Genomic DNA, 45,659 nt, shown 5'->3' on the forward strand with positions numbered 1-45,659 from the left:
CGGCTCCGACCTCGCCGGAACAGACCAGAGCGACCAGCCGCTCGAAGCCCGGACGCTCGCTGCGGCCCGATCCGGAGCGTCCCAGATCATCGTCGATCACGGTGACCGAGGCAAAGCCCTTGGCCTGCGCTTCCCCAGCCAGATCGTATTGCCGGCGCTGGCTTTCGAGATTGCCCATGACCTGGGCCATCGTCGACTGGCGAACATAGACGACGGCCGCGCGCCGCAGATGCTCAGTGGTGATCCGGGCGCTCATGGAAGCCTCCTTGGCGTGTTGGACGTTCGGCCTGAGCAGCGTCTAGGAGAAGCTCGGCGAGGGCTTCGACAATCCCCTTCAGGGTCGGGGCCACGGGCGGCTGTGCTTTGCGGGGCTCCAGCGCCAGAGCGAGCTGGGCCCGGGAGCGATGGCGGGGTCTTGGCATGACCGATCTCCTTCTGCGAAGGACCAGATCGTGCACCATGGCGGCGATTCGTCGTCCACGACGCAAGCACAGCGACCAGCTCGGCAAGGCCCTCGATGCTGACCTGGGGAGATCCCAAGCTCATGCCGGCGCAATAGGCCTGATCGAGCATCCAGTCTGGCAATTCCCGCGAGAGGTCCGGCCGCTCCTGGGTATAGACGAAGCTCAAGGCCTTACCGCGCCGATACCGCGAGACCTGAACGGTCTGTCCGAACAGCGGATGCCAGGGATACGCAATGGTCGCAGATCGAAAACCGTATGCTCTATGTCGCTTGTTGGCCCGAGCACATGATCGAGCTGTTCCACGGCTACACCTATTCCGGCCACCCGCTCGCCTGCGCGGCGGCGCTCGCCACCCAGGACATCTACCGCGACGAGAAGCTGTTCGAGCGGGCCAAAACCCTGGAGCCGGTCTGGGCCGACGCGATCCATTCGCTGAAGGACCTGCCGAATGTGCTCGACATCCGCACCATCGGGATCGTGGCCGCCATCGACCTCGCCTCGCGTCCCGACGGCGTGGGCAAGCGCGCCTACGAGGCCATGGACCGGGCCTTCGGCGAGTTCGGCCTGATGATGCGCGTCACCGGCGACACCATCGCGCTCTCCCCACCGCTCATCATCAGCGAGGAGCAGATCGGCGAAATCGTCGAGAAGCTGACCAAGGTGATCAAGGCAGTGGCGTAACGCTCCACATTCTCCCTCGCCATGGCCGGGCTCGTCCCGGCCATCCCGCTTTCAGACTCATCGCCCTCATCCTGAGGAGCAGCCGTGAGGCTGCTCCTCAGGATGAGGCCGCGCGAGACGATCGGGATCACTGGGACAAACCCGGTGATGACGGCGGAGGGTGCAGTCGGAGGGTGCGAGGGCCGAATGAAACCGCAAGCGGAACCAGGCGCCGGCGACCCATCGGGATCACCGGCACAGGGCCGGCGATGAGCCGGAGCGCGCGAGGGCCGAACGGCGAAAGTTGCCGATATGGCGACAAGCCTTGCCCCTCCCCGCCGCAGGGAGTAGGACCGCAGCACATTTTTCCAATCCAACGGCTGCTGTAAAAACCCATGTCCAAGGCCGACAAGATCAAGGCCCGCGCCCCGCGCGGCTTTGCCGACCGTACTCCCGCCGACCTCGCCGCCACCGAGCGCATGCTCGCGGCGATCCGCGACTCCTATGAGCTTTACGGCTTCGAGGGCGTCGAGACGCCCTTCGTCGAGTACACCGACTCGCTGGGCAAGTTCCTGCCCGACCAGGACCGTCCCAACGAGGGCGTGTTCTCGTTCCAGGACGACGACGAGCAGTGGCTGTCCCTGCGCTACGACCTGACCGCGCCGCTCGCCCGTTACGTGGCCGAGAACTTCGATGCCCTGCCGAAGCCCTATCGCAGCTACCGGGTCGGCTGGGTGTTCCGCAACGAGAAGCCGGGCCCCGGCCGCTTCCGCCAGTTCATGCAGTTCGACGCCGATACGGTCGGTGCAGCCTCCGTCGCGGCGGATGCGGAAATCTGCATGATGGCCTCCGATACGATGGAGAGGCTCGGCCTCAAGCGCGGCGACTTCATCATCAAGATCAACAATCGCAAGGTTCTCGACGGCGTGCTCGAAGCCATCGGCCTCGGCGGCGAGGACAAGGCCGATCAGCGCCTGACGGTTCTTCGTGCCATCGACAAGCTTGATCGCCTCGGTCCCGAGGGCGTGAGCCAACTCCTTGGCGCGGGCCGCAAGGATGAGAGCGGCGATTTCACCAAGGGCGCGGGCCTCGAGTCCGAGGCCATCGCGCGCGTGCTCGCCTTCACGGATGCCGAGGGCGCGAACAATGCGGCGACGGTCGAGAACCTGCGCAGGGTCGTGGGCTCGTCCGCCCGCGGCGTCGAGGGCGTGAACGAGCTTGCGGAGATCGCATCGCTCGTCGCCTCCTCGGGCTACGAGGATCGCGTGACCATCGATCCGTCCGTGGTGCGCGGTCTCGAATATTACACGGGCCCCGTCTATGAGGCCGAGTTGACCTTCCAGGTCCAGGACGAGGACGGGCGTCCCGTCCGATTCGGCTCTGTGGGAGGCGGCGGGCGCTATGACGGCCTCGTGGGCCGCTTCCGCTCCGAGCCGGTTCCGGCCACCGGTTTCTCCATCGGCGTCTCGCGTCTTCTCTCGGCCCTGCAGATGGTCAAGAGCCCCATCGTCGCCGGGGCCGAGAAGCCCGGCCCCGTGGTTGTGCTCGTCATGGACAAGGACCAGATCGCCGCCTACCAGCGCATGGTTTTCACCCTGCGCCAGGCCGGCATTCGCGCCGAGCTCTATCTCGGCTCCTCGGGCATGAAGGCGCAGATGAAATATGCCGACCGGCGGCAGAGCCCCTGCGTCGTCATCCAGGGATCCAACGAGCGCGAGCGCGGCGAGGTCGAGATCAAGGACCTGATCGAAGGCGCCAAGGCGGCCCAGGCCATCGCATCCAACGAGGAGTGGAAGGCTGCGCGTCCGGCGCAGTTCTCCGTTTCCGAACCGGATCTCGTCAAGGCGGTGCGCGAGGTCCTGGGCCGCCACTTCGGATAAGCTTGGCCTTTCGGGAACCCCTGTGGTTTCATAGGGGTTATCTCCCAAGCTTGACCATCAGGAGATGAATATGCCGAAGGATAAGGACAAGAAGAGCACTGCGAAATCGAAGAAGGGTTCGGGCAAGAGCTCCGGGACGAAGCTGGCGAAATCGGCGAAGAAGTCCGGCCTTATGGATTTGATCAACACGGACCTCGGTCGTGAGATCCTCGCGGATGCCCTGATCGCCGCCGCCGGCGCCGCCGCTGCCGCCCTCACCAAGACCCGCACGGCCAAGAAGGCAGGCTCCGCCCTGGCCAATACGGGCGCACAGGGCGCCGACCTGACCCAGACGGCTGCAGGCGCCGTCGCCGGCGTCGTGACGGAAGCCGCCCGCCACTTCCTGCCCCCCAGCCTCCTGGGCGAAGACGGAGGGGCCGAGAGCGGCGCCAAGTCCGAGCCCAAGAAGGTCAAGTACGTCCAACGCTCCAGCGACCACAGCAAGCGGAAGACGACCAGGGCCAAGAGCGCGAAGAGCGAAACGGCCGAGAAGCCCTGAGTTTCTCATTGCCACGCCGTCATTCGGGCGCGCGCCTCTGGCGCGAACCCGGGACCCATAACCGCTGCCGGCCTACGAATTGACGCAGCGGTTACTCTACCGCTCTTCCTCCAGCCAGATGTTCATGGGCTCCCGGTTCTTCTTCGCAGCCCCGAAACGACGCACTTTCCCGCCCCATTCACCCTTCCCGTCAAAAACAATCGCCTTCCTGGCCGGGCATTGCTAGAGAGCATGCCGACACAAGGATTGGGCAAGGCCAGTGACGGAGACGGATGCCATTGTTGCGCTGATCGCGCTTTTCGAGCGCGAGGGCTATGCGCGGATCGAGCCGCCGGTGCTTCAGCCTGCGGACGTGTTCATCGACCTCTCCGGCGAGGATATCCGGCGCCGTATGTTCGTGACCCAGGACGCCTCGGGCACGGAACTGTGCCTCAGGCCCGAATACACGATCCCCGCCTGCCTCCAGCACCTCTCCCGGCATGGCGCCCAGCCCTCCGGCTATTCCTATGGCGGCCCCGTCTTCCGGATGCGTGCAGGCGAGAGCGGCGAGTTCCTGCAGGCGGGCCTTGAATCCATCGGCCGGACCGATGTCTCGGCTGTCGATGCGGAGATCCTCGCCCTCGCCCTGGACGGCCTCAAGCAGATCGACGGCCCCGCCCCCATCGTGAAGCTGGGCGACATGGGCCTTCTCCACGCCCTGATCGATGCCCTGGGCATCGCGCCCGCCGCCAAGCGGCGCGTGATCCGGGCCATCGTGTCGGGCCAGGGATTGGCCAGCCTCGCCGAGCCCGAGGGGCCGGGTGCCCAAGAGCATGCAGGCCTGCTCGCCGCCATCGAGGGCCAGGCGCCCCAGGCCGCCAAAGCCTTCGTGGAAGACATCCTGTCGATTGCCGGCATCGCCCGCGTCGGTGGGCGCAGTGCAGGCGAGATCGCCGAGCGCTTCCTGGCCCGCGCGGCGAACCGCACCGGCCTGTCCGACGAAGCGCGGCAGGTCCTGGAGCGCTATCTCACGATCGTCGGCGATCCGGACCAGGCGGCCCATGCGGTCCGGACCCTCGCCAAGGATGCGGGGCTCGACCTCAACGGGGCGCTCGCCACCTTCGAGGAGCGGACCGGCTTCATGGCGGCCCGAGGCCTCGATGTGAGCGCCTTCTCGTTCGCCGCCACCTTCGCCCGCAATCTCGACTACTACACGGGCTTCATCTTCGAGGTGCAGGATCCGCGCCGCCGCGACGGCAAGCCCATCGTGGGCGGCGGACGCTATGACCGCCTGCTCGAGCATCTCGGCGCCGAGGCTCCGATCCCGGCGGTCGGCTGCTCCTTCTGGCTCGACCGCATCGTGGGGAGGCCCTGATGACCGATTCCCCTCTCATTCTGGCCGTCCCTTCCAAGGGACGCCTGCAGGAGAACGCGGCTGCGTTCTTCGCCCGTGCCGGCCTCGTCTTCACCCAGTCCCGCGGCGTGCGCGACTATCGCGGCACGCTTGCCGGGGTCCCCGATGTGGAGGTCGCCTTCCTGTCGGCTTCCGAGATCGTGAGCCAGCTCGCCAGCGGCACGGCCCATCTCGGCATCACCGGCGAGGATCTGATCCGCGAGCAGATCGCAGATGCGGACGAGGCGGTGGAGATGCTGACCCCGCTCGGCTTCGGCCATGCCAATGTGGTTGTCGCCGTGCCGCAGGCCTGGATCGACGTGCGCACCATGGCCGATCTCGATGAGGTGGCGGCCGATCTTCGCGCCCGTCACGGCACCAAGATGCGGGTCGCGACCAAATACGTGAACCTCACCCGCCGGTTCTTTGCCGAGCAGGGCGTGGCGGATTACCGGATCGTCGAGAGTCTGGGCGCCACCGAGGGCGCGCCGGGCGCGGGCTCGGCGGAGCTCATCGTCGACATCACCACGACCGGCGCGACGCTTGCGGCCAATGCGCTGAAAATCCTCGAGGACGGCATCATGCTGCGCTCCGAGGCCAACCTCGTGGCCTCGGAGCGCGCTCCCTGGACGGATCGGGCGCGGGCTGCCGCGACCGCCGTGCTGACGCGCATCGCCGCCGAGGAAGAGGCGCGCACGAGCCGCGAGGTGCGGGCGGCGCTCGATCCGGCCCGAGCCTCCGCGCTCGTGTCGCTGGCGAAGGACCACGGCGCCGCGCTACCCTATGGCAATGCTCTGGGCCGAGAGGTCGTGCTGCATTGCCGAGCCGCGACGGTGTTCGAGATCGTGGCGGCCCTGCAGGGCATCGGTGCGCAGGACATCACGGTCCGCGCCTTCGACTATCTGTTTCGCCCCACCAATGCTCTCACCGAGCGGCTCCTGCGGCGGATTGGATAGCATGATCCTGCAGTCTCTTTCACGGAGACTTCAGGTTTCGTGCGTTCCATTACGTGAGAGACAAGACAACATCACCTTGGGCGTTGCCTCAATGCTCAAGGCCCCTTATGGTCCCTGCGTTTTTTTCGATGAAGAGGTTCCGATGAACGCCCTTCGACTTGCGACATTCTTGGCGGCCCTCGCTACCGTCTCCATGGCTCACGCCCAGACAGCCGCGACGCTCGGCCGGCCGGTTGGCCCGACCCGCCAGGTGGACAACAAGGTTCCGCAGCCGGGTGAGGGAGGCAAGATCTTCCCGCTGAACTCCTCTTGGGTGGCCGTCAGCCTGAACGGCAAGCCCTTCTCCGGCGACCGCCCGAGCTTCAAGCTCGATGATCAGCTCCGAGCCACGGGCTTCAGCGGCTGCAACACCTATGCGACCGCCGCCTATCCCCTGCGCGAGCAGAGTCTGGCAGTCGGCCCCTTCGCCCTGACGAAGAAGAGCTGCGACAAGACCACCATGGCCATCGAACAGGCCTTCCTCGTGGCGCTCCGCTCCTCCGGCAAGTGGGACATCCAGGGCCGCAACCTGATCATCCGCACCCAGAACGGCGGCGAACTGCGCTTCGAACGCTCGCTCTGAGGCATTCGCTCTATTCGAACGAAGGCCGGCTTCACGCCGGCCTTTTTCGTTGTCCTGGTCATTGCCGGCCGGAGATGGCGCAGCCATCCCAGGGGAAGGAATCCCTCAGCTCGGTGCGCGTGGATGAATCCCCTCCCCTCGCCTTCGGCTTGGCCTGAGGATGATTCCCATACCGTCATGCCCGGCCTTGTGCCGGGCATGACGAAAGTATTGGAGAGGCTTACTCGGCGGGCTCGGCCTGCCGCAGGTCGACAGGGGTCGAGAGGCCGCCTTCGGTCTTCTTCATGTCGATGCGCCGGTCGTGATAGGCGGCGAGTGTCGAGCGGTGACCGATGGAGACGACCGTCGTGTTCGGCAGCTTCTCCCTGATGATGCGGTAGATCTCCGCCTCCGTGGGCTCGTCCAGGGCGGCCGTCGCCTCATCCAGGAACAGCCAGTCGGGCTTGGCGAGAAGTGCGCGGGCAACCGCGAGGCGCTGCTGCTCGCCGAGCGACAGGGTCTGTCCCCAGTTGCGCTCCTCGTCGAGCCGGTCCGCGATCTGCGGGAGCTTGGCGATGCGCAGGGCTTCCGCCATCTCGGAATCCGTGTAGGCGTCGACCTTGCTCGGATAGGTCACGGCATCGCGCAGCGTCCCGATCGGAATGTAGGGGCGTTGCGGAAGGAGCATCATGCTTTGCCCCTCCGGCACCTGGATCTGCCCTTCGCCGAAGGGCCAGATGCCCGCGATGGCACGGAAGAGGGTCGATTTGCCCGAGCCCGATGGACCCGTCATCAGGGTGCGCTCGCCCGGGCGGAAATCAAGCTCGTCCGTGTGCAGCAGGGCGCTCCCATCGGGCAGTCGCACGTCGAGATCCTCCAGGTGCAGCTCACGGCCTACCTTCGGAGTGATCGCCAGCTTGCTATCGCCACCGACGCGCTGAGCGGACGCAATCGCGCCCTCGAACGTGGTGAGACGGTCGAGCACGGCCTTGTAGTCGGCAAGCGTCGTATAGATCGTGATGAAGTAAGTCAGCGCCGACTCCACCCGTGAGAACGCGCCCACCACCTGCTGCATCTGGCCCAGTGAGATCTTGCCGACGAAGTAGTAGGGCGCGGTCAGGATGTAAGGCACCACCACGTTGGCCTGGAAATAGGCCGAGGTGAAGGTGTTGAGCTTGATGAGGCGGAACACGATCCGCATGTAGTTATCGACGATCTGTCCGAACCGTCGTCCAAGGCCTTCCCGCTCGGCCGACTCGCCGGAGAGAAGCGCGACCTGCTCCGCGTATTCGCGCAGGCGTGCCAGGGAGAAGCGGTAGTTCGCCTCCACACGCTCCTGCTCGAAGTTCAGAGCGATCAGCGGTCGACCGATGAGGTGCGTCACCCACGTGCCGAGAATGGCGTACCCTGCGCAGACCCACACCAGCAGACCCGGTATTTCCACACTCGTCCCCGGAAAGGTGAAGCCGGCCGAGATGGTCCAGAGGATGGCCACGAAGGAGACGAGGGTCGCGGCCTGGTTCATCAGGCCGACGGACAGGGAATAGGTGCTCTCGACGAACTTGCGCAGGTCTTCCGAGATACGCTGGTCCGGATTGTCCGCGCCACGGCCCATGATCTGCATCCGGTAATGCGTCCCGTCGCCGAGCCACTCGCGCAGGTAATAGGTGTTGAGAAAGGCACGCCAGCGGATGGTGAGCACGTTCTGCAGCAGCACCTCGGTCAGCGCGATGGCCACGAACACGGCTGCCAAAGGCGTGAAGATGACGAAGAGCTGATACCAGAAGGCCGCGGCATCCTTGGCCTCGAGCGCATTGAACATGTCGCGCGAAAAGAAGCTGAGACGGACGTTGAGCGCGACCTGAGCGAGATTGATCGCGATGAGAATTCCGATCATCCAGGTGCCGATGACACCTTCGCGAGCCCGCACGAGACCGATGAAAGGGATGCGGATGACGCTATCGGCCTGGGAGGCGAGATAAAGATCGGTGATGCGGCAGATGGTGCGGACGACGGGAACGTAGGACAGGCCATAAATGATGGCACCGAAGCCCGTCGCGCCAAGCGCGGCAGACGGCGGCGGAACATATCCCGTGTAGTCGCCCGTGATCACTCCTGCGGCTGCACCGAGGACAAGCGCCACAAGCACAAGGTGGGTCGCCGACAGCATCACAACGAAGATGCGCAGGAACTTGGGAATATCCCGTCCGACGAACACGATCCCGGCGAGGGCCAGGGTCGAGAGGGGCAGGTAGAACGGAACCGCAGCCGCCCCGGACAGGGAAGCCACCAGGACGCCCAGACCTATGAGTGCCAGCGCAATGCTCGCCTTGATCATACATATCTCCTGCCGAGATCCCGTTCTCGGCTCCATAGAAACCTGGAGAAGCCGGATCAATCGTGCTTGTGGCGAAAGAAAGGAGGAACTTCCTTCCGGCACAAGCGATAGCAGCCTTGTGAGAAGAGCAATAGGCGGTTATTGGCCTATCACGTTCGACAAAACAGATTGTCCTGTTTAAAGAACGAAAAGGTTGACTTAGAGAACGGGATGTTTCATGTGTCATTTCGACATCCCTACGTCACTGGAAAAGGCGACCCCATGAACGCCCCTCTTGGATATCTCGGCGAGCAGACTGCCCAGCGCCTGATCCCGGCGGAGCCCATCGTGCGCCTGGAAAAGGCATCGAAGACCTTCCCCGGCCGTGACGGCCAGCCCGTGACGGCGCTGCAGGAGATCAACCTTGCCGTGCCCCAGGGCTCCATCCTCGGCGTGATCGGCCGTTCCGGCGCGGGCAAATCGACCCTGATCCGGCTGGTGAACGGACTCGAAAAGCCCACCTCCGGCAAGGTGATCGTCGACGGCGCCGATATCGCGGCCCTTCCCGAGGCCGCCCTTCGCCATGCCCGCCGCTCCATCGGCATGATCTTCCAGCACTTCAATCTGCTCTCCTCGCGCACGGCGGCTCAGAACATTGCCCTGCCGCTCGAGGTCGCGGGCTATGACAAGGCCGAGATCAAGACCCGCGTCGAGGAGCTGCTGGCCCTCGTCGGCCTGTCGGACAAGCGCAACCGCTATCCGTCCGAGCTCTCCGGCGGCCAAAAGCAGCGCGTCGGCATCGCCCGTGCGCTCGCCACCAAGCCCAAGGTTCTCCTGTCGGACGAGGCAACTTCAGCCCTCGACCCGGAAACCACCCGTTCGATCCTCGACCTGCTCGGGCGCATCAACGACGAGCTCGGCCTGACCATCCTGCTCATCACCCACGAGATGGCGGTGATCCGCAACATCGCCCGCGAGGTCGCGGTGATCGAAGGCGGACGCATCGTCGAGCAGGGCGACGTGTTCGAGGTCTTCACCCGTCCGCAGCACGAAGTCACCCGCTCCTTCCTGGCCGACGAGTCCGGCCGCGCGCTGCCGCCCTACGTGCAGAGCAGGCTTCGGCCCGAGGCGACGCCCGGCAGCCAGGCGGTCATCCGGATCGGCTTCCGCGGTCCGCATGCGACCGATCCGGTTCTCGCGCGGCTCGCGCGCGATCTCAACATCGAGACCAACATCCTGTCGGGCTCGGTGGACGAAATCGCAGGCCGCCCCTTCGGCACCCTCGTTGTCGGCGTGCCGGAGCAGTTCCTCGCCACTACACTCGATTTCCTGAACAAGCACGGTCTCGACACGGAGGTCCTCGGCCATGTCGCCTGAGATGATCCGCCTCATCGCCAACTCCACTGGCGAAACCCTCTACATGGTCGCGGTCGCGGCGCTGATCGCAACGGCCTTCGGCCTGCCGCTCGGCGTGTTTCTCGCCACGTCCGGCAAGGGCGAGCTCTTCGCCGCGCCCTGGGTCAATCGCGTGCTCGGCGTCGTCGTCAACGCCACGCGCTCGACGCCGTTCATCATTCTCGTCGTGGCGATCATTCCCTTCACGCGTCTGATCGCCGGCACGTCCATCGGCACCAACGCCGCCATCGTGCCGCTGACGATCGCTGCCACGCCTTTCATCGCGCGTCTCATCGAAGGCGCGATCCGCGAGGTCGACCAGGGACTGATCGAGGCCGCGCGCGCCTTCGGCGCAAGCCCGCTGCAGATCGTCGGCAAGGTGCTGATCCCGGAAGCCCTGCCCGGCATCGTTCTCGGCCTCACGCTCGCAATCGTTTCACTCCTCGGCTTCTCGGCCATGGTGGGCGCAGTCGGCGGCGGCGGTCTCGGCGATCTTGGCATTCGCTACGGCTACCAGCGCTTCATGCCCGAAATGATGCTCGCCGTCGTGGTCGTCCTCATCGTTCTCGTTCAGGCGGTGCAGAGCATCGGCGACCGCCTTGCGCGCAGCCTCAACAAGCGCATCCGTCACGCCTGACCCTTCAAGAAAATATCGTACAAGGAGTACCAACATGTCCCTGAAGAAGCTGGGCCTCGCCGCCCTCCTCTCGCTTTCGGCCCTGCCGGCTCTCGCGCAGACGCAGACCGTCCGCATCGGCGCCACGCCCGGCCCACACGCGCAGATCCTCGAAGCCGTGAAGCCGATTGCCGCCAAGAAGGGGCTCGACATCAAGATCGTCGAGTTCTCCGATTACGTGGTGCCCAACACGGCTCTGGCCGGCGGCGACATCGAGGCGAACTCGTTCCAGAACCAGCCCTATCTCGACAATCAGGTCGCCGACCGCAGTTTCAAGATCGAGAGCGTCGCGCTCACCGTGAATTTCCCGATCGGCATCTACTCGAAGAAGCACAAGAGCCTCGAGGCCCTGCCCAGCGGGGCGACGATCTCGATCCCGAACGACCCGACCAACGGCGGCCGCGCGCTCATTCTTCTGCAGGACAAGGGCCTCATCAAGCTGAAGGAAGGCACGGGCTACAAGCCGACGCCGCTCGATGTCACGGACAACCCGAAGAAGATCAAGTTCGTCGAGATCGAAGCCGCCCAGGGACCGCGCGTTCTCGACGACGTCGATGCCGCAGTCATCAACACCAACTACGCGACATCGGGCGGCCTAGATCCGGTGAAGGACCCGATCGCCCGTGAGAATCCCAAAGGTCCTTATGTGAACATCATCGCGGTGCGCAGCGAGGACAAGGACAAGCCCTGGGTGAAGGCCCTCGTCGAGTCCTACCACACGCCCGAGGTGAAGCAGTTCATCGAGGAGAAGTTCAAAGGCTCCGTGCTCACCAGTTGGTAAGCGACGCATTCCTTCCGCATCCGAAGGCCGGGCTTCAAGCCCGGCCTTTTTCGTATAGAGCCCTCGGCATCCAACCCTGAATCGAGACTGAAAGTTCAACCAATGCCGCCTTGACAAAGAGCCGGCTAAGCTTCCTCATCGGACGGTCCTTAAAAGGCAGAACCGAAAGTCGGGCCTATGTAGCCCGATCTCTCAGGAGGAAATCTCATGCGATTGTCACTGCTGGGCCTGGCCCTCACGACGACACTCTGCGCGGCCCCCCTCGTCGCTCATGCTCAGGCGCCGATCACTATCTATTGCTCCATTCTCGAAGAGCAGTGCCGCGTGGGCGTTGCAGCCTTCGAGAAGGCGACGGGTGCGAAGGCCACGATGGTGCGCAAGAGCACCGGCGAAACCCTGGCGCAGATCCGGGCTGAGGCATCGAATCCGCGCGCCGATGTCTGGTGGGGTGGACCTGGCGATTCCCACATCCAGGCGGCCGAAGAAGGGCTGACGGTCGAATACAAATCGCCCAAGCTGCCGGAGCTGCACGATTGGGCCCAGCGCTTCGCCCAGCAGGCCGGGTATCGTGCGACGGGAACCTATCTCGGCGCACTCGGGATCGGCTACAACACGAAAGTGCTTGAAAGCCGCGGCCTGCCGGAACCGAAGTGCTGGGCGGATCTTCTCGATCCCAAGTACCGTGATGAAGTGCAAGTCTCCGACCCGAACTCGTCGGGCACGGCTTATGTCTTCCTGGCTTCGCTCGTCCAGCTGATGGGCGAGGACAAGGCCTTCGATTACATGAAAGGCTTGCACAGGAACGTCAATCAGTACACCAAGTCGGGGGCCGCACCCGTCAAGGCCGTTGCCTTGGGTGAAACCGGAATCGCCATCGCGTTCATGCACGACATGGTGACGATGATCGCCGATGGGGCTCCCGTCAAAACCCTCGCGCCCTGCGAGGGCACAGGCTACGAGACCGGTTCGATTTCCGTCGTGAAGGGCGGCAAGAACACGGACATGGCACAAAAATTCGTAGACTGGGCCCTCTCGGCCGAGGCTCAGAAACTCGTGGGCGCGGACCTGAAGATCTACTCGATCGCGTCCAACAAGAATGCGCCGGTTTCTCCGGATGCGCCAAAACTCTCGGAGATGAAGCTGATCAACTACGACACGGCCAAATACGGCTCCGTGGCGGAGCGGACGCGGCTGCTCAAGAAGTGGGATGCCGAGGTCAAGTCGGCTCCGAAATAAGTTGGGCGGGCAAGCTCTCACGCAGTGGCCGGGCGTCGTGCCCGGCCATTTTCGCATGTAGCCTATTTCTGGCGCGGCTCCTTGTTTTCACCGGCGGTCACGAGTTCCCCGGAGCGCTTGGCTCGGACGGCTTCCAGCAAAGTCCAGGCGGCGTCGCGGATCGGGCGTGCCCTTCCGCGCTTCTGGAACGGACAAGAGGAGCTCCTGTCACAAGGAATTGGTGTGCCAAGCTTGCAACGCGGGGTGGCCATGCCGGTTCCGGCATGGCGCTGGCCCGGGACGATCACTATTTGCTTAGTCCCTATGAGCCCTACCTTTCTGCCGCACAATCAATGGAGCAGTCCATGTCGACCATACCCACTGTCCGCCTGAACGATGGAAACGCCATGCCGCAATTCGGCTACGGCGTCTGGCGGGTCTCCAACGAGGAAGCCGCGAGCGCTATCGGCGAGGCCATCAAGGCAGGCTACCGCTCCATCGATACGGCGGCCATCTACGGCAACGAGGAAGGAGTCGGACAGGCCATCAAGGCAGCGCCGGTCTCGCGTGACGAACTCTTCATCACCACGAAGGTTTGGAACGACCGTCACGGCTATGACGAGACGCTGCGTGCCTTCGACGAGAGCCTGGCGCGCCTCCAGCTCGATCACGTCGACCTCTATCTCATCCACTGGCCCGTCGCGGGCAGCGAAGCCTATCTCGATACTTGGCGTGCATTGACCAAGTTGAAGCAGGATGGACGCGCGAAATCCATCGGCGTGTCGAACTTTATGGTGCAGCATCTGCAGCGGCTGATCGATGAGGCCGGCGTGACGCCGTCCGTCAACCAGATCGAACTGCATCCCCGCTTCCAGCAGACGGAACTTCGCGCGTTCCATGCCAAGAACGGAATTATCACGGAGTCCTGGAGCCCGCTTGGACAAGGCACCCTCATCGCCGATGAAACCCTAGCTGCAATCGGGCGCAAACATGGCAAAACACCGGCTCAGGTCATCCTGCGCTGGCATCTCGACAACGGCCTCGTCGTCATTCCGAAATCCGTGACGCCCTCCCGCATGCGCGAGAACATCAGCGTGTTCGACTTCAAGCTCGATGCGGAGGATATGCGCGCGATCGAAGGCCTCAATGATGCTTCCGGCCGTGTCGGGCCCGATCCGGCGGTCTTCGGCTGAAGATTGCAACGAATGCTACAGGTGGCCCTTCGCAGGGTCGCCTGCAGCCTCGAACTGTTTGAAGATCGCTTCGGCGATCGGCAGGAGCTGAGTCCGATCCGCTTTGGCCGAGACCACGTAAGACAATCCCTTGTCGATCCAGGAGAATGCGGAGACACCGCCCTGCTCTTCGAAGCGGAAGGATGTCTGCGCCTCGCTTCCACCGGAGCGGGCATAGAGAGTGAGGCGATCGCCGCCTACATTCTCATACATGAATTGCGCGGCGGCCTCGCCGCTGTCGGGAAGCAATCTGCCCCCGATGAGACGATAGCCTTGGGCATTCAGGTTCGGCGCCGTCAACGGCTTGCCCACACGGCGCGACAGCCATTGCACGAGATGCGCCTCCTGATCGGCGGGAACTTCCACAGGATGCAACCGCTCGCTGACATAGATGCGATGCGCCGCGATGGCGTTGTCGGCAACGCTCATAGCCTCTGTCTGCATCTGCGCGCGGGACGCCCACCAGACCCCGCCCCAAGCTCCAAGGATTCCGCCGATCGCAAGCCACGCCAATGCGGCGGCGTAAGCGGCCGGACGAACCAGCGGAGAACGGCGTTGGGCTGCAACGAGATTGGCAATGCGCAAGCGTGAAGGAATGGGCTCCTGAGCCTTGAAGGCGAGCCGTGTGCGCAAGGCCTCGCGGTGCTCGATCTCGCGCTCGACCTGTTCGGCCGTCGCCGAATGATCGGCGAGATACGCCCTCACCGCCTCGAGCCGCGAAGGTGAGAGCCTGCCGTCGACGAAAGCCTGCAGATCGTCTTCTCCGATGGGTCGCTCGCCCGTCACTTCACTCTCCTCAAGACGGCGCCGCGCCCGGTCTCCATGAAGTCCCGCAGCCGCGCGCGCGCCCGGCTTAAGCGGGACATCACCGTGCCGAGCGGGATGTCCAGCACCTGCGCGGCCTGCTCGTAGGATAGGTCCTCGACGCCGACCAGCAGCAGGATGGAGCGCTGCTCCTCCGGCAAGGCATCGAGCCCCTTCAGAACGTCGTGCAGACCGGCATGGCTCTCCGGGCTCATCCCGGGCGCCGGAACATCGTTCAGGGCCTCTTCTCCCACGCGGGTGCCGCGCGCCTTGCGCCGGCGCAATCCGTTGATGAACAGGTTGCGCTGGATGGCGAAGAGCCACGCTCTCAGATCGCCGTCGCGCCGCTGGTTCCAGCGGCTGATCGCACGCTCCAGAGTGTCCTGGACGAGATCGTCCGCCGCCTCGCAATCGCGCAGAAGGGCCCAGGCGTAGCGGCGCAAGCCCGGAATCTGCGGCTCGAGAAGGGAAGCGATCTCGTCCAAGGTCAATTCTCACGCATCAGGCATCATTCAACGATGAACCTGCTCGTCCTGCAAGCCCAGAGCATCGGACCCGAAAGTGGACACCACTTTTTGGCGCGATGCGCTAAGGCGCAGCGATATGCCAGACGTTGTTGACGCCATCGCCCGTGACCTCGCCGGGCTTTGTATCCTTGACCCAGAGATAGAGCGGCTTGCCCTTGTAGGCCCATTGCTTGGAACCGTCGTCGCGGGTCACCACGCTCCACTCGCCCGATGCGGCGGCCCCGCCAGCCGCCATGAGCGGCGGCCAGTTCTGGGCGCATTGGCCGTTGCAGGCCGACTTACCCATCGTGTCGCGGTCAAAGGTGTAGAGAGTCATGCCCTTGGCGTCGACGAGAGCCTTGCCCTTGCTCGTATCCGCCACCTTCGCAGGGGTTGCGGTTTGCGCGAGCGCGACGGACGCGGCGACGAGGGCTCCGGTCAGGATGGCGTGACGCAGAAACAGCTTCATGGGTGTCCTCCCGAGGTCGATGGTGACCACGCCTTTAAGACACGCCACGCTTGGCATTATTCCCGGCATCGGGAAATTTTCTTCACCGTCCCATCGCGTTGAAGCCGTTTTCGTCGATAGGCTCGCGCAGCTCGATCCGATGGCGGCCGTTGTCGCGGATCTGGGCCGTGCGAAAGCGGCCGTCAAGCTCGTCTTCGGGATTTTGGAGAACCTCCACGCCCGCCTTCCGCAGGCGCTCGATCTCCTTGTCCACATCGGGGACGAGCACGCTCACGACGGGAGCCTTGGTCACCTGAACGGTCGCAGTCGTATCGGGCTCCGACGGCAGGATGTGATCGGCCTCGTTGATTTCGAGCAGGAACCCGCTCCTCTCCATCACGGCCCGTCGTCCAGGAACGAGGCTCTGACTGCCGAGCAGCCGGAAGCCCAGCTTGTCCTGATACCACTGAACGCTCTCGTCGAAGTCCGGCGTCCGAATCGAAGCTGAGCTCGGTCGCGGAGTGGATGCCGATTGCGCCTGGACGGAAGGTCCCGTCGAAAACAGGAAAGCGCCGATGAACAAGAGAGCCAGAGCCTGCAGGATGTGGCGCAATCGGCGAGACATTGAGGCGGAGCATGCTTTCACGGATCGTCCCTCATCGGCAAACGGAACTTAGCCGTCTACTTCCATGAACGCCCGTCGGTCCAGATCGTTCTTGGGGCTTCAGGTATTCTCGGAACGCATCAGCTTGAGGAGCAGAGCGGCCAAGTGCGTGGCCTCCTCATCGGTGAGCTTCTCACCAATGGACCGGTTGATCGCCGGGCCATAGACACCCCACATGCGCCGCTGCAGCGATCGCCCCTCTTCCGTGATCTCGACCAGTTGCCGCCGCTTGTCGCCCGGATACGGGACGCGGCGCACGAGCCCCTCGGTCTCCATGCGGTCCAGGAGGCGGGAGAGGTTGTATTGCTCGAAGAGTCCCGCGTCCTCGATCTCCCGCGGCGAGGAGCGGCCATCGGGCCGACGCTTCAGGTGAAGGAGCACATCGTACCAGGACAGGCTGGGAAAATCGGCGCCTCGCAGCTCCGCCTCGATCTGGCCGACCACCTCCCTCCCCGCCCGGACCAGATGAACCCAGGCGTCGGTGACCGAATCCGACGGCTCCTGCATGTCTTGCACCACGGCAAAGCTCCTCTTGTTTCTATGCAATTGCATCATGTTTGACATTCCCATGCAAGTGCATATAAATATCTATGCATCTGCATGGAGTTTTCCGATGGCACATCACACCTCCTCAAGCACCGCCTATGGGGTTCTTCTCCTCCGGGTTTCCCTGGGCGTCATGTTCATTGCCCACAGCCTTATCCTGAAGCTCATGACCTTCACGCTTGCAGGCACGGCGCAGTATTTCGAATCCCTCGGACTTCCCGCTGTCCTGGCCTACGCCACGTTCCTTGCCGAGCTCGCCGGCGGGATCCTGCTGGTTCTAGGCGTCCAGACCCGTTGGGTGGCGCTGGCTCTCCTGCCCATCCTCGCCGGAGCCGCCTGGGTTCATTCCGGCAATGGCTGGGTCTTCTCCGCCGCCGGCGGAGGATGGGAATATCCGCTTTACCTCATCGTGCTCTCGGTGGCACAGGCCCTTCTTGGCGACGGCGCTTATGCACTTAAGCCCTCCTCCCGCCTCCCCCTTCCTGCCGCCCAGGCTGCCCTGAAGCCCGCTGCCTGAATCTTCCATAGAAAAGGACCACTCCCATGAAGCTCTATTATGCTCCCGGCGCCTGCTCGCTCGCTCCCCACATCGTGGCTCGCGAGGCCGGCCTTCCGGTCACCCTCGAGAAGGTGGACCTCTCGAAGCATCTCACGGAGACCGGCGCGAACTTCCGCACGATCAATCCCAAGGGCTACGTGCCCGCCATCGCCCTGAACGACGGCTCCGTGCTTACGGAAGCGGCGGCGATCATCCAGTATCTCGCCGACCAGCAGCCCGGCGCCGGCCTCGCGCCCGCGAACGGCACCACGGAGCGCTATCGCCTGATCGAGTGGCTCACCTTCATCAGCTCCGAGATCCACAAGGGTTTCGGCCCGCTCTGGAACCCCGCCACGCCCGATAGCGTGAAGTCTGCCACCAAGGATCGTCTCGCCAGCCGCTTCGCTTATCTCGACGAGATTCTGGCCAAGCAGCCCTACCTGATGGGAGAGACCTTCACGATTGCCGACGCCTATCTCTTCACGGTGGTGAACTGGACGAACTTCCACGCCATGGACATCTCGTCTTTCAAGAACCTCAGCGCCTTCATGACCCGCGTGGCTGCGCGCCCCAAGGTGCAGGAAGCGCTTGAGGCAGAAGGCCTGAAGCAGGCGGCGTAAGCTTCATCGGCCGCACACAAAAAGGCCCCGGAGTTTCCTCCGGGGCCTCTCGTTAAGTCAGAGCCGTTCGGGCAGGACTTAGAAGTCCATGCCGCCCATGCCACCCATGCCGCCGCCGCCCGGCATGGCCGGAGCGGATTCGCGCTTGGGAGCCTCGGCCACCATGGCCTCGGTGGTGACGAGCAGGCCGGCCACCGAAGCGGCGTCCTGCAGAGCCGTGCGGACGACCTTCGCCGGATCGACGATACCGGCCTGGAGCATGTCCACGAACTCTTCCGTCTGAGCGTTGAAGCCGAAGGTGTCCGACGCGGTGTTGTCGTTGATCTTGCCGACAACGATCGAGCCCTCGACGCCGGCGTTCTCGGCGATCTGGCGGAGCGGAGCCTCAAGCGCGCGCAGCACGATCTTGATGCCGGCCTGCACGTCCGGATTGTCGGTCGTGAGCTTCGCAACCGCGCCCTTGGCGCGCAGCAGAGCCGTGCCGCCGCCGGGAACGATGCCCTCTTCCACCGCAGCGCGGGTGGCGTTCAGAGCGTCGTCGACGCGATCCTTTTTCTCCTTCACTTCGACCTCGGTCGCGCCGCCGACGCGGATCACCGCGACGCCGCCTGCGAGCTTGGCCAGACGCTCCTGCAGCTTCTCACGGTCGTAGTCCGAGGTGGTCTCCTCGATCTGCGCCTTGATCTGCGAAACGCGGGCCTCAATGTCGGCCTTCTGGCCGGCGCCGTCGATGATCGTGGTGTTCTCCTTCTCGATGCGGACGCGCTTGGCGCGGCCGAGCATCGGGAGCTGAACGGTCTCGAGCTTGATGCCGAGATCTTCGGAGATCGTCTGGCCGGCGGTGAGAACGGCGATGTCCTCGAGCATGGCCTTGCGGCGGTCGCCGAAGCCGGGTGCCTTCACGGCCGCGATCTTCAGGCCGCCGCGCAGCTTGTTGACCACCAGGGTGGCGAGAGCCTCGCCTTCCACGTCCTCGGCGATGATGAGGAGCGGCTTGCCGGTCTGAACGACAGCCTCGAGGATCGGCAGCATCGGCTGGAGCGACGAGAGCTTCTTCTCGTGGATGAGGATGTAGGGATCCTCGAGCTCGGCCACCATCTTCTCGGCGTTGGTGATGAAGTACGGCGAGAGATAGCCGCGGTCGAACTGCATGCCTTCCACGACATCGAGCTCGGTCTCAGCAGTCTTGGCCTCTTCGACGGTGATGACACCCTCGTTGCCGACCTTCTGCATGGCATGGGCGATCATCTCGCCGATGTCCTTGTCGCCGTTGGCCGAGATGGTGCCGACCTGGGCGACCTCGTCGGAGGACTTCACCTTCTTGGCGCGGGACTGGATGTCCTTCACGGCCTCGGCGGTGGCCATGTCGATGCCGCGCTTGAGGTCCATCGGGTTCATGCCGGCGGCAACCGCCTTGGCGCCTTCGCGGACGATGGCCTGGGCCAGAACCGTCGCAGTGGTGGTGCCGTCACCAGCGATGTCGTTGGTCTTCGAGGCCACTTCGCGCACCATCTGGGCGCCCATGTTCTCGAACTTGTCGGCGAGCTCGATCTCTTTGGCGACGGTGACGCCGTCCTTGGTGATGCGCGGCGCGCCGAAGGACTTCTCGATCACCACGTTGCGGCCCTTGGGACCGAGGGTGACCTTCACCGCGTCGGCGAGAATGTCGACGCCACGGAGCATCTTGTCGCGAGCGTCCGAGGAAAACTTAACGTCTTTGGCAGCCATGGGCTATGCCTCCAGTTAAATTGTGAAACTTGAGAGTAGGGCTTTTGGCGGCTCGATCAGCCGACGATGCCCATGATGTCGGATTCCTTCATGATCAGGAGATCCTGACCGTCGATACGCACCTCGGTGCCGGACCACTTGCCGAACAGCACGCGGTCGCCGGCCTTCACGTCGAGGGCAGCAATCTTGCCGCTCTCGTCACGGGCGCCGGGGCCGACGGCGACGATCTCGCCCTCTTGCGGCTTCTCCTTGGCGGTGTCCGGGATGATGATGCCGCCGGCCGTCTTCTCCTCGGCTTCGATGCGGCGGACGACAACGCGGTCGTGCAGCGGACGGAATTTCATGGAACTTCCCCTTTGACGATGGGCGCGGCCCCTTTGGCCGCACCGTGGTCTGCTGGCTGTTAGCACTGTTCGTTGACGAGTGCTAACGCTGGCCGCGAGATAGGCATATGCGACGAGGGAGTCAAGACGCCTGCCTTAAGGTCAGCTTCAAAAAAGTGAGGCTTGACGCTCCATAAGGGCGGGTCATGATCGTTTCATGACCGACCTGGAAGCCATCGGCAAGACCTGCTTTGCCCTTCATGCCCGCATGACGGCCCGGCTCTTGAGCCGGACCTACGAGGCGGCGCTGCGCCCCCTGGGCCTCAAGCTGCCCCAGTTCGGCATCCTCGGCGCCATCGGCCATGGAACGACGGCCTCCGAGACCGTCCTGGCGGAACGCCTGGGCCTGGAGCGGACGACCCTGGTGCGCAACCTGAAGGTCCTGGCCGAGAATGGCTGGATCGAGCCTGTAACGGGGGACGGCCGGGGGCTGCGCCACAGGCTGACGCCTGCCGGGCAAGCCATTCTGGAGGCTGCCATCCCGCTCTGGCAGAAGGCGCAAGACCGGTTGGAAGCCAAACTGAAGGACACCGATGCCGAGGAGGCCCGCAAGGCCATGCGCGCCCTGCGGAAGGCCGCCTACCCCTCTTAAGAACCGTTGCGAAGCCTCCAAGCCTGCCATAGTGTGTACCTGCACAGACGGAGGTGGCGATGCTTGAGCGGGTTCACGGAATCGTATCGCGGGACGTTCTGACGGCCGAGCCGGGGCTCGCCTTCCTGCGCAGCATGCTCGACGGCCGCCACCCGGCTCCACCCTTCTCGCGCACGACCCATGTCTACATGACCCATGTGGAGGAAGGCCGGGTGGTCTTCGAGGGCGAGCCGACAGAGGCCTTCTTCAACCCGCTCGGCACGATTCATGGCGGCTGGACATCCGCGATCCTCGACAGCGCCATGGCCTGCGCCGTCCATACGACCCTGGCGGCCGGCCAGGGCTACACGACGGTGGAGATGAAGCTCAATTTCGTCAGGCCGATCCTGCCGAACATGGGCAAGGTCACCTGCGAGGGCGTTCTGATCCATCGCGGCGGCACGCTCGCAACCTCCGAGGGCAAGCTCTTCGATGCCAAGGGGAGACTTCTGGCCCATGGCACGGAGACCTGCATGATCTTCGATGCGGCTGCGCGCAAAGCGGCCTAACGGCGCGAGGTCAGCATCGCTGCGCCGACGATGAGGATGCCGCCGGCGAGCGTCGCCCAGGTCGGGATTTCGCTGAACACGCCGTAGCCGATCAGCACCGCCCAGATCAGGGCGGTATATTCGAGCGGGGCCAGCCGCGCGGCCTCCGCCTTGGCATAGGCGGTCGCCATGAGCACATGGCCGATCACGCCCAGCACCCCCATCAGCATGAACCAGGCCAGGTGCGCGTAGTTCAGGGACTGCCATGCCCAGATGCCGAACGGCGCGACCAGCAGAAACGGCCCGATGTTCTGAAAGATGACGATGTGCAGGAACTTGTCCCGCTGAGCGCGCTGACGCAGCAGCACGAGGCTCAGCGCATAGGTGATGGCCGACAGCAGCGCCGCGCCGACGCCCAGCCAAGAGCGGGCGGCACCCGCCTCCTCCGTCTGGCCCAGGACAACGACGAGCGTTCCGAGAAATCCGATGCCGATGGCGCCGACGATCCGGGCATCGACCTTCTCCCGCAGCATCAGCATCCCGAACAGGGCAATGAACATCGGCGACAGGAAGGACAGAACGAGGGTTTCGGCCAGGGGCAATTGCCCCAGGGCATAGAAAAAGCTCAAGGCCGTGACGACCGCGATCACGGAGCGGATCGCGTTGGCCGCGACGGTCTCGCGGCTCGGCCAGCCGGGCTTCAGGACGGCCACGACGCCTGCAACTACCAACGAGCCGCAGGCGAAGCGCAGGAAGGCGACCTGGAAGGTCGGGTAATAGACGGACATCCCCTTGATGACCGCATCCATGATGGACAGAACCGCGATACCTGCAGCCGCCCGCAAGGCGGGACCGAATTTCATGATGTCACGACGATGTGAAGGCCGGCGTCCGGGATGAGCGCCGTCAAGGGAAAAGGCTCTTACAGCACTTTCTGCGAGGCTTCATCCTTCTTTTCAGGGCATCGACAGGAAAGCGATCCTCGGGCTACCGCTTAAATTCATGGAGCTTGGCGGAAACAAAAGCCGCGCTTGCCGTTTATTCTGCAAAACACGGAAAACAGGATACTTCAATGCGTGCTTGGATCCCTTGCTCTGCAATGCTTTTGGCCGCCCTCCTTCCGGCGGCCGCCTCGGCTCAGCCCGTCCCCAGGAGCGGCAATTTCTACGGCAATACCTACGTCGCTCCGGGCTACGATTATCCCTATGCGCGGGCCGAGGACGGTTATGCCGAGAGCTATCCTCTCGTGACGCGTCCGTCCTCCCGCGCCCGCGCCAATCAGGCCGGCTATCCCTACGACGTGACGTCCACCGGCAGCACGGTTGCCTCCCTGCCGCAGGATTACGGAAACGGCACGGGCTACGACAACAGCATCGATTATGCGATCGCGCCGGAGTTCCAGCGCCAGCTCGTGTCCTATCGCGGCGCCGAGCGTCCCGGCACGATCATCGTCGATACCGACAACAAGTTCCTCTATCTCGTTCAGGATGGCAGTCGCGCCATCCGCTACGGCATCGGCGTCGGCCGTGAAGGCTTCGAGTGGAGCGGACGCCAGACCGTTTCCATGAAGCGCGAATGGCCGTCCTGGCGTCCGCCGGCCGACATGCTGCGCCGTCGTCCCGACCTTCCCCGCTTCATGGAAGGCGGGCCAGACAACCCGCTCGGCGCCCGCGCGCTCTATCTCGGCTCGTCGCTCTATCGCATCCACGGCACCAACGAGCCGCACACCATCGGCCAGGCCGTCTCCTCCGGCTGCATCCGCATGCTCAACGACGACGTGGTCGATCTCTACAACCGCGTGAAGGTCGGAACGGCCGTGATCGTGATCTGATCGCGCCCTAGATCGACATTCATCGCCGTTCATGATGGCCGGGCTCGCCCCGGCCATTCGCTTTTGGAGATCGCGGGAAGTCTTGCTGAAGGCGACATCGCCTGCCGCACGAGGGACGCCATGAACTACGTCTATCTCTTCGCCGCCATCGTCAGCGAAGTCATCGCGACCTCGGCCCTGAAGGCGGCAGAGGGCTTCTCGCGCTTCTGGCCGTCGGTCATTGTGATCGTCGGCTATGGGCTTGCCTTCTATTGCCTGTCCCTGACGATGCGCACGATCCCCATCGGCGTCGCCTACGCGATCTGGTCCGGCGTCGGCATCGTGCTGATCGCTCTCGTGGGCCTGCTGTTCTACCGCCAACCGCTGGATCCACCTGCGCTCATCGGCATGGCGCTCATTCTGGCGGGCGTGCTGATCATCAACGTGTTTTCGAGAACAGCCGGTCACTGAAGCAAAAACGCCCGCCATCCGGCGGGCGCTTCCGAAACCGAGGACGGGTCCTCAGGCCCAATCGCCCTCGTCTCCGCCATCGCCGCCGAAGTCGGAGAAGTCGCCCTGGTCTTCCTGCTGGCTCGCGTCCTGGTAGAGCGAGTCCGTGATGCCGGCATTGCCCGCATCGGCCGTACCCGCATCGGCCGCTTTATCGGCCCCTCCGAGACCGGCCGCAGACGCCACATCGCCCAAGGGGTTGTTCTCACCGCTGAAGGCATGGGTCAGGGCATTGGCGATCATCATGCCGCCCGCGACACCCGCCGCCGTCGTGAGAGCGGTCCCGAGGAACCCGCCCCCGCCACCGCGCTGCATCATGCCGCCGCCCCAGGGACCGGGCGCGCCGCCCATCATGCCGCCCTGGGGAGCGCCATAAGGCTGCTGGGGCGGATGCGGCTGACCCCACGGCGACGCCTGACGGACCGGCGGCGTGTTGTAGGCCGGTCCCGGTGGGCGCGATGCGCCGCCGCCGAAGATGCTGGACAGGAAACCGCCCTGCTGGGGCTGGCGGCTGGCGTGATCGACCTCGGCCCGCAACTGCTCGTTCTCGGCCTGGAGATTGGCCAAGGCCTGCTCCTGAACGAAGACCGCCTGCGCCAGGGCATAGGGCGCATAGGGCTGCTGGCGCAGCTTCTCGGCGATGAAGCGCTCGGCCTCCGGATCCCGCGGCTGGTTCGCCACCTGCTCCAGGCGTCGGAAGATATCGCTGATGACCTGGCGTTCCTGATCGTTCATGGCATGCCTCCTTCAATCGATCGTTGGAGAAGGATGTAAGCATGGCCCCTGCATTTGTTAGGGGCGGACAAGGCCGAGCTTGCGCATATTCCGTAAGCCCTGCGGGGCGATGCTTTCCAAATCCCGAAGGTCGCGCCATTCGGCACCATGCACCTCCCGCAGATCGGGACGAAGGGCATCGCCCGCCTCTGCTCTCACGACATAGCGGATATCATGATGCCAATGCTCGGGCTCACCCCGCTCGGGCCGGGACGGTATGCGGTGGCTGTCGATGTCGATGGGCATGCCGGATGTTTCATGCCACGGGTCGATGACAAGACCGTTCAGGCCGGTTTCCTCCATAGCCTCCCGGAGAGCGGACGCCGCCAGATCGTCCGGCGGCTCGTAATGGCCGCCCGGCTGCAGCCAACGCCCAAGGGAACGGTGGTGGATCAGGAGAACCCGCTGTCCCGTCCGATCGAGGATGAACGCCGAGGTCGTGACATGCCCGGGAAAGGTGCGGCGGGAATGAATGTCGTCCCCGCCTTCGATCTGGCGCCGGAGGATGGTGTGTCGGTCATCGGGCACACCGAAGGCCCTGGCGTGATCGTCGAGGATCGCTCCGACATGGTTCCGGAAGGCTGCCGGATCGAAACTCACGGACGAACTCTCCTGGAGCATTGGATGAATCCGCTTTTCGCTGACGCGGACCTTCGGTTCCGCACGATGCTCTAGCCTTCCATCACCTTGGCGAACGCATGCTTGTAATCGGGGTGCCAGCGTGACAGCGGCGGGCGGTTCTCGATGAGGTCCTCGGCGGCCCAGCGGACGCGCTTCTCGTCCATCTCCCGCGTCGTCTCGTTATCGGGGCAGAGCACGTAGAAATCGTTTCGCTCGAGGGCAGGCAGCAGAAAATCGACGACCTGCTCCGGTTCCCAGGCGCCGGCCGGCCTCTCCGTGATGCCTCTCGCCTTGGTGAAGCCCGTATAGACGAAGCCTGGGATGAGGAGATGCGCGCTCACTTGGCAATCCGGCGTATTGCGCAATTCATGGGCCAGGGCCTCCGTGAAGACCTTCACGCCGGCCTTGGAGATGTTGTAGGCGGTGTTGCCGGGCGGCGTGGTGATGCCCTGTTTCGATCCCGTATTGATGATCGCGCACGGGCTTTTCTGTTCGATCATGGCCGGTGCGAAGACATGCGCGCCATTGATGACACCCCAGAGATTCGTCTCAAGAATGGCGTGCCAGCGCTGCAGATCGCCGAACATCTGCCCGCCGCCCTCGGTTCCGGCATTGTTCATCAGCAGAGCCACCTCGCCGAAAGCGGCATGGACCCTGTTCCTGAGGCTCTCGACATCCTCCAGGCGACTGACGTCGGTCGCCACCGCAAGCACGTTCTCCGGCTGGCCTGCAACGCGTGCCACCTCCTCCGCGCTGCGCTGGAGCGTTTCGCCCTCGAGATCCGCCAGGCAAACCTTCATCCCAAGGCTCGCGAACCGTTTGGCGGCCGCAAGCCCGATGCCGCTTGCGGCTCCGGTGATGACGGCGACGCGGTCGGGGGCGATTGCTGGATGCTGGACCATCGCTTGGATCCTTCGTTGTTGTTCTGGAGACATTTGCGATTCGACGATGAGCCCAAAGTGGCGCGCAGCGGATCGTTCGCCAAGGGCCGTGAAAGGATCGGCAATATGCGTCCGACACATCGTTCTTCGTGTTTGGCCTTCCAGCCGTCGGAGATGACACCCTCCCCGTCATGGCCAGCCTTGTGCCGGCCATCCCGATACGGTGTGGTGCAGCGCTTTTCCAATCGAGATCACCGGCACAAGGCCGGTGATGACGTGGTGGAGAGGAGTTCCAATTCCAAAAGAAAAAGCCCCGCGTCTCTGCGGGGCTCTTGAGGTAAAGGGTCTACTCCGCGTCCGACGATTTCAGAGGCCGGACATTCGTCTCGATTTCATCTTCGTCGAAGAGGGTCGGATCGTCCTCCTGCGCGTCGAGGCGCGTCTTCTTGCGCAGCGAGATATACTTTTTCTGGATCTTGATGCGGCTTTCGCGGGCGATCTCGAGGGCGCCCTGCATAAGGGAGCGCTCGGCCTTCTCGTTCTGCAGCTCTTCCGTGAGGCGGCGGTTGGCAGCCTCCAGGGTGTTGCGCTCCTGCTCGAAGCGCTTGGTGACCTGGTCGATGCGCTCGGAAAGGCTCGCCAGCTTGTTGTCTGAGCTTTCGATCTGGAAGTCCTTGGCCGCGATGGCCTTGTTGAGCATCTCCACGCGCTCCTGCAGCTCGATGCGCGAGCGCTGAAGCTCGTTGACCATGGCCACCTGACGCTCGACCTCCTGCTGGGTCGCCTCCAGGCGCCGGTCGAGGGTGTTCTTCTCGATGGTGGTCTCTTTCAAGGAACGCTCGACGCCGCGCAGAGCCTCGTTCTTGTCCCGCAGCTGATCGCGGGTATGGGCCAGAATCTTGTCCGTGGCGGACAGGCGTGAATTGAGGCCCTCGATCTTCATGTCGAGGGACGAAAGGTCGGTCTGGTGGGCAGAGCGCTCGGAATCGATTTGGGTCTCCAGGCGCTGGCGCAGCACCTGCTCGGCCATGAGCTTGGTCTCGAGCTCGGAGGCGCGCTGGCGCGTGGCCTCGAGCTGGGTCTCCAGTTCGCCGTACCGATTGGTCAGGCTGGAGAGGCGATAATTCTGCTCCTCCGCCACCTTCTGCAGACGCTTGACCTCGTGATCGAGCAGGCCGTTGCGCTCGCGGGTTTCGATGAGCTCGCGCTCGGCGCGGGCCACCGTCTGGTCGGCCTCCTGGGTTTCAAGGCGCAGGGCCTGGTTCTCTTCGGTGATGTTGCGGGATCGCTCGGTCTCGATGGAGAGCTGATTCTCCAGATCGGTGACGATCGCCTCCTTGTCCTTCACATTGAGGCGCAGGTCCTCGACGAAGGAATCCTGCTCGCGGACCCTGGTCTCCGCCTTGCGCAGCTGCGAAACCGCAGAATTCAGGTCGTCCACCGTCCGGGCATGAAGGCTGTTGAGATCGCCGAGTTCCCGGCGCAGCGCCAGGGTCGTCTCGGTTTCCTGCTTGAGCACCGCCTCGGTTTCGAGAAGGCGCGACTGAAGCTGCGGATAGCTGCGGATGAGCTCGATCACCGGCTCGTTGAGGAGGGCGAAATCCTCCTTGAGGCTGCGGATCTCCTCCAGCCGGTCGATCATGTTGGCGAAGCGGACGCGGATCAGTTCGTTCTTCTGGCCGACAGAATCGAGCGCTGCGTTGGGGCGAACCACAATCGTCTCGCCTTTTTCCGGAGAAGCAACGGCAGTCGCGGCAACGGCCTCGGCGCTCCTGCCCCTCTCGTGCAGAGAGCTGACCTCAGCATCATCCTGCCTCTTGCCAAAACGGTTCCTGAAAGACGTCCATCCCGAAGACATGTGCCGGCCCTTACGCCCCTGAAATTTACACTTTCCTAACTTTTAGCTCAGATGGGAGCAGTTTGGAAATGAAATTTCGTTGCGTAAGAATGTAGCAGGCTCACTCTGCCGCGATGGTTAACGGCCGAGACACACGCTTCTGAAAACCCGCCGCCTCCAGCGTTTCTGGCATGGGTCCGCCAGTCGCCCAATCGAGAAGCTCAACCGTATGGACGATGGGGATCTCGGTGCCTTTCCCGATCTGGGTCATGCAGCCGATATTACCGGTGGCGATGAGGTCGGGCTTGGTGCGCTCGATATTGGCGACCTTCCGGGCCCGGAGCTGGGCGGCGATCTCCGGCTGGAGCAGGTTGTAGGTGCCGGCCGAGCCGCAGCAGATATGCCCTTCCGGCACGTCCTTCACGGCAAAGCCCGCCTGCTTCAGCAGAGTCTTCGGCTCGGTGCGGATCGCCTGCCCATGCTGCATGGAGCAGGCGGAATGGTAGGCCACCACCAGGTCCGTCTCACGCACCGGCTCCATGAGCTTCAGGGACATGACGTATTCGGTGATGTCCTTGGCGATGGCGGAGACGCGGGCCGCCTTCTCGGCATAGTCCGGGTCCTCCCGGAACATGAAGCCGTAATCCTTGATCGTCGTGCCGCAGCCCGACGCCGTGATGATGATGGCGTCCAGCCCCTCCCCGTCCATATCGGCGATCCAGGCGTCGATATTGCGCTTGGCGAAGCCGTGGGCCTCCTCGTCGCGGCCCATGTGGTGAACGAGCGCGCCGCAGCACCCCTCCCCCTTGGGCTGGACCACATCGACGCCGTGACGGTTGAGGAGGCGGATGGCCGCCTCGTTGAAGCCAGGCTTGAGCACCGGCTGGGCGCAGCCGGACAGGATGGCGACCCGGCCCCGGCGCTCCCCATGCGCCTTGAAGGTGCCGGGCTGATCGAAGGGCGAGCGCGCGGGAGCCTTCACCGGCGCCAGCTCGATCATCGCCTGCAGGCGGTTGCCGACGAGCGGCAGCGCGCCGATCACGCCCTTGAGGGGCTTGGCCAGCATCGCCGCGCCCAGGGCGAAGCGGAAGCGGTTCGGATATGGCAGCACGCTGGCGAGAACCCAGCGCAGAAGCCGATCATGCCAGGGCCGCGTATAGGTGGCCTCGATATACGCGCGGGCGTGATCGACCAAATGCATGTAATGCACGCCGGACGGACAAGTGGTCATGCAGGAGAGGCACGAGAGGCAGCGGTCGATATGCTTCACCACCTCCGGCGAGGCGGGCTTCCCGCTCTCCAGCATATCCTTCATCAGGTAGATGCGCCCGCGCGGGGAATCGAGCTCGTCGCCGAGCAGCAGATAGGTCGGGCAGGTGGCGGTGCAGAAGCCGCAATGGACGCAGGTCCGGAGGATCTTCTCCGAACTGGCCATGGCGGGATCTCTGAGCTGATCGGGCGTGAAATTGGTTTGCATCGTTTTATCTCACATCGCCCCTTGCCATCGATTGATGGCATCAATGGGATGGATCAGCATGATGATGTTCAGGATCAGGTTGTCGCGGATCCAGAACCCGACGAACGCTTCCATGATCGCCGCCAGCAGAACCGTCAGCCAGACCGGCCATAGGCGGGCCAACACGAACCCGGCGATCATGGCGAATATGTCCGAGACCGAATTGACGACGCTGTCGCCATAATAATCGAGCGCGATGGTCGTTGCACGATAACGATCGATGACGGAGTCGGTATTCTCGGCGATCTCCCACGTTGCCTCCAGCCCGATGGCGAGCAGAAGCGCGACACCGAGGGGAAGCGCCTTTCCGCGCAGGACGCCGATGCTCCAAGCCCCCAGATAGAACAGGAAGCCATGGATGACGTGGGAGGGCGTGTACCAGTCGGTCAGGTGCTGCGAATTGCCGGAATCCTTCACGGTTCCGTGCCACAGCTCGACGGTGCCGCAGGTGCAGATCGGCGTGCGGCCCATCATGAGAAGGATGGCGGCGGTGAGCGCGATGAGCCCGAGGGCAAGGCCGCCGATAAGGACCGTCCGCGAGCCGCTCAACGTCCTCGCCTCCGACGTGAGAGAAGCCGTGCCCGCCATCTCAGATCCCCGCATACATCCGGCCCAGATTGAGAATTCCGGCCGGATCCAAGGAAGCCTTGATGCCACGGGTGAGCGTCATCAGCGCCTCCGGCTGCGGCTCGAACACGTCGAGGGTGGAGCGGATCTCGGCCGGTGCGCGCACCAGGATGGCATGGCCGCCGAAGGTTCTGGTCGCCTCGCGCATGACGGAGGCGCCCGCATCGTCGTCGATGGCCGTCGAGATCCAGACGAGGCCGCCGCCCCAATCGTAGAACCACTGCGCATCGAGAGATCGCGCAACCTGGGCGACGAGGTCCGGCCCCTTCGTCGGCGCGGTGGACACGCGCCAGATCGCCCGCTCGCCCCGATCGGTCAGAAGCGTCGCATCGCGCACCGATTGCCAGAGCGCCTCGGCTCCGACGCCTTCGAGCAGATCCATGAACCGGAAGCGCTTCAGCAGGCGCTTGAGCTCGTTCATGCGATAATCGACCGAGACCCTGAATCCCTCGAGCCGGATCAGCGTGCTGCCGCCGCGCCGGTCGCGGTCCGGGACATGGGCGGCGCCTGTCACGTCGAAGGGCGATCCGAGGGCCATCGACAGGGCCTCGATGCCCTGCCTGTCGTCGAGGCCACGGATGACGAGGGTCGCCATGCGCTCCTGCTTGGGCAGAACCTTGAACGTGACCTCGGTGAGAAAGCCCAGGGTGCCCCAGGAGCCGGCCATGAGCTTCACCAGATCGAGGCCAGTGACGTTCTTCATCACGCGGCCGCCGGATTTCACCACTTCGCCCCGCCCGTTGACGAAGCGCACGCCGATCAGGCTGTCGCGGGCGGCACCAGCCATGATCCGGCGCGGGCCGGAGATGTTCATGGCCGCGATGGCGCCGATGGTCGGATCGCCCCTGGTGCCGAGGAGCGAACGGTAATCCATCGGCTCGAACGGCAGCTCCTGTCCCTTCGCGGCCAGCACCCGCATGACCTCCAGCACCGGCGTGCCGCTGCGGGCGGAGATCACCAGTTCCGCCGGCTCGTAGAGCGTGATCCCGGCCATGGCGGACGACGAGATCGAGGCGTCGGTCTGGTTCGGGCGGCCCATCGGCGCCTTCGTGCTATTGCCGGAAACGTTCAGAAGCGTGCCTGTGCCGGCGGCTTCGCGGATGATGATCGATGCGTCCTGCTCGTCGCGAGGGGTATGGGTTGTCACGCGGCGAACCTTCCTTCGAGCGGGAAGACCTTTGCGGGATTGAGCAGCCAGCGTGGATCGAACACGCCGCGCACGCGCATCTGCTGCTCCAGATCGGTGGCGTTGAACTGGCAGGTCATCAGATCGCGCTTCTCGATGCCGACGCCATGCTCGCCGGTGAGGCAGCCGCCGACCTCGACGCAGAGCTTGAGGATGTCCTCGCCCGCCTTCTCGGCCTTTTCCATCTCGCCCGGCTTGTTGGTGTTGAACATGACGAGCGGATGCAGGTTGCCGTCGCCCGCATGGAACACGTTGGCGACGCCGAGCCCGTAGGATTTCACGATCTCGTCGATGCGGTTGAGCACGTAAGGCAGCTGCCCCGTCGGGATCGTGCCGTCCATGCAGATGTAATCGGCCACCCGGCCCGTGGCGCCGAAGGCCGATTTGCGCCCCTTCCAGATCGCCGCGCTCTCGGCCTCCGATTGCGAGACCTTCATGGTCTTCGGCTTGAACGGTTCGGCGATCGTGACGATGCGGCGGAGCATGTCGTCGATCTCCGCATCGGAGCCCTCGACCTCCACGATCAGCATGGCCTCCACGTCGAGCGGATAGCCCGCATGGGCGAAGGCCTCGCAGATCTGGATCGCGGGCTTGTCCATGTATTCGAGCGCCACCGGGATGATGCCCGCCCCGATGATCGCCGCCACGCAGGCGCCGGCAGCCTCCACCGACCCGAAGCCGAAGAGCGCCGGCCGCGCCCCTTCGGCGGCGCGCAGGATCCGCACCACCGCCTCCGTGACCACGCCGAGTTGGCCTTCCGAGCCGCAGACGAGGCCGAGGAGATCGTAGCCCGCTGCGTCCAGATGGTCGCCGCCGATCTCCACCACCGTTCCGTCGAGGAGCACCATGGTGACCCCGAGCAGGTTGTTGGTGGTCACGCCGTATTTCAGGCAATGCGCCCCGCCCGAATTCATGGCGATGTTGCCCGCAATCGTACAGGCGAGCTGGCTCGATGGATCGGGAGCGTAGAAGAAGCCTTCATGCGCCACCGCCTGGCTGATGCCGAGATTGGTGATGCCCGATTGAACGCGCGCCGTGCGACCCTCGAAATTGACGTCCAGCACCCGGTTCATCTTGGCGACGCCGAGCACGATGGCATCGGCTTGGGGGATCGCGCCGCCGCAGAGCGAGGTCCCGGCCCCGCGCGGGACCACCTTCACTCCATGCTCGTTGCAGAAGCGCATGATGGCCGAGACCTCTTCCGTCGTGGACGGCAGCACCACCGCGAGCGGAATCTGGCGGTAGGAGGTCAGGCCGTCGGTCTCGAAGGCGCGGCGCTCGTCCTCGGAAACGATCAGCGCCTCCGACGCGACAAGGCGTCCCAAACCCTCGACGATCTCCTTCCGGCGCGCCAGAACCGCTTCGTCCGGTTTCGGAAATGCAATGGTCATGGCACCCTCCCTGGGGAATCATCACTGCGCTCAAGGTATGGCTACCTTAACAATAAGGCAGCTTTCCCTGGAGGCGTTTTCCAATAATGTAGAATGTCTCTAAGATGGGACAGGGGTCCAGCAAAGGAGTTTTTGATGCGTTCCTTCGTTCTTTCCGCCGCCCTGCTTCTGGCCGGGCTCGGTTCCGCTCAGGCTCAGGACGCCGCCGCTGGCGAGAAGGTATTCACGCAATGCCGGGCGTGTCACCAAATCGGCGAAAGCGCGAAGAATGCCGTGGGTCCGGTGCTGAACGGCCTCTTCGGCCGCCACTCGGGATCGGTCGAAGGCTACAACTACTCCCCGGCCAACAAGAATTCCGGCATCACCTGGGACGAGGCCACGTTCCGGGAGTACATCAAGGATCCGCGCGCCAAGATCCCCGGCACCAAGATGATCTATGCCGGCATCAAGGACGAGCAGAGGGTCAATGACCTCGTCGCCTATCTCAAGCAGTTCGACGCGTCGGGCAAGAAGGCCGCCCAATGAGCGTTTTGATGTCGCAAGGCCGGCCGGTGAAACCCCGCGTCGGCGTTTTCGTCACCTGCCTCGTCGACCTGATGCGCCCTTCCGTGGGCTTTGCCGCCGTCAAGCTCCTGGAGGATGCCGGCTGCATCGTCGATGCGCCCATCCAGACCTGCTGCGGCCAGCCGGCCTACAACTCGGGCGACCGCGGCACGACACGCGATCTCGCCATGCAGGTGATCGAGACCTTCCACGGCTACGATTACGTGGTCGCCCCGTCCGGATCCTGCGCCGGCACGATCAAGGCCCATTACCCGGAGCTCTTCGAGGAAGACCCGAACTGGCGCGCCAAGGCCGATGCGCTTGCGGCCAAGACCTATGAGCTGACGAGCTTCCTGGTCGACGTGCTCGGCGTCACGAAGGTCGATGCCTCCTTCGACAGCGCCGTGACCTATCACGATTCCTGCTCCGGCTTGCGGGAACTCGGCGTGAACACCCAGCCGCGCAGGCTTCTTGCCAGCGTGGAAGGCCTGACCCTCGTCGAGATGCAGGACAGCGATGTCTGCTGCGGCTTCGGCGGCACCTTCGCGGTCAAATACAGCGACATCTCCGGCGCCATCGTCGATGCCAAGGCCAAGAACATCGAGGCGACCCATGCGCCCACCCTGCTCGCAGGCGATCTCGGCTGCCTCATGAACATGGCCGGCAAGCTCAGCCGCGACGGCAAGCCGGTTCAAGTGCGCCACGTGGCGGAGGTTCTGGCCGGCATGACGGACGAACCGCCGATCGGTGCTGGAAAGGAAGCACGTCCCGCATGACGGAGTACGGCCACATTGCCGCCAAGCTCTTTCAGATGGATGAGCGGGCCTGGGAGCGCCATGCAAGCCCGTGGAGCGTCTGGACACGCGTGGCATCCCTGCCCCTCCTCCTTGCGGCGGTTTGGAGTCACGTCTGGCTCGGGATCTGGGCCTTGGTTCCCGTGGCACTCGTGGTTCTATGGCTTTGGCTCAACGCTCCTGTTCCCGGCTCCTGCCACAAGGAACGGCTGGAGTGCAAAGGCGACCTTCGGGGAACGTGTCTGGCTCAATCGAAAGGCCGTCCCGATCCCTGAACATCATGCTCGTGCCGCACACATCCTGACCGCCATCTCCGCAGCAGGCTTTGCTCTGGCCTTGATCGGAGCTCTGCTGAACGAGGTTCTCGCCACGGTGTCCGGCGGACTCATCGCTTGGTTTGCAAAGATGTGGTTTTGCGACCGCATGGTCTGGCTCTATGACGAGATGAAAGACAAGCATCCTCCCTATGCCGAATGGCGGCGGGTCGGACAGAAAGACGTCAGATGACCGTTCATTCCACTTCTCCCCAGTTCAAGCAGAATGCCGCGCGGGCGCTGAACGACGTTCAGCTCCAGAAGGCGCTGGGCAACGTGAAGCAGGGCTTCATCGACAAGCGCCGGATGGCCGCTGACAAGCTGCCGGAATTCGAGGCACTGCGGGATGCCGCGCGGGACATCAAGAATCACACGCTGGAGCATCTCGATCTCTACCTCGAAGCCTACGAGGAGAAGGTGAAGGCCTCCGGCGGACATGTGCATTTCGCCCGCAATGCCGATGAGGCTCGCGACATCATTCTCACCATCTGCCGAGAGGCCGGTGCCAGGACGGTCACGAAGGGCAAGTCCATGATCTCGGAGGAGATCGGGATCAACCATCACCTGGAAGCGAACGGCATCAGGCCCGTCGAGACCGACCTCGGAGAATACATCATCCAGCTCCGCAACGAGCTGCCGAGCCACATCATCGCACCCGCCGTCCACCTCAACGCCACGCAGGTGGAGGAGGATTTCAGGCGCGTCCACACCCATCTCGACGCCAAGCGCGACCTCTCCGAGCCGGTGCAGCTTCTCACCGAAGCCCGCGCCGTTCTGCGCGAGCGGTTCCTGGCGGCCGATGTGGGCATCACCGGCGCCAACTTCCTCGTCGCCGAGACCGGCACGTCGGTCATCGTCACCAACGAGGGCAACGGCGATCTCACCCAGATCCTGCCGAAAACCCATATCGTGCTGGCCTCCCTCGAGAAGCTCGTTCCGACTTTGGAGGATGTGAGCCAATTGCTGCGCGTGCTCGCCCGCTCGGCGACGGGCCAGGAGCTCTCGGTCTACACCACCTTCTCCACGGGCCCTCGCCGCAGCGCCGATGCGGACGGGCCGGAGAACTACCACGTGGTTCTCATCGATAACGGCCGCTCCTCCATGCTCGGGACGAGCTTCGAGGAGATGCTGCGCTGCATCCGCTGCGGCGCCTGCATGAACCATTGCCCGGTCTATCACGCGGTCGGCGGACACGCCTATGGCTGGGTCTATCCCGGTCCCATGGGCGCGGTGCTCACCCCGTCCCTCATCGGCGTCGACCAGGCCGGGCACCTGCCCAACGCCTCCACGTTCTGCGGGCGCTGCGAGAGCGTGTGCCCGGTGCGCATTCCTCTCCCCAAGCTCATGCGCCACTGGCGCGAGCGGGAATTCGAGCGGCACTTGACGCCCGCCACCGTGCGCTCCGGCCTCAAGTTCTGGGGCTTCTTCGCCAAGCGCCCTGCCCTCTACCGGGTGGCGACCCGCGTCGCCATGGGCGCGCTCGCCCTGGCGGGAGGGCGGCGCGGACGCTTCACTTGGCTGCCCATGTCGAAGGGCTGGACGAAGTATCGCGATTTCCCGGCTCCGCAGGGCGAGACGTTCCAGCAGCGCTGGAAGCGCGAGCGCCGGGGAGCTTCCGCATGAGCGCCCGCTACGACATCTTCGCCAATATCCGCCGCTCGCTCGGCGTCAAAGGCAGCGAGACCATCCGGCAGCAGATCGTGGCGGACCGCCTGGAACGCGCGCCCAAGGGCGTGATCCCCAAGCGCGGACAGGTTTCCGGCGATGAGCGGATCGCTCTCTTCAAGACCATGGTCGAGACCGCTCTCGCCACGGTGACGGAAGTCGCCTCCCCGGCGGAGGTGCCGCAATCGATCGCGCACTTCCTGCGCAATCACAATCTGCCGGCGACCCTGCGCATGGGCGACGATCCGCGCCTCAAGGCCATGCCGTGGTCCGACACGACGCTCGAGATCGCCCATGGACCGAGCCAGGGCAGCGATCTCAACGCGGTGAGCCATGCCTTCGGGGGCATTGCGGAATCCGGGACCCTGGCCATGGTGTCGGGATCGGACAATCCGTCCACCCTCAACTTCCTGCCCGACAACCATATCATCGTGGTCTCGGCCAAGGACATCGCGAGCGACTACGAATCCGTCTGGAACCGGGTGCGCTTCGCCTATGGCAAGAGCACCATGCCGCGCACCGTGAACTGGATCACCGGGCCCTCCCGCTCGGGCGACATCGAGCAGATTCTGCTGCTCGGGGCGCACGGCCCGCGGCGGCTGCATGTGGTGGTGGTCAGGGACTGAGGGCGAGCCACGCAAAGTCAGGGCGCATCCAATTCAAGGCATAAGCCGCCCCTCCACGTCATCACCGGCCTCGTGCCGGTGATCCCGACCAAGGAGAGCACAGCGCTTCGAACGGTCGGGATGGCCGGGACGAGCCCGGCCATGACGGAAGGTTTCAGCCCGTCGCCTCTCCCCCGCTGGAGGAAATGCGCATGGCTTTTGTCAAGCCGCCTGCGGAGCATTCGATTCGACAAGCGGTCGGGCTGGGCCATAATCGTCGGGCAAAGCAGCCGCAAAGCTTGGAGCCACGGCATGTCCATCCCAACCCTGATCTTCCGCACCATCCGCTGGTCGGCCTGGGACGGCTGCGAGGCGGGGCTGGAGCATGTGGACGTGCGCCCGGCCGATGGCGGGCTTGCCATCTCCGGCGTCGTGATCGCCCAAGAGGGCGAGACCGAGTTCGGCCTATCCTATCGCGTCAAGCTGGATGCCCTGTGGCATACGAAGGAGGTTCGCTTGAGAACCACGTCCGGCCACGCGTTGCATCTGGAGAGCGATGGTCGGGGGCATTGGCGGGAGAACGGCAGGGACCGGCCGGATCTCCAGGGCTGTATCGATGTCGACATCCAGGCGACACCGCTCACCAACACCTTACCCATCCGGCGCCTCGACTTGGAGACCGGCGAGAGCATGGACATCCGCCTCTGCTACATCGACGTGCCGGATCTGACCGCCTCACCCGTCAACCAGCGTTATACGGCCCTCGATGCGGGCTCCCTCTATCGGTTCGAGAGCCTGGAGAGTGGGTTTACCGCAGGTCTCCCCGTGGATGAGGATGGTTTCGTCCTGGACTACCCGGGATTGTTCAAACGCCTCGCTTGAGGGTGACGCCTTGACCGTGACATCTGGGCACAGGGAATAGTGCTGGCCCTTAGCCCATTTCTCAGCTAAGTATTTGAAATCGCATGTAGTTTTTAGTCATTCTAAACTAGAACAACAAATGATCGTCTGCTCCTGCAACATCCTCTCCGACGGTGATGTCAAAGCGTGCCTTAGACCGGGACCGGAATGTCCGCGCACTCCGGCGCAGGTCTATCGCTGTCTCGGCTGCAGTCCCAATTGCGGGCGCTGCGCACGGACGATCCGCGCCATCATGGACCAAGCCCTGAGCGACGCGGGCGTGGAACCCATCGCTGCCTGCAATCGCGGCTGCTGCCCGACGACACTGGAAAAAGCGGCGGCCGAACCCACCCTTTGAACAAAAGGACTTTCGCCCTAGTTCATAAATCCTCTAAGGAATGGTCCGGCGCATCCGGCGCCGATTGGACAAGAGGGTAGGATGAAGGGTGATCCCAAGGTAATCGAGTATCTCAATCGCGGCCTGCGCAGCGAGCTGACGGCCGTCAACCAGTACTGGCTGCATTACCGGGTCCTGGACGATTGGGGATACAAGGAGCTTGCGAAAACCTGGCGCAAGGAATCCATCGAGGAGATGCACCACGCGGATCGCTTCATCGAGCGCATTATCTTCCTTGAGGGCTTTGCCAACCTGCAGGTGCTCGATCCCCTGCGCATCGGCCAGAACATCCAGGAAATCCTCGAAGCCGACCTCGCGGCGGAATATGACGCCCGCAACCTCTACGGCGAGGCAGCCGCCTATTGCGAGAGCGTCGGCGACCGCGTCTCGAAGAACCTGTTCGAAGAGCTGATGAAGGACGAGGAAGGTCACATCGACTTCCTCGAGACCCAGCTCAACCTCGTCGAGCAGGTCGGCGTCGAGCTCTACGCCCAGAAGCATATCGGCGGGCTCGAAGGCCACGACTGAGATTCTACTCCTGAGAGTCCGGCTCAGTAGCCGGCTCTCCCCTGAGCCCTCATCCTGAGGGCCGCCAAAGGCGGTGTCTCGAAGGATCAGGGCGCTTCCAGCGCACACTGGGTCCTCCTTCGAGGCGCCTGCCGCGCAGGCTCCTCAGGATGAGGTCGAGGACGATCAGCGAAACTCTCAGGATGAAGTTCTAGAAGAAATTGCAACGGCCCGCCCTCACGGCGGGCTTTTTCTTGTCACGTCGATTGAGCGAGCTTCTCCGGCTCCTCGATCGAAGCGATCGGCAGGGTGACAAGGCGTAGCTCCGGGTCGTCAGGATCGATGCGGATGGAGAAGCCGAGGCTGCGGCACATGTCGAGCATGGTGGAGTTCTCGCGCAGGACCTGCCCGTCGATCTCCTGCAGTCCCTCGACCTTCGCCCATTCGATCATCAGCCGCATCAGCTCCCAGCCCAGTCCGAGCCCCTTGAGGTCGGAGCGGAGAAGGATGCCGTATTCGCCGGTCTCGTGGTTGGCGTCCGCATGGAGGCGGACCGCGCCCATCATCTCCCCGGTCTCCTCATCGAAGGCGACGAACGCGATGGCGCGGGCATAATCGAGCTGCGTCAGGCGGACGAGGAACGTGTGGCTGAAATCCCGGACCGGGGCGAAGAAGCGAAGCCGCAGATCCTCCGGCGTGATCTTCTCGAAGAAACGCCGGAACTCCTCCTCGTCCTCCGGTCGAACGGGCCGAACGAAAGCACTCCGCCCGTTGCGGAGCTTGATGTGGCGCTCCCACTCCTTGGGGTAGGGCCGGACGGCAAAGCGCGGATGGCCGCTCCCTTTCCGGGTCTCGGGCGCGACCGCCACGCGGGCATCGACCGCGACCACGCCGGTGTGGTCGGCCAGCAGCGGATTGATGTCGAGTTCGCGGATCTCGGGCAGATCGGCCGCCATCTGCGCCAGCTTCACCAATGTGAGGGCGATCGCGCCCTCGTCGGCGGCCGGGACGTCCCGATAGGCCTTGAGGCGGCGCGACACGCGGGTACGGGCGATCAGATCATTGGCGAGCTTGAGATCGAGCGGCGGCAGCGCCAGCGCCTTGTCGTTGATGACCTCGACGGCCGTGCCGCCGCGCCCGAACAGCACGACGGGGCCGAAGGAGGGATCGTCCGCCAGGCCGACGATCAGCTCCCGGGCCTTCGCCCGCCGTACCATGGGCTGAACGGTCACGCCGGTCACGTGGGCCTGGGGCTTCAGGCGAGCGGCACGCTCGAAGATGTCGGCGGCCGCCTTTTTCACCGCTTCCTCGGTCGTGAGATCGAGCTTCACGCCGCCGATGTCGGATTTGTGCACGATATCCGGCGAGAGGACTTTCACGGCCACCGTGCCGCCCTCGGCAATGATCGGCCGGGCCGCCTCCGCGGCCTCCTCCGGCGTGGTCGCGAGGGTCACCGGGGCGGTCGGGATGTCATAGGCCCGCAGGAGCGCATTGACCTCGAGCGGGTCGAGCCAGCGGCGGTTCTGCGCCAGGACATGGTCGACGACGGCGCGGGCTGCCTCCGGATCCGGCTCGAAGTCGTGCGGGAGGTTATCGGGCGTCTCCATCAGCTCGTCCTGCGCCTCCCGGTAGCGGACGAGCTGCATGAAGCCGCGGACCGCATCGGCCTCAGTCGCATAATGGGGAATACGCGCCTCCTCGAAGACACGGGCCGAGTCCGGATCCTCCCCGATCCAGGCGGCAAAGACCGGCTTCTGGCGATAGCCCCTGGCACGATCGCGCCTGACGACATTGGCGACGGCTGCGGCCACGTCGGAGGCTCCCGCGATTGCCGTCGGCACGTTGAGGATGAGAACGGCATCGTTCTCCGGATCGGCGAGCAGCGCCTCCAGAGCCCCCGCATAACGGGCCGGGTCCGCATCCCCGACGATGTCGATGGGATTGGCATGGGACCAGGTCGACGGCAGGATGGCGTCGAGGGAGTTCTGGGTTTTCTCCGACAGGGTGGCGAGTGTTCCGCCGAGATCGACCAGCCGGTCGACGGCGAGAACCCCAATACCACCTCCATTGGTAAGAACTGCCAATCGGCTGCCAGGAAACGGCTTCTGCCGACCCAGCGTCTCGGCTGCGGCGAAAAGCTGGTCGAGATCGAGAACCCGCAGCAGGCCGGCTCTGCGGAAAGCGGCGTCATAGACCGCATCAGACCCCGCCAAAGCTCCGGTATGGGTCGCAGCCGCCCTCGCTCCTTGAGCATGCCGCCCAGCCTTGATGACCACCACCGGCTTCACGCGCGCGGCGGCACGGGCGGCCGACATGAACTTCTGCGCGTTGTCGATGGACTCGATGTAGAGCAGGATCGCTCGTGTACCGCTGTCGGCGGAGAAGAAATCCAGGCAATCGCTGAAATCCACGTCGACCTTGTCACCCAGCGAAACGATGGCCGAAAAGCCGACTTGTCGCTGCGCCGCCCATTCCACAAGACCCGCTGCAAGCGCACCGGACTGGGAGACGAGAGCTAAATCCCCAGGCCTCACGCTGTGAGCAGCGAAGCTGGCATTCATCTTGGCACGAGGCGCCAGAACGCCGATGCAGTTTGGACCGACGACGCGCAGGCCATGGGCGCGTGCCGCAAGCCTGACCTGATCGCCCAGAGAGTTCGGTCCGTAGCCCATTCCCGCCGTGGCCACGATGGCGGCGCTCACTCCTACGCTCCCGGCCTCCTCGATCACGCCGAGCACTCGCTCGGGCGGCACGGCGACGACGATGAGGTCCGGTGCTTCGGGAAGCCCGGACAGGGAGGCGAAGCAGGGCCTCCCCTCGACCTCGACATGATGCGGATTGACGGGAAAAAGCTCTCCCTCGAAGCCACCCGCGATGAGGTTGCGCAGGAAGGTCAGGCCGAGAGAGCCGGGACGTGGACTCGCGCCGACCACCGCGATGGAGCGGGGATTGAAGAGCTTATCGAGGCGATAGGTGGACATGACGATCCTTCGTCTCGTGGAGGCGGAGAGCCTATGACTTACAGGCTAATGCCAATCCTGCAAGAATCGGTCTTTTTGCTGTCGATGACGATTATTCCGCCAGAACCCGCGTCGGCGGGAAGATGACTTCGACGAGCGTCCCCTCGCTCGGCTGACTGGCGATCTGCAGAGCGCCCCGGTTCGCCTCGACGAGAGCCTTGGTCAGTGGCAATCCGAGACCCGTGCCGCCGCGCTTTCGCGAGGTGGCGAGTTGCCGGAACGGCTCGAGGGCGGCTTCGACTTCGTCCGGCGTCATGCCGATGCCGGTATCACGCACCCGGAAGGCCACCTCGCCCCGATCCGTCGTCGCCGTTGAGACGATGACCTGCCCGCCCGCATCGGTGAACTTGATGGCATTGGAGACGAGGTTGAGCACGATCTGGCGCATGGAGCGTTCATCGGCCACCACAGGCGGCAGCTTGGGCGCGAAGCTCATGCGCATGACGATGCGGTCGCGTGCGGCCTGCGGCTGAAGCAGGGTTACGCAGGACGAGACCAGTTCGTTGAGGCTGACGCTCGTGAAGGACAACTCCAGACGGCCGGCCTCGATCTTTGCGAGATCCAGCAGATCGTTCACGAGGCTGATCACATGCGAGCCGGAGGCGTGAACGTCCCTGAGATATTCCTTGTAGCGGTCATTGCCGATGGCTCCGAACCGCTCCTCGAGCATGACCTCGGCAAAGCCGAGAATGGCATTCAGCGGCGTCCGGATTTCATGGCTGATCTTGGCCAGAAGATCCGATTTCTGGGCGCTCGCCTCCTCGGCCGCATGCTTGGCGCCGATCAGTTCGCCCTCAGCCTTCTTGAAGGCCGTGATGTCGCGAAGAACCGCACAGAACCGGCGATCGGGTCCGTCGCCCAGGCGCCCCATGGTCATGAACAGAGGGATCGACCCGCCTTGACGCTCCCGGCCGAGAACCTCGCGCCCGTCGTTGAGCAGACTTCTCACGCCCGGCGACCGCAGGCTTTCGAGATAATCGAGGGCCACCATATGGCTCTCGGGCGCCAGAAGCACGGTAATGGCATCGCCCGCAACCGCCCGCTCGTCATATCCGAACAGCGCTTCGGCCGAGCGGTTGAGGGACAGGATGCGTCCGGTCTCGTTGAGGACGATGACGCCGTCGGTCGCCGTATCGAGGATCGCCTCAAGTTCATGGACGCGGCTGTCTTGCGGAGGCGGTGGAGCCTCCATGCTGGATGCCTTGCGGATGACCATGAGGTCCGCCGGCTCGCCATCCCATTCGGCGGATGAGGAGCGCACGGTAACGGCGATGTTCTCGCTGCCCCGTGTGGTGAGCGCAAGCGCGGAATCCTCGTCGCCCTGTCCTCGAAGCGCAGGAGAGCCGCGGAACAGATGCACGAGATCGCCGTCGGATCGGATCTGCTCGACATCGTCATAGCCGGTCAGGTCCAAAAGAAAGCGGTTGGCGAACAGGATGGTCTCGCCGCGGTGGACCAGGATTCCGATCGGCAGCCGGTCGAGTACAGGATTGCTTTTGGCAAGAGTTGCTGGCGGCAGCGAAGGAGCCGATTCCGGCGTGGCTGCAGACTCAATCGTTTCAGAGACAGCCGCTTCCTCTCGGCTATCAACCTGAGTCGGCGTATCTTCCTCTAAGCGCGCTCCGAGAGCGCGGGCGATCTCACGGAAGGCGCTGCGCTCCGCATTGGAGAGGCCCGATGTCTGGGCCGGTTTCTCGGCCGGGCGGGTCGGCTGGGCGGGCTCCGGCTTAGTGCTGCCGAGCGCTTTGGCCACCTGATCGCGAAGGTTCGAAAACCAGCTTTCCTCCTCGCGCGGCTCGGGTTCGGCAGCAGGCTCTTGCGCCGGCATTTCCTCGGGCGGACGGAACGGGAGCGTCTCGCTATGGACCAGGCTCTGCGCGATCAGATCGGCGGCGACGTCCGAGGCCTCGCGCTCCTGGATGGCATCCATGCGCAGGAGACCGAAGCCGCGGAAACCGATGAGTTCCCGGCCTGGACCGAAAACCGGCATGCCGGCCCAATCGACCGGCACCTGCAGGCGCGAATTGTCGATGTTCCAAAGGACCGTGCGTCCGCTCCAGGTTTCGTTGCGGGCGAACAAGGCCGCAACGGCTCCACCCGGATCCTCGACGACCGAGCGGGCCACCTCCTCCCAGGTCTGTCCGACGATGTTGCCGGCCATGGCGCCGACAGCCTGGGCAAGATCGGGTGACACATCGGTGAAACGAGTTTCCGCATCCGTGTGCCAGATGAAACGGATCGGGCCGGTATGCCCTTCCGGTCGGGGAGCGGCTTCGGCTTGCGTCACCGGCTCAAGACTAGCAGGCTCGATCCGCCGGGCCGTGGCAGGAAAAGAGGATGCCTTGGGCACGGGTCCTGTGAATACAATCACGAGGACGGTCTCGCCGTTCTCCAGGGATGCGAGGCGACAGATGGTGGGAACCGGCAGCCAGGGGCGGGTCGGATCGAGCCGCAGGCGCTCCTGGCGGGTGCCCTGCCGTGGGGCACGGCCGCCGGCCAGGGCCTTGATGCGATCGTGCGCCCGGAAGCCTAGGATCACCCGGCCGGCTTCATCCGTGAAGGCGCCGCGCAATCCCTCGGCGGCCGGCGATGTCCAGAGCAGCGTCTCCCCCGCCTGATCCCAGACGAGTACGCCCGCTCCAGGCCCGGCCAAAAGGCCCAGGTCCGGCTCGGCGGCAAGCCGCGCGATCAGCGCTTCGAATGGGTTGGCACCACCGGTCATCAACGGCCTTTGCTGTGAAAGGTCTCAGAGTCACCTCTTCAACAGCTTCTAGACTAATATCAGCGGCCAAGCATGCAAGGCGGGACACTTGAATCCTTTTACTTTGAGGTAACCTTAATAAGACAAGGCATGAGGGAATTGATTTTGCGGTGCACAATGTGATATTGCACTGCACAAATGTCTTAGCAACAAGGAGCAGTCCATGGCCACCAACCAACCCCAAGGTTACGAGATTCCCCCGGAGATGCGCGATTTCGCCGAGAAGAGCGTCGAGCAGGCCCGCAAGGCCATCGACGGCTTCATGAGCGCCGCGCAGAAGACGGCCGACACGTTCGAAGGTTCGGCGAACACCGTCCAGACCAGCGCCAAGGATGCCGCCCGCAAGACCTTCTCCTATACGGAGCAGAACCTCTCGGCTGCTTTCGACCTCGCTCAGAGGATGGTGCGCGCCAAGGACATGCAGGAAGCCATGCAGATCCAAGCCGAGTTCGTCCGCACTCAGTTCGAGGCGATGCAGTCCCAGATGAAGGAATTCGGCTCCCTGGCCCAATCGGCCATGAAGCAGCCGGGCTCCAAGAAGTAAACTCCTTCTCCCTAAAATCTTGCGAGGACGTCACGATGGCGGAAGTGAAGAAGCCCAGAGCCAAGAGTACAGTCAAAAGCGCGCCGAAGGCCGATCTGGTCGAGATGGCCGCTATCTCGGCAGCCGAGACTGTCGAGGCCGTGACAGAGGCGAAGCCCGCTTCGCTTCCTGCCATCGCCGCGACACCCGTTGAGGCAGGAGCCATCTTCTCTTCCGCCAAGAAGCAGGGTGACGCCCTCCGTCAGGCCATGAGCGAGGCCGTGGCGGCCTCAGCCAAGGGGGCCCTGGAAGTGAACGACAAGATCATCGACGCCATGAACACGCAGCGCTTTGCTGCCCTCGATCTATGGCGCTCGGAGATCAGCCCCTCCCCTCTGCCCGAGTCCCTCAATGCGCAGAGCCAGGCGACACGCCAGGCTTACGAGACGGCTTCCGCCCAGTGGAAGGACATTGCCGAGACCACGGCGCTCTGGTTCACCAAGAGCCTCGAGCCCCTGCAATCGGCGCTGCACCGTTCGGGTCGCTGATCAAGCTACCCAGCGGCGATCCTATGCGTTAAGGCTCGGCCATCCTTGGCCGGGCCTTTTTCATGTCCCCATCTCCGATCCCCGCCGTCATCGCCGTCGTCATCCGCAACGGCTGGACCCTGCTCGTGCGGCGGGCCAATCCGCCCGATGCCGGACTGTGGGGCTTTCCCGGCGGAAAGATCGAGTTCGGCGAGACGGTCAAGGATGCAGCAGACCGTATGTTCGTTGCCGGTGGAGGTGGCTCGTCCCAAGCTATGCGATGAGCGAGGGTTGCGCTGGATGGGCCGGCGCCGAGCCTCCCGCACAGGGGACGAGCCATGCAGCAGAAGAGCAAAGTGTTTGTCGGTCTGGATACCTCCAAACTGAAGATCTCCGTCGCCGTGGCCGAGGACGGCCGCCAGGGAGAGATCCGCTTTCTCGGCGAGATCGACAATACCCCCGAAGCGGTGCGGCGCCTGGTCCACAAGCTGGCGAGCCGGCACGGCG

At 64.2% G+C, this 45,659-nt stretch carries 47 protein-coding genes and 2 pseudogenes; 28 read left to right on the top strand and 21 right to left on the bottom strand.

The features are described from left to right. Positions 1-256 (bottom strand): recombinase family protein (locus FS320_RS10800; protein ID WP_192926271.1); only part of this gene is annotated, 256 nt, incomplete at its 3' end. Then, entirely contained in the window at positions 234-422 is a 189-nt protein-coding gene (locus FS320_RS10805) for a hypothetical protein (RefSeq protein WP_152711471.1), read from the bottom strand. The genes FS320_RS10800 and FS320_RS10805, both read right to left, overlap by 23 nt. A gap of 318 nt (positions 423-740) precedes the next feature. On the opposite strand from FS320_RS10805, the pseudogene FS320_RS10815 reads away from it, so the two are divergent. The 6 genes and pseudogenes from FS320_RS10815 to FS320_RS10840 form a co-directional block, all read left to right on the top strand. Then, a pseudogene (locus FS320_RS10815) lies at positions 741-1,145 on the top strand (aminotransferase class III-fold pyridoxal phosphate-dependent enzyme); the annotation flags it as partial. A gap of 374 nt (positions 1,146-1,519) precedes the next feature. Continuing rightward, positions 1,520-3,004, top strand: coding sequence for a histidine--tRNA ligase (hisS, locus tag FS320_RS10820; RefSeq protein WP_152711472.1), 1,485 nt, complete (start codon positions 1,520-1,522; stop codon positions 3,002-3,004). 70 nt (positions 3,005-3,074) lie between these two features. Beyond that, the gene (locus tag FS320_RS10825; RefSeq protein WP_152711473.1) at positions 3,075-3,542 is read left to right on the top strand and encodes a hypothetical protein; all 468 of its coding nucleotides are present in this window, start codon (positions 3,075-3,077) and stop codon (positions 3,540-3,542) included. 259 nt (positions 3,543-3,801) lie between these two features. Beyond that, positions 3,802-4,896, top strand: a complete 1,095-nt coding sequence (locus FS320_RS10830) for an ATP phosphoribosyltransferase regulatory subunit (protein ID WP_162002929.1) — start codon at positions 3,802-3,804, stop codon at positions 4,894-4,896. After that, the gene (hisG, locus tag FS320_RS10835) at positions 4,896-5,870 is read left to right on the top strand and encodes an ATP phosphoribosyltransferase (RefSeq protein ID WP_152711474.1); all 975 of its coding nucleotides are present in this window, start codon (positions 4,896-4,898) and stop codon (positions 5,868-5,870) included. Before FS320_RS10830 ends, hisG begins: the two co-directional genes overlap by 1 nt. 142 nt (positions 5,871-6,012) lie before the next feature. Further along, positions 6,013-6,492 (top strand): META domain-containing protein, encoded by a 480-nt coding sequence (locus FS320_RS10840; protein WP_152711475.1) that lies wholly within the window; start codon positions 6,013-6,015, stop codon positions 6,490-6,492. 220 nt (positions 6,493-6,712) lie between these two features. Here FS320_RS10840 and FS320_RS10845 read toward each other — a convergent pair whose 3' ends face one another. Continuing rightward, a complete protein-coding gene (locus FS320_RS10845) occupies positions 6,713-8,809 on the bottom strand; it encodes an ABC transporter ATP-binding protein/permease (protein ID WP_152711476.1) in 2,097 nt (698 codons plus the stop codon). Positions 8,810-9,070: 261 nt separating this feature from the next. Between FS320_RS10845 and FS320_RS10850 the strand changes: the two genes are divergently transcribed. The 5 genes from FS320_RS10850 to FS320_RS10875 all read left to right on the top strand — a co-directional run bounded on the left by FS320_RS10850 (position 9,071) and on the right by FS320_RS10875 (position 14,048). Further along, entirely contained in the window at positions 9,071-10,165 is a 1,095-nt protein-coding gene (locus FS320_RS10850; RefSeq protein ID WP_152711477.1) for a methionine ABC transporter ATP-binding protein, read from the top strand. Then, complete coding sequence (locus FS320_RS10855) at positions 10,155-10,820, top strand: methionine ABC transporter permease (protein WP_152711478.1); 666 nt, start codon at positions 10,155-10,157, stop codon at positions 10,818-10,820. The genes FS320_RS10850 and FS320_RS10855 overlap by 11 nt, the downstream gene beginning before the upstream one ends. Positions 10,821-10,854: 34 nt before the next feature. Continuing rightward, complete coding sequence (locus FS320_RS10860; RefSeq protein ID WP_152711479.1) at positions 10,855-11,640, top strand: MetQ/NlpA family ABC transporter substrate-binding protein; 786 nt, start codon at positions 10,855-10,857, stop codon at positions 11,638-11,640. A 207-nt stretch (positions 11,641-11,847) separates the two neighbouring features. Beyond that, entirely contained in the window at positions 11,848-12,876 is a 1,029-nt protein-coding gene (locus tag FS320_RS10865) for an ABC transporter substrate-binding protein (protein ID WP_152711480.1), read from the top strand. A gap of 344 nt (positions 12,877-13,220) precedes the next feature. Further along, a complete protein-coding gene (locus tag FS320_RS10875) occupies positions 13,221-14,048 on the top strand; it encodes an aldo/keto reductase (protein ID WP_152711482.1) in 828 nt (275 codons plus the stop codon). A gap of 15 nt (positions 14,049-14,063) precedes the next feature. On the opposite strand, the gene FS320_RS10880 is transcribed toward FS320_RS10875, so the two are convergent. The 5 genes from FS320_RS10880 to FS320_RS10900 all read right to left on the bottom strand — a co-directional run bounded on the left by FS320_RS10880 (position 14,064) and on the right by FS320_RS10900 (position 17,028). Then, the gene (locus FS320_RS10880) at positions 14,064-14,873 is read right to left on the bottom strand and encodes an anti-sigma factor (protein ID WP_162002930.1); all 810 of its coding nucleotides are present in this window, start codon (positions 14,871-14,873) and stop codon (positions 14,064-14,066) included. After that, entirely contained in the window at positions 14,870-15,376 is a 507-nt protein-coding gene (locus FS320_RS10885; RefSeq protein WP_152711483.1) for a sigma-70 family RNA polymerase sigma factor, read from the bottom strand. The genes FS320_RS10880 and FS320_RS10885 overlap by 4 nt, the downstream gene beginning before the upstream one ends. A gap of 103 nt (positions 15,377-15,479) precedes the next feature. Continuing rightward, positions 15,480-15,866, bottom strand: coding sequence for a COG4315 family predicted lipoprotein (locus tag FS320_RS10890; RefSeq protein WP_152711484.1), 387 nt, complete (start codon positions 15,864-15,866; stop codon positions 15,480-15,482). An 82-nt stretch (positions 15,867-15,948) separates the two neighbouring features. Next, positions 15,949-16,470 carry a VOC family protein gene (locus FS320_RS10895; protein WP_152711485.1) on the bottom strand — a complete coding sequence of 174 codons (522 nt, stop codon included), beginning with the start codon at positions 16,468-16,470 and terminating at the stop codon, positions 15,949-15,951. A 99-nt stretch (positions 16,471-16,569) separates the two neighbouring features. Then, the gene (locus FS320_RS10900) at positions 16,570-17,028 is read right to left on the bottom strand and encodes a MarR family winged helix-turn-helix transcriptional regulator (protein WP_338105317.1); all 459 of its coding nucleotides are present in this window, start codon (positions 17,026-17,028) and stop codon (positions 16,570-16,572) included. 94 nt (positions 17,029-17,122) lie between these two features. Between FS320_RS10900 and FS320_RS10905 the strand changes: the two genes are divergently transcribed. Next, the gene (locus tag FS320_RS10905) at positions 17,123-17,572 is read left to right on the top strand and encodes a DoxX family protein (protein WP_152711487.1); all 450 of its coding nucleotides are present in this window, start codon (positions 17,123-17,125) and stop codon (positions 17,570-17,572) included. A gap of 26 nt (positions 17,573-17,598) precedes the next feature. Then, entirely contained in the window at positions 17,599-18,213 is a 615-nt protein-coding gene (gene gstA, locus FS320_RS10910; RefSeq protein WP_152711488.1) for a glutathione transferase GstA, read from the top strand. 78 nt (positions 18,214-18,291) lie between these two features. On the opposite strand, the gene groL is transcribed toward gstA, so the two are convergent. Then, positions 18,292-19,941: a chaperonin GroEL gene (gene groL / locus FS320_RS10915; protein WP_152711489.1), complete on the bottom strand. Its 1,650-nt coding sequence runs from the start codon at positions 19,939-19,941 to the stop codon at positions 18,292-18,294. A gap of 56 nt (positions 19,942-19,997) precedes the next feature. After that, a complete protein-coding gene (gene groES, locus FS320_RS10920; protein ID WP_152711490.1) occupies positions 19,998-20,285 on the bottom strand; it encodes a co-chaperone GroES in 288 nt (95 codons plus the stop codon). 196 nt (positions 20,286-20,481) lie between these two features. Here groES and FS320_RS10925 point away from each other — a divergent pair, with 196 nt between their 5' ends. Both FS320_RS10925 and FS320_RS10930 read left to right on the top strand, forming a co-directional pair. After that, positions 20,482-20,916, top strand: coding sequence for a MarR family winged helix-turn-helix transcriptional regulator (locus FS320_RS10925; protein WP_152711491.1), 435 nt, complete (start codon positions 20,482-20,484; stop codon positions 20,914-20,916). Positions 20,917-20,975: 59 nt separating this feature from the next. Further along, entirely contained in the window at positions 20,976-21,464 is a 489-nt protein-coding gene (locus FS320_RS10930; RefSeq protein WP_152711492.1) for a PaaI family thioesterase, read from the top strand. Here the strand turns inward: FS320_RS10930 and FS320_RS10935 are convergent. Further along, complete coding sequence (locus FS320_RS10935; protein ID WP_152711493.1) at positions 21,461-22,306, bottom strand: DMT family transporter; 846 nt, start codon at positions 22,304-22,306, stop codon at positions 21,461-21,463. The genes FS320_RS10930 and FS320_RS10935 overlap by 4 nt on opposite strands. A gap of 209 nt (positions 22,307-22,515) precedes the next feature. Between FS320_RS10935 and FS320_RS10940 the strand changes: the two genes are divergently transcribed. Further along, the gene (locus FS320_RS10940) at positions 22,516-23,274 is read left to right on the top strand and encodes a L,D-transpeptidase (protein ID WP_244627080.1); all 759 of its coding nucleotides are present in this window, start codon (positions 22,516-22,518) and stop codon (positions 23,272-23,274) included. 120 nt (positions 23,275-23,394) lie between these two features. Next, complete coding sequence (locus tag FS320_RS10945) at positions 23,395-23,724, top strand: DMT family transporter (protein WP_152711494.1); 330 nt, start codon at positions 23,395-23,397, stop codon at positions 23,722-23,724. Positions 23,725-23,775: 51 nt separating this feature from the next. On the opposite strand, the gene FS320_RS10950 is transcribed toward FS320_RS10945, so the two are convergent. The 8 genes from FS320_RS10950 to FS320_RS10985 form a co-directional block, all read right to left on the bottom strand. Continuing rightward, positions 23,776-24,498, bottom strand: a complete 723-nt coding sequence (locus tag FS320_RS10950) for a DUF2076 domain-containing protein (RefSeq protein ID WP_152711495.1) — start codon at positions 24,496-24,498, stop codon at positions 23,776-23,778. Between the two features lie 57 nt (positions 24,499-24,555). After that, complete coding sequence (locus FS320_RS10955) at positions 24,556-25,137, bottom strand: NUDIX domain-containing protein (protein ID WP_202882849.1); 582 nt, start codon at positions 25,135-25,137, stop codon at positions 24,556-24,558. A gap of 71 nt (positions 25,138-25,208) precedes the next feature. After that, positions 25,209-26,060, bottom strand: coding sequence for an SDR family NAD(P)-dependent oxidoreductase (locus FS320_RS10960; RefSeq protein ID WP_152711497.1), 852 nt, complete (start codon positions 26,058-26,060; stop codon positions 25,209-25,211). A 325-nt stretch (positions 26,061-26,385) separates the two neighbouring features. Then, positions 26,386-27,753, bottom strand: a complete 1,368-nt coding sequence (locus FS320_RS10965) for a chromosome partitioning protein ParA (RefSeq protein ID WP_152711498.1) — start codon at positions 27,751-27,753, stop codon at positions 26,386-26,388. A gap of 244 nt (positions 27,754-27,997) precedes the next feature. Further along, positions 27,998-29,353, bottom strand: a complete 1,356-nt coding sequence (gene glcF, locus FS320_RS10970; RefSeq protein ID WP_152711499.1) for a glycolate oxidase subunit GlcF — start codon at positions 29,351-29,353, stop codon at positions 27,998-28,000. A 9-nt stretch (positions 29,354-29,362) separates the two neighbouring features. Next, positions 29,363-29,980, bottom strand: coding sequence for a DUF2585 domain-containing protein (locus tag FS320_RS10975; RefSeq protein WP_152711500.1), 618 nt, complete (start codon positions 29,978-29,980; stop codon positions 29,363-29,365). 1 nt (position 29,981) lies between these two features. Continuing rightward, positions 29,982-31,166, bottom strand: coding sequence for an FAD-binding protein (locus FS320_RS10980; RefSeq protein ID WP_162002931.1), 1,185 nt, complete (start codon positions 31,164-31,166; stop codon positions 29,982-29,984). Beyond that, the gene (locus FS320_RS10985; RefSeq protein ID WP_152711501.1) at positions 31,163-32,596 is read right to left on the bottom strand and encodes an FAD-linked oxidase C-terminal domain-containing protein; all 1,434 of its coding nucleotides are present in this window, start codon (positions 32,594-32,596) and stop codon (positions 31,163-31,165) included. The genes FS320_RS10980 and FS320_RS10985 overlap by 4 nt, the downstream gene beginning before the upstream one ends. A gap of 135 nt (positions 32,597-32,731) precedes the next feature. Here FS320_RS10985 and FS320_RS10990 point away from each other — a divergent pair, with 135 nt between their 5' ends. From FS320_RS10990 to bfr, 8 genes and pseudogenes are all read left to right on the top strand, one after another. Next, positions 32,732-33,121 (top strand): c-type cytochrome, encoded by a 390-nt coding sequence (locus FS320_RS10990; RefSeq protein WP_152711502.1) that lies wholly within the window; start codon positions 32,732-32,734, stop codon positions 33,119-33,121. An 8-nt stretch (positions 33,122-33,129) separates the two neighbouring features. Next, entirely contained in the window at positions 33,130-33,915 is a 786-nt protein-coding gene (locus FS320_RS10995) for a (Fe-S)-binding protein (RefSeq protein ID WP_244627081.1), read from the top strand. Positions 33,916-33,950: 35 nt separating this feature from the next. Beyond that, positions 33,951-34,440 (top strand): annotated as a pseudogene (locus FS320_RS50185) (DUF6653 family protein). Next, a complete protein-coding gene (locus FS320_RS11005; protein ID WP_152711504.1) occupies positions 34,437-35,870 on the top strand; it encodes a LutB/LldF family L-lactate oxidation iron-sulfur protein in 1,434 nt (477 codons plus the stop codon). The pseudogene FS320_RS50185 and the gene FS320_RS11005 overlap by 4 nt, the downstream one beginning before the upstream one ends. Next, positions 35,867-36,538 (top strand): LutC/YkgG family protein, encoded by a 672-nt coding sequence (locus FS320_RS11010; RefSeq protein ID WP_152711505.1) that lies wholly within the window; start codon positions 35,867-35,869, stop codon positions 36,536-36,538. Before FS320_RS11005 ends, FS320_RS11010 begins: the two co-directional genes overlap by 4 nt. Positions 36,539-36,829: 291 nt before the next feature. Continuing rightward, positions 36,830-37,399, top strand: coding sequence for a putative glycolipid-binding domain-containing protein (locus tag FS320_RS11015; protein ID WP_162002932.1), 570 nt, complete (start codon positions 36,830-36,832; stop codon positions 37,397-37,399). A gap of 118 nt (positions 37,400-37,517) precedes the next feature. Then, positions 37,518-37,775 carry a (2Fe-2S)-binding protein gene (locus tag FS320_RS11020; protein WP_152711507.1) on the top strand — a complete coding sequence of 86 codons (258 nt, stop codon included), beginning with the start codon at positions 37,518-37,520 and terminating at the stop codon, positions 37,773-37,775. Positions 37,776-37,856: 81 nt separating this feature from the next. Further along, positions 37,857-38,342, top strand: coding sequence for a bacterioferritin (bfr, locus tag FS320_RS11025; protein WP_152711508.1), 486 nt, complete (start codon positions 37,857-37,859; stop codon positions 38,340-38,342). A 236-nt stretch (positions 38,343-38,578) separates the two neighbouring features. Here the strand turns inward: bfr and FS320_RS11030 are convergent, their stop codons facing one another. Then, entirely contained in the window at positions 38,579-41,302 is a 2,724-nt protein-coding gene (locus FS320_RS11030) for a bifunctional acetate--CoA ligase family protein/GNAT family N-acetyltransferase (RefSeq protein WP_152711509.1), read from the bottom strand. 91 nt (positions 41,303-41,393) lie between these two features. Then, complete coding sequence (locus FS320_RS11035) at positions 41,394-44,063, bottom strand: PAS domain-containing sensor histidine kinase (protein WP_244627083.1); 2,670 nt, start codon at positions 44,061-44,063, stop codon at positions 41,394-41,396. 202 nt (positions 44,064-44,265) lie between these two features. Between FS320_RS11035 and FS320_RS11040 the strand changes: the two genes are divergently transcribed. The 3 genes from FS320_RS11040 (at position 44,266) to FS320_RS11050 (ending at position 45,436) form a co-directional block, all read left to right on the top strand. After that, the gene (locus tag FS320_RS11040) at positions 44,266-44,646 is read left to right on the top strand and encodes a phasin (RefSeq protein WP_152711510.1); all 381 of its coding nucleotides are present in this window, start codon (positions 44,266-44,268) and stop codon (positions 44,644-44,646) included. 35 nt (positions 44,647-44,681) lie between these two features. After that, positions 44,682-45,173 (top strand): phasin family protein, encoded by a 492-nt coding sequence (locus FS320_RS11045; RefSeq protein ID WP_152711511.1) that lies wholly within the window; start codon positions 44,682-44,684, stop codon positions 45,171-45,173. 62 nt (positions 45,174-45,235) lie between these two features. After that, positions 45,236-45,436, top strand: a complete 201-nt coding sequence (locus FS320_RS11050; protein WP_244627084.1) for an NUDIX domain-containing protein — start codon at positions 45,236-45,238, stop codon at positions 45,434-45,436. Positions 45,437-45,659 lie beyond the last annotated feature (223 nt).

It is taken from the genome of Microvirga tunisiensis (genome assembly GCF_009296175.1).
Taxonomy (GTDB): domain Bacteria; phylum Pseudomonadota; class Alphaproteobacteria; order Rhizobiales; family Beijerinckiaceae; genus Microvirga; species Microvirga tunisiensis.

Bases quoted from the DNA above. Each gene is read 5' to 3' on its own strand.
- FS320_RS10805 (WP_152711471.1), bottom strand. From the start codon at position 422: ATGCCAAGACCCCGCCATCGCTCCCGGGCCCAGCTCGCTCTGGCGCTG.
- hisS (WP_152711472.1), top strand. From the start codon at position 1,520: ATGTCCAAGGCCGACAAGATCAAGGCCCGCGCCCCGCGCGGCTTTGCC.
- FS320_RS10825 (WP_152711473.1), top strand. From the start codon at position 3,075: ATGCCGAAGGATAAGGACAAGAAGAGCACTGCGAAATCGAAGAAGGGT.
- hisG (WP_152711474.1), top strand. From the start codon at position 4,896: ATGACCGATTCCCCTCTCATTCTGGCCGTCCCTTCCAAGGGACGCCTG.
- FS320_RS10840 (WP_152711475.1), top strand. From the start codon at position 6,013: ATGAACGCCCTTCGACTTGCGACATTCTTGGCGGCCCTCGCTACCGTC.
- FS320_RS10845 (WP_152711476.1), bottom strand. From the start codon at position 8,809: ATGATCAAGGCGAGCATTGCGCTGGCACTCATAGGTCTGGGCGTCCTG.
- FS320_RS10850 (WP_152711477.1), top strand. From the start codon at position 9,071: ATGAACGCCCCTCTTGGATATCTCGGCGAGCAGACTGCCCAGCGCCTG.
- FS320_RS10855 (WP_152711478.1), top strand. From the start codon at position 10,155: ATGTCGCCTGAGATGATCCGCCTCATCGCCAACTCCACTGGCGAAACC.
- FS320_RS10860 (WP_152711479.1), top strand. From the start codon at position 10,855: ATGTCCCTGAAGAAGCTGGGCCTCGCCGCCCTCCTCTCGCTTTCGGCC.
- FS320_RS10865 (WP_152711480.1), top strand. From the start codon at position 11,848: ATGCGATTGTCACTGCTGGGCCTGGCCCTCACGACGACACTCTGCGCG.
- FS320_RS10875 (WP_152711482.1), top strand. From the start codon at position 13,221: ATGTCGACCATACCCACTGTCCGCCTGAACGATGGAAACGCCATGCCG.
- FS320_RS10890 (WP_152711484.1), bottom strand. From the start codon at position 15,866: ATGAAGCTGTTTCTGCGTCACGCCATCCTGACCGGAGCCCTCGTCGCC.
- FS320_RS10895 (WP_152711485.1), bottom strand. From the start codon at position 16,470: ATGTCTCGCCGATTGCGCCACATCCTGCAGGCTCTGGCTCTCTTGTTC.
- FS320_RS10905 (WP_152711487.1), top strand. From the start codon at position 17,123: ATGGCACATCACACCTCCTCAAGCACCGCCTATGGGGTTCTTCTCCTC.
- gstA (WP_152711488.1), top strand. From the start codon at position 17,599: ATGAAGCTCTATTATGCTCCCGGCGCCTGCTCGCTCGCTCCCCACATC.
- groL (WP_152711489.1), bottom strand. From the start codon at position 19,941: ATGGCTGCCAAAGACGTTAAGTTTTCCTCGGACGCTCGCGACAAGATG.
- groES (WP_152711490.1), bottom strand. From the start codon at position 20,285: ATGAAATTCCGTCCGCTGCACGACCGCGTTGTCGTCCGCCGCATCGAA.
- FS320_RS10925 (WP_152711491.1), top strand. From the start codon at position 20,482: ATGACCGACCTGGAAGCCATCGGCAAGACCTGCTTTGCCCTTCATGCC.
- FS320_RS10930 (WP_152711492.1), top strand. From the start codon at position 20,976: ATGCTTGAGCGGGTTCACGGAATCGTATCGCGGGACGTTCTGACGGCC.
- FS320_RS10935 (WP_152711493.1), bottom strand. From the start codon at position 22,306: ATGAAATTCGGTCCCGCCTTGCGGGCGGCTGCAGGTATCGCGGTTCTG.
- FS320_RS10940 (WP_244627080.1), top strand. From the start codon at position 22,516: ATGCGTGCTTGGATCCCTTGCTCTGCAATGCTTTTGGCCGCCCTCCTT.
- FS320_RS10945 (WP_152711494.1), top strand. From the start codon at position 23,395: ATGAACTACGTCTATCTCTTCGCCGCCATCGTCAGCGAAGTCATCGCG.
- FS320_RS10950 (WP_152711495.1), bottom strand. From the start codon at position 24,498: ATGAACGATCAGGAACGCCAGGTCATCAGCGATATCTTCCGACGCCTG.
- FS320_RS10960 (WP_152711497.1), bottom strand. From the start codon at position 26,060: ATGGTCCAGCATCCAGCAATCGCCCCCGACCGCGTCGCCGTCATCACC.
- glcF (WP_152711499.1), bottom strand. From the start codon at position 29,353: ATGCAAACCAATTTCACGCCCGATCAGCTCAGAGATCCCGCCATGGCC.
- FS320_RS10975 (WP_152711500.1), bottom strand. From the start codon at position 29,980: ATGGCGGGCACGGCTTCTCTCACGTCGGAGGCGAGGACGTTGAGCGGC.
- FS320_RS10985 (WP_152711501.1), bottom strand. From the start codon at position 32,596: ATGACCATTGCATTTCCGAAACCGGACGAAGCGGTTCTGGCGCGCCGG.
- FS320_RS10990 (WP_152711502.1), top strand. From the start codon at position 32,732: ATGCGTTCCTTCGTTCTTTCCGCCGCCCTGCTTCTGGCCGGGCTCGGT.
- FS320_RS10995 (WP_244627081.1), top strand. From the start codon at position 33,130: ATGTCGCAAGGCCGGCCGGTGAAACCCCGCGTCGGCGTTTTCGTCACC.
- FS320_RS11005 (WP_152711504.1), top strand. From the start codon at position 34,437: ATGACCGTTCATTCCACTTCTCCCCAGTTCAAGCAGAATGCCGCGCGG.
- FS320_RS11010 (WP_152711505.1), top strand. From the start codon at position 35,867: ATGAGCGCCCGCTACGACATCTTCGCCAATATCCGCCGCTCGCTCGGC.
- FS320_RS11015 (WP_162002932.1), top strand. From the start codon at position 36,830: ATGTCCATCCCAACCCTGATCTTCCGCACCATCCGCTGGTCGGCCTGG.
- FS320_RS11020 (WP_152711507.1), top strand. From the start codon at position 37,518: ATGATCGTCTGCTCCTGCAACATCCTCTCCGACGGTGATGTCAAAGCG.
- bfr (WP_152711508.1), top strand. From the start codon at position 37,857: ATGAAGGGTGATCCCAAGGTAATCGAGTATCTCAATCGCGGCCTGCGC.
- FS320_RS11030 (WP_152711509.1), bottom strand. From the start codon at position 41,302: ATGTCCACCTATCGCCTCGATAAGCTCTTCAATCCCCGCTCCATCGCG.
- FS320_RS11035 (WP_244627083.1), bottom strand. From the start codon at position 44,063: ATGACCGGTGGTGCCAACCCATTCGAAGCGCTGATCGCGCGGCTTGCC.
- FS320_RS11040 (WP_152711510.1), top strand. From the start codon at position 44,266: ATGGCCACCAACCAACCCCAAGGTTACGAGATTCCCCCGGAGATGCGC.
- FS320_RS11045 (WP_152711511.1), top strand. From the start codon at position 44,682: ATGGCGGAAGTGAAGAAGCCCAGAGCCAAGAGTACAGTCAAAAGCGCG.
- FS320_RS11050 (WP_244627084.1), top strand. From the start codon at position 45,236: ATGTCCCCATCTCCGATCCCCGCCGTCATCGCCGTCGTCATCCGCAAC.